The following is a 57,671-nucleotide window of genomic DNA, read 5'->3' as shown; positions in this document are numbered from 1 at the left end:
ACAACAGCTTTTTATATTAACAAAGTAACATACCACATATAATTTTTCATGAAAATACTTCACACTAGCTTAGAATGTTATCCTTTTGCAAAAGTTGGCGGTCTTGGGGATGTAGTGGGTTCGCTACCAAAATACCTAAATAATATAGAATGTACTACAGAAGTTATTATTCCATTATACGATAATGATAAGATTAAAGCGCAGAAATTAGAAACTATATATACTGGTGATGTTACATTGGGAGAAACATCCTTTGATTTTTCTATTAAAAAATCAAAATTTACCGCGTTAGGGTTTCATATATATTTTGTTGATATACCCCTTTTATTATTTAGACCTGGTGTTTATGCATATCCGGATGATACAGAGAGATTTGTTTCATTTCAATTAGCTATTCTGGATTGGTTAGTGAGTCTCGAGGCTAAACCTGATGTTGTTCATTGTCACGATCATCATACCGGATTAATTCCATTTATGGTTTTACACGTAGAAAAATATAAAAGTTTATATCATATCCCTACAGTATTGACGATACATAATGCCCAATATCAAGGCGGTTTCTCTTATGATAAACTTAATTATATTCCTCCTTTTAATTTTGATCACGCAGGACTTCTTGATTGGGATCATCATATAAACCCATTAGCTACTGCTATTAAATGTGCTACGATGGTGAATACGGTTTCTCCTAGTTATATGGAAGAATTACAAGAGCAGGCTAATGGACTTGAGGGGTTATTATCACATGAAAAAGCAAAATGTATTGGTATTCTAAATGGTATTGATGATAGTACATGGGATCCGGAAACAGACCCTATGATCATTAAAAATTATAGTATTTCTACATTAACATCTGGTAGAAAAGCTAATAAAAAATGGTTATGCGAAGAATTTGACTTAGATATAAACAAACCGTTGTTTGGATTTATAGGGAGATTGGTATATGAAAAAGGTGCTGATTTATTACCAGATATTATTTCTGAAGCTTTATCTAATTCTGATATTAATATATTGATTTTGGGATCAGGTAATGCCGATGTAGAAATTGATCTTATTGCATTAAAACAAAAGTTTTCAGGCAGATATAATACTTTTATAGGCTATGATGAAAGGCTCTCTCATATTGTATATGCTGGAGCAGATTTTTTATTAATGCCATCCCGTGTAGAACCTTGTGGGTTAAATCAGATGTTTTCATTACGTTATGGTTTGATTCCAATTGTACGCAGTATAGGTGGGCTTAAGGATACTGTGGTGGATATAGGTGACAATGGATTTGGTATTTGTCATAGAAATGCAAGTGTAGAAGATGTATGTTATTCTATCAATAGAGGGATCGAATTGTATTCAGATCAAAAAAAATACAGAGAAATACAGAAAAAAAGCATGAAAATTGATAATTCCTGGAATAATGCTGCAAAACAATATAAAGAGTTATACAAATCACTAAAACATCTAAAATGATTAACAAACAAGTACTTTCAATTATTCTGGGGGGTGGACAGGGAACCAGATTATCTCCATTAACGGATCGTCGATCTAAGCCTGCTGTATCCATAGCAGGAAAATATCGATTAGTGGACATCCCTATTTCTAATTGTATCCATTGTGATATTAAAAGAATGTTTGTACTTACTCAATTCAATTCTGCTTCATTAAACAGACATATTAAAGATACTTATCAATTTAGTTCGTTTAGCAATGCATTTGTAGATGTTTTGGCAGCAGAGCAAACACCAGAGAATAAAACTTGGTTTCAGGGAACAGCTGATGCTGTGCGGCAGTCGATGCATCATTTATTGAATCACGAGTTTGAATATGCTATGATTCTTTCGGGAGATCAATTATATCGAATGGATTTTAATAAAATGCTGGAGGAACATATAGAAAAAAAAGCGGATATTTCTGTAGCAACAATACCAGTTTCAGCAAAAGATGCCAGCGCATTTGGTATTCTTAAAATGGATGATGAAGGATATATTTCTACATTTACAGAAAAACCATCTCTAGACAAATTACCTGGTTGGGAGTCAGAGGTAAGTACAGAGATGAAAGCTGAAGGAAGAGAGTATCTTGCCTCCATGGGGATTTATATCTTTAATAAACAATTGCTTACAGATTTAATGGCGAATACAGATATGATTGATTTTGGAAAAGAAATTATTCCGCAATCTATAGGTGTTCATAAAGTTTCTGCATATCAATATGAAGGATATTGGACAGATATCGGAACAATCCCATCATTTTTTGAAGCTAATATTGGACTTACAGAAGATCTTCCTAAATTTGATCTCTTTGATACGTCTAATAATGTATTAACTCGCCCTAGAATATTACCTCCGTCTAAGATTTCTGGTACTATTCTTAATCAATCGATGATTGCAGATGGTTGTATTATTGCAGCAAAAGAGATAAAAGATTCTGTAATAGGAATCCGTTCTAGGATAGGTAGAGATAGTGTCATCGAAAAAACATATATGATTGGTAATAATGGGTATCAAACATTAGAAGAAATTGATGATGACAGGAATAATGGGAAACCAATTCTAGGTGTTGGTGAGCGATGTCATATTAGCCATACAATACTGGATAAAGATTGTAGAATTGGTAATGATGTCATTCTTCAAGGAGGAGATCATTTAGAAGATGTAAGTAAAGAAACCTATGTAATCCAGGGGGGGATCATTGTGATAAGAAGAAGAGCTATTATTCCTGATGGTTTTGTTATTAAATAATAAAGCTTATTAAACAAAATTCTTAATCAAATTAATTTTAATCCCAACTTATAGCTAATTACAATGAGTAAAGTACTAGTACATAGTTTATTTTCTGATTTTGATATCAACTTATTCAAAGCAGGAAAACATTACAGGCTATATGAAAAATTTGGCTCACATATTATTACAGTTGATGGAGTAGAAGGTACATATTTTGCCGTATGGGCACCTTCTGCCAAGTCCGTTTCTGTGGTTGGTGATTTTAATTTTTGGAATGATCAGGAACATCAATTGAATGTGAGATGGGATGCCTCCGGAGTATGGGAAGGTTTTATACCAAATATAGGAAAAGGAAGCATTTATAAATATAAGATTCACGCTACTAATAGTGGTATCCAAACTGAAAAGGCAGACCCTTATGCGAGAAGATGTGAACATCCACCTAAAACCGCTTCTATCGTTTGGGACAATGATTATGATTGGAATGATAGTACGTGGATGAAAAAGCGAAAACAAAATAATGCTATTGATGCACCATATTCCGTTTATGAAGTTCATCTGGGTTCCTGGAAAAAGAAAATAGAAGAGAATCGCTCTTTATCATACACAGAACTGGCAGAAGAATTAGTCTCTTATGTTAAAAAAATGGAATTCACGCATGTAGAGCTGATGCCTATTATGGAATATCCTTACGATCCATCGTGGGGATATCAGATTACGGGTTATTTTGCACCTACGGCGCGTTTTGGGTATCCCGAGGAGTTTAAATTATTAGTAGATACATTACATCAAAATGATATCGGAATTATTTTGGATTGGGTGCCTTCACATTTTCCTGATGATGCTCATGGATTGGGCTTTTTTGATGGATCTTGTTTATATGAACATCCGGATAAAAGAAAGGGATATCATCCTGACTGGAAAAGCTTGATCTTTAACTATGATCGTAATGAAGTGAGAAGTTTTCTGATTAGTAATGCTATTTTTTGGTTGGATCAATATCATGCGGATGGATTGAGAGTAGATGCAGTTGCTTCTATGTTATTTTTGGACTATTCCAGGGATGAGGGTGCATGGGAGCCTAATATCTATGGAGGTAGAGAAAATCTGGATGCTATTGAATTTATGAAAGCTCTCAATATAGAAGTGTATCAAAGTTTTCCCGATGTGCAGGTTATAGCAGAAGAATCTACTTCATTTCCGATGGTATCAAAACCAGTATTTACCGGAGGCTTAGGATTTGGTATGAAATGGATGATGGGATGGATGCATGATACCTTACAATATTTTGCAAAAGAACCCATCTATAGAAAACATCATCAGAATGACCTAACCTTTAGTATGACATATGCGTTTACCGAAAACTTTATGCTTCCTTTATCTCACGATGAAGTAGTATATGGTAAAAAAAGTATTATCGGTAGAATGCCTGGGGATGAATGGCAGAAATTTGCAAATCTACGATTGCTGTATAGTTATATGTTCACGCATCCGGGAACAAAGCTGTTATTTATGGGTGCCGAGTTTGGACAACATAATGAATGGGATTTTCAAAAAAGCCTGGATTGGCATTTACTGGCATATGACTATCACACGGGAGTTAAAAATACAATTACTGATCTTAATAAATTATATAAGAAATATCCGGCTTTATATGATAAACAATTCGATAGAGACGGTTTCCAGTGGATAAGCTATGATGATCACGAAAATTCAATAATTGCTTATATCAGAAAAGGAAATGAAGAAAAAGATATCCTTATAATAATTTGCAATTTTACGCCAGTTCCCAGAACGGATTATAAAATAGGACTGCCACAAGATGGAAAATTAGTATTAGTATTTAATAGTGATGATAAGAAATATGGAGGAAGTGGTATTTATAATTCAAAGGAAATTAAAATCACGAAGGACAACTGGCATTATCGAGAGTATGCAGCAGAAATAAATATTCCTCCTTTATCCGCAATGGTATTTAAAATTAAAAAATAAATAGTGCTAAAAGAAAATTGTACAGTGAATTTTTACGAATTTTTAAGGTATAAAAATTTAAGCAACATCTATTACTATTAAACATTTGTTAATGAGGTATGGTCTCAAACGTTTTCGTAATTTTTATTAGCAAATACTAATAAAAACAGTTTTAAAATTGAACTAGATGTTGTTCTTTTACTAATAGGTTATGTAGAATTTTCAGGGCTGTGAAAGAAGGGTTTTACTTTTAGAATCATATAGATTAGATCTATATAATTCTAAGAATAATCATTTTTCATATACATAAAATCACATAAGTTATAATCAAAAATTGACTAACTATGATTACTAACACAGAATTAGAAATAAAAGGAAACTTATTTCCGGGAAAGATCATTTCTTTTTCCCAAAATGTTGATAAAATTAATTTTACAACCGAAAATGGTGTGATTCTTCAGGTCACAATTTTAAGAGGAAGTGTAATTCGTTTTAGATATGCGACTGATAACAATTTTGAAAATGATTTTTCATATGCTATTAGTGAAACAGGGGTAAGAGGATATAGTGTACTCGAAGTAGAAGATCATAATGAAGAATATGTGATCATTACAAAAAAATTAAAAATACATATTGCTAAAGCTAATATCAATGTGGTGATCAAAGATACAGCGGATAACGTTATCTGTAAAGATGATTGGGGTTTTCATTGGGAGCAAAGTTATGAGTATGGTGGCAATATTGTTAAAATGAGTAAAAATGCTCCTCAAGGGGAGTGTTACTATGGATTAGGAGACAAACCAATGCACCTTAATCTAAAAGGAAAGCGTATAGAGAATTGGGCTACAGATCAATACGCATTTGGTAAAGATCAGGATCCTTTGTATAAAAGTGTTCCTTTTTATATAGGTATGCATGAAGAAAGAGCATATGGAATCTTTTTTGATAATACCTTCAGAACATTTTTTGATTTTTGTCATGAAAGACGCAATGTAACCAGTTTCTGGGCACAAGGAGGAGAAATGAATTATTATTTTTTCTATGGACCAGATATGCAAGGAGTAGTTACGCGATATACAGATTTAACGGGGAAACCAGAATTGCCACCTTTATGGGCACTAGGGTATCATCAATGTAAATGGAGTTATTATCCTGAGAGTAAGGTAAAGGAGGTGGCTAACAAGTTTAGAGAATTACAAATCCCTTGTGACGCTATCTATCTTGATATTGATTATATGGAAGGATTTCGTTGTTTTACTTGGAACAAAGAATACTTTCCGGATCCTAAGCGGATGGTGGCAGAGCTGGCAGAAGATGGTTTTAAAACGATTGTAATCATTGATCCCGGAATAAAAATTGATCAGGAATATGGTGTTTTTAAAGAGGCATTGGATAATGATTATTTCTGCAAGCGGGCAGATGGACCTTATATGAGGGGAAAAGTATGGCCGGGAGAATGTTTTTTTCCAGATTTCACTAATCCAGAAGTGAGAGAATGGTGGGCAGGCTTATTTAAAGAATTGATTGATGAGATAGGAGTAAAAGGCGTTTGGAATGACATGAATGAACCAGCGGTTATGGAAGTTCCTGGTAAGACTTTTCCTAATGATGTACGTCATGATTATGATGGTAATCCGTGTAGTCATAGAAAAGCACATAATATTTATGGTACGCAGATGGCAAGAGCCACCTACGAAGGTATTAAACAATTTGGATATCCTAAAAGACCTTTTGTGATCACAAGATCGGCATACTCAGGAGCACAGCGATATACATCTTCCTGGACAGGCGATAATATAGCTACCTGGGAACATCTATGGATTGCAAATATTCAGGCACAACGTATGAGTATGAGTGGTATGTCTTTTACAGGCAGTGATATAGGTGGATTTGCAGAGCAACCTACAGGAGAATTATATGCGCGCTGGATACAATTGGGAGTTTTTCACCCATTTTGTCGTACGCATTCTTCTGGGGATCATGGGGATCAGGAACCGTGGACCTTTGGCAAAGAGGTTATAGATGTTACCAGAAAATTTGTAGAATTAAGGTATCAATTGCTGCCTTATCTGTATACTATGTTTTGGGACTATGTAGAACAAGGAATCCCAATGTTAAAGTCATTGGTATTATATGATCAAGAAGACATACAGACACATTATAGAACAGATGAGTTTATTTTTGGGAATCAGATTTTGGTCTGCCCTGTACAAGAACCTAATTCTAAAGGTAGAAGAATGTACATACCTCGCGGTAACTGGTTTAACTACTGGACACGTGAATATGTAAATGGTGGAGGAGAGCAATGGGTAGATGCAGATTTAGATAGTATTCCTATGTTTATTAAAGAGGGGGCTATAATTCCTAAATATCCTATACAGCAATATGTTGGAGAGAAAAAAATAGATCAACTCACATTAGAAGTGTATTATAAACTAGGAGATAAAGAGGTATCCAAGGTTTATGAAGATGCAGAAGATGGATATGATTATTCTAAGGGTAGGTATTCTTTGCGAACTTTTACTTTTACCGGTAAAGAGCAAGAGATCATTATACAACAACACAAAAATGGAACTTTTATTACAGACTATGAAACAATGGAGATTGAGCTTATAGGGATTCCATTTGTAATTAAACAAATTGAGATTGATAATGTTACTGTAGTATTAAAGGATGTCCATTTTGATCCTAAAAAAAATACAATAGTAGTACCTAAAGGATTTACTGAATTACATATAGAAGCGTAAAATCAGGATAGTAATATTAATTTTATATGTGGATAAGCCTGGCAAGTTTTATAAACTTATCAGGCTTATACTTATTAGATGAGTAAGATGTTTTCCGTATGAAAATTTATATTTTATATATTTCACATAGTAAGGATCTTTATTTTTATGAGTTAGTAAAAAAATCATATGAAATAATGTTAACGAAGATTTTTGTTTAATTTTGGTAAATATTAATATTACTATAAATTCTTATGAAAACAAATAAATATATAGCAACTTTAGGATCATTTCTACTATTGATCTCCTGTGCTACAAATCCTTTTACGGGTAAGAAAACACTTGCATTAGTGTCAAATGATGAAATATTACCCATGGCTTTCCAGCAATACAATCAATTTCTTGGAGAAAATAAGGTAGTAAATGGAACTTCGGATGCGAAAATGATTACAAACGTAGGACAAAAAATAGCATCGGCAGCAGAGAAATGGTTAAATGCGAATGGATATCAAGGATATTTAAATGATTATAAGTGGGAGTATAATCTGGTTGATGATCCTACAGTCAATGCGTGGTGTATGCCAGGTGGAAAAATAGTTTTTTACACAGGTATCTTACCAATAGCTCAAGGAGAAACTGGTGTTGCGGCTATTATGGGGCATGAGGTGGCTCATGCACTGGCTAATCACGGACAGCAAAGAATGAGTGCTTCACAAATACAACAAGTAGCCGGAACAGCAACCACTGTTGCTATACAAGGAAAAAGTGAATCTACACAACAAATTATAGGGACAGCCTTTGGATTAGGTAGTCAAGTAGGAGTGATGCTACCGTTTAGCCGCAGTCACGAAACAGAAGCAGATAAAATAGGTTTACAACTTATGGCTATAGCGGGCTATAATCCAGATGAGGCAGCACAGCTTTGGGTACGTATGAAAGCCAATAGCGGTGGGTCATCTACACCTGAGTTTATGAGTACACACCCATCTAATGATACCCGTATCGCTAATTTAAAAGCGTGGGCACCATCTGCTAAGGTAGAGGCAAGAAAATTTGGAGTAACTAGTTTTAAATAATTGTAAAGATAGATTTCTTACAAAGATTATACTTAATTTAGAAGCCGTTCTACATATTAGAACGGCTTTTTTTGTTAGTCAAACTTTTTATAAAAAATTATTAAATGCAACAATTACCTAAGGGAGACAAAAAACTACTAAATGCGTGGGCTTTTTATGACTGGGCAAACTCGGTGTATAATCTTACTATTTCTTCAGCTATATTCCCAATATTTTGGGGGGTATTAACAATTGTGAGAGATGATGATGGCAAGATTTTAAGTGACACTGTCCATTTCATGGGTATTGATTTTAACAATGACTCCTTAATAAGTTACGTTACTGCTTGTGCTTTTATCGTTGTTTCGGTATTAAGCCCTTTATTATCAGGGATAGCTGACTATGTAGGAAATAAGAAAAATTTTTTAAAATTCTTTTGCTATTTGGGAGCTATATCCTGCATAGGATTATATTGGTTTTCGTTGGATAATCTTTGGTTTAGTTTATTGTGCTATTTTCTTGGACTAATAGGCTTTTGGTGTAGTTTAGTCTTTTATAATTCATACTTACCAGACATAGCATTTCCAGCACAGCAAGATGCTATTAGTGCCAAAGGATATTCATTAGGTTACATTGGTAGTGTAATTTTGCTGATTATAAATTTAGTAATGATTCTAAAATTTGAATGGTTTGGCTTTAAAAGTGCTGACATGCCAACCAGATTATCTTTTATTATGGTAGGAGTATGGTGGATAGGATTTAGTCAATATACCTATTATTATCTGCCCAAAGGAAATAAAAAAGACAACTTGACTAAAGCTGTAATATTTAATGGTTTTAAAGAATTAAAGCTAATCTGGTCTTCTATGCAACATAATGTAAGGCTCAAAAGATATCTCTATGCTTTTTTTGTTTACAGTATGGCCGTTCAAACCATTATGCTTATCGCAACTTATTTTGGAATCGAAGAATTGGATTGGGGGGATCAGGATGCTAAAACTGGCTTGATAATAAGTATATTATTAATACAACTAGTAGCCGTGTTAGGAGCTTTCTTAACCTCAAAAGCTTCTAATAAATACGGGAATATAAAAACTCTTATAGTCATTAATAGTATTTGGATTTGTATTTGCATTTTTGCATATACTGTTACAACTCCATACGAATTTTATGGAACCGCCGCAGTAGTTGGACTAGTAATGGGAGGGATTCAATCATTATCCAGATCTACTTATTCTAAATTGTTACCAGAGAACGCTGTAGATACCGCTTCATATTTTAGTTTTTATGATGTGTCAGAAAAAATAGGAATTGTTATTGGCATGTTCTCATATGGTATTATTGCTCAATTAACAGGAAGTGTAAGATATGCGATTTTATTTTTTATTCTATTTTTTGTAGTTGGAGTTCTATTACTTTTTAAAATACCCAAAGATGTAAAATAGAAGTTTATCCTTTTCATTTTGTATACGAAGTAAAGATCAAAGCATTTGAGGACATAGATCAATAGGATATAATTTATTTTTGTAAGGATATTAATCTATAGTCTTATTATATATTTTTAAAAAGGAACGTGTAAATTCCTTTATATTTTAATTAACGATTTAAAAAAGAATATTGGCTTTCTTAAATCGTTATTAAGTAATACTATTGCAAACCAAAAAAACTAACTATGAAAAAAATTATGTTGATACTAACAGCAATCCTGTTAGTATCTTGTTCTTCAAGTCAAAAAACAATAATAGCCGCAAAAAAAACGCTCAAAGGAGAATGGTTACTTAATGATATTTCTTATGATCGTGTAGGAACTTTTGATGTAATACTGTATAATGACGCTTCTGCTGATTGTCTAACCGGTGGAGTTTGGAAATTTATACCTAATAATAATACTGGAATGTATACTGTCAATGATAGTCAATGCGTATCCACGGGTGCAAGAAATTTTAGATTTACCATTCCAGAAGCAGGTCAGGATGGTTTGTATAGCTTTTTATTTAAGCCAATTGATGAAAAGAAAAAGAGTACCAATAATAATAAAGGATATAGAATGACCTTAAAACATCTGGATGACACTTCTATGATTTGGACACAAACAGTAAGCTTAGAAGGAAGTCCTTTTATGATTACTATGAATTTTAATAAATTACAATAATAAAATATATAAAAATGAATAAGTTAAATATTAGAATAGTAGCTACGTTATTAATGGTTATGCTAATTTTTAGTAGCTGTGATGCCATACAAAATGCCAATAATACACAAAAAGGTGCAGTGATCGGTACAACATCGGGTGCTATATTAGGCGGTGTTTTGGGAAATAATATAGGAAATAAGAAAAACTCTGCTTTAGGCGCTGTTATAGGTGGTGTAGTAGGAGGAGTTGCTGGTGGTGTTATAGGAAAGCAAATGGATAAACAAGCTCAAAAAATTGAAGAAGAAATTCCTGGAGCAGAGGTAACACGTGTAGGAGAAGGAATTGATATTGTTTTTGATGAGACAAGTGGTGTTTATTTTGAAACAAATAAACATGATATAAATGCTAAATCCAGAGAAAACCTCAATAAACTGGTAGGTATTTTTAAAGAGTATCCAGATACTAATATAGTAGTAGAAGGGCATACAGATAGTTCTGGTGATGATGCTTATAATCTGGAACTATCTAGAAAAAGAGCTAATTCGGTAACTAGTTTTTTAACTTCGCAGGGAATTAGCAGTAGCCGTTTAACTACATATTACCATGGTGAAACTTTACCTAAATATGATAATTCAACTTCTGAAGGAAGAGCTAAAAACAGAAGAGTAGAATTAGGCGTTGTCGCTAATGAAAAAATGATAGAAGACGCGCAACAAGGTCAATAGTAAAAGTATTTTTAATTGCATTCTTGCAATATAATATATAGAAAGTCTATTATATAAAACATCTCCTAAGCATTTTATGAATGCATAGGAGATGTTTTGGTTTAAAGACTTAATGATTACAAAACTTATGGTTACGGATACACAAAAAATAGTAACGAATATAGGTCAATGAACTTCATTTCTTTTTTCTTAGATGTAGGAGAGTATTTTTTAATATATTTTTACACCATTAAGAAGGTACTATAAAGTACCCCCTGAAAACAGCCATGTCAATTACACTGTTTATGACGTTTTTTTTGTCACTTAACTATAATATATTTGACATCTGATAATGTGATGTTTTACATCCGAAAGAAAATAAAACATGGGAAAAAACACATTCATATAGTAACATTTTGCCATCTTATGACACTTATGTATAATGGGACACCTAAGGAGATAGCTTATATAAACGGTCTTAATAGTTTCATTATATATGATATTGTATTTAGGATTTAAGTTACATATCTTTGTCTTAGTAATATTTTAACACAGTTTTAAATTATCAAGTTAAATAAAAACCGCTGATAGTAATTCATATTCATTCATCATAAAACTTAAACTCTTGAAAAAAATCGCACTTCTATTCGTATGCACCCTATTTTTGTCTTGTGGGGCATCTAATAAAATGACCAGAACCGTAGCAACTAAAATTAATGGAGAATGGACTTTAGAAACAGTTGATTACGAAACAGAAAAAGAAGGAACTTATAATTTTACCATTTTTAATTCAATTTCTCCTAAATGTCTTGAAAACACCAATTGGAAATTTATTTCTAATAATAATACAGGAGAATATGTTTTGTTAAATCCTTCTTGTACGAATATAGGAATTCAAAATTTTATCTGGACGATACCGAAAGAGATGTATGGTTATGATTATAGCATCATGATCAAGCAGGTAAATGATAAAATGAAAAGTACTACTAATAATAAGGGCTATAGAATGCAAGTATCAGAATTATCTGATGAAATGATGATGTGGACTTACGAAGTGAAAGTAAACGGTCAGAAATTTGTGATAAAACTTAATTTTATAAAAAACGACTAACTAATTATCAATAAAAAAACACAAAAAATCAAGAAAACATGGGGTATACTACAATTTTAAGAATAAAGAAAAATGCCGTATTACTACTACTTTTTATAACATTCATTGGGTGTGATACATTAAAAAAGGCAGAATTAGGTGCTATTGTGGGAGGTGTAGCGGGTGCTGCAGCAGGTGCAGTTATAGGAAATAATGTAGGTGATGGTAATAGTGAGCTAGGAGCAATGATTGGTGGAGCTGTGGGTGCAACTGCAGGAGCAATGATTGGTAATAGAATGGATCAGCAAGCTAAAAAAATCGAAGAAGAAATACCAAGTGTAGAGGTTGAAGTAGTAGAAGAAGAAATCTATATGGTTTTTGATCAGAGTAATGGAGTGTTTTTTGACAGTGGAAAGTCTGTTCTAAATGATACTACAAAAGAAACGATGAGAAAATTGTCTAACGTTTTAATTGAATATCCAACGACTAAAATTTTAATTGCCGGACATACAGATAGTCAGGGCAAGGAAGAATCTAATCTTAAGTTATCAAAAGAACGTGCAGAATCTGTAAGAGATTATTTAATTGGACAAGGAGTAGAAGAAGGAAGGTTCACTGTTGAATATTATGGAGAATCAAATCCAAAAGCTACTAACGATACTCCTGAAGGTAGAGAAAAGAACCGACGAGTAGAGGTGAAGATATCTCCTAATGCTGTTAAAGTACAATCAGATGATAATTAATTTGTGATTATCATGATGAAATCACAAAAAAATAATCATACCTGGATATATCTTTTAGCAACATTGATTATAGTAGCAACAAGTTGTAAAAGTTTACAAAAAGCCGAAGTAGGAGCAATGGTAGGTGGCACTGTTGGAGCAATCGGTGGTAGTCTTATCGATACAGGAGATAATGACTATGGAACCCTATTGGGAGGAACATTAGGTACTGCGCTCGGAGGATATATTGGTAGTAAAATGGATCAGCAGGTAAAACAGATTGAAGAAGAACTCCCATCTGTAGCCGTAGAAAAAGTAGAAGAAAAAATCTATGTTGTTTTTAATGAAAGTAATGGTGTATATTTTGATTCTAATAAATATGATTTAAATATAAGTTCAAAAGAAGCATTACAAAAATTCTCAAATATTCTGATTGAGTATCCAGAAACTAAGATATTAATAGCAGGACATACGGATAACGTGGGTAATGATGAGGCTAATTTAACACTTTCTAAAAAGCGTGCAGAAGCTGTACGAGATTTTTTAATTATTCAAGGTGCGGATAAAGATCGTTTTACCATAAAATATTTTGGTGAATATGAACCTAAATTTACAAATGATACTCCAGAAGGAAGAGAAGGGAATAGAAGAGTAGAAGTAACTATTACTCCTAATGCAGTGGTAAAAAATTAATCAGTATTTCTTTATTTTTGTATAAACAGATAATAAGGAATAAAATACCCTGTATGTAAGGTGTTTTATTCCTTTTTTTATTAGTAAAACAAGGAACTCCATTTTTTAATAAGCTTTTTATTTCAGATAATTGTAGTGTATGACTCCTTTACCTTGATTCTATGTGCTATACTTTAGGTAGCGCCTCAAGGAATTCTTTTGATAAAAATTCTATAACTATATATATAGAATTTTTTTAAGAACTAAATTTATGTATCTTCCATAAATGATTGGGCATTCACACATAGTTATAGTAGGAGGAGGCTTATCTGGATTAACTAGTGCAATTCATTTGGCTAAAGCAGATATACCTGTACTACTAATAGAAAAAAATGTATATCCAAAACATAAGGTTTGTGGAGAATATATATCCAATGAAGTACTGCCATACCTACAGTTTTTGGATCTTGATCTGGATATATTAAAACCTTCCAGGATTACAGAATTTATAATTAGCACCGCTCAGGGTAAAACAATAAAAAGTAAGCTTTCTTTAGGCGGGTTTGGAATAAGTAGATTTGTTTTGGATCATTATTTATGGAATCAAGCAAAAATACTTGGAGTGCACTTAATTAATGATCAGGTAGACGATATTGATTATGATGATAAAGGTTTCATGGTAAAAACTGCTCGTTCTGGTGTTATAACTGCTGATTTTGTTATCGGAGCATATGGAAAACGATCTATTTTAGATCGCAAATTAAATAGAAAATTTAGTTTTAATGCATCATCTTGGCTTGCTGTAAAGTCACATTATAAGGCAGATTTTAATTCTGACACAGTAGCTTTACATAATTTTAAAGGAGGTTATGCCGGGCTTTCCATGGTTGAAAACAATAGGGTTAATACCTGTTATCTGGTTAATTATTCAAGTTTTAAAAAATATAAGAATATAGAGAATTTTCAAAAAGAGGTGATGTGTAAAAATCCTCATTTACAGTCATTCTTTAAGAATTCAGAACCTGTTTTTGATCAACCGATTACTATAAGTCAGATTAATTTTACAAAAAAAAAGGCAGTGGAGCATCATATTTTTATGGTTGGTGATACAGCCGGGCTTATTCACCCATTATGCGGTAATGGAATGGCAATGGCAATTCAGGCAGCTCAGATTCTATGCACACTTTTAGTAAAAAATTACAGTAATCATGAATTTTCTCGTTTAGAACTGGAAAAGGAATATACCCATCAATGGAAACTAACTTTTTCTAAACGTTTATATACAGGTAGAATGTTACAAAAAATATTAATTGATAAGGGGTTTCAGGAAATTGCTCATACCATAGCAAATATATCCCCTTGGATAGTACCAAAAATTATTAATCAAACCCATGGTAAACCTCTTATATGTTCTTAAACTTAACAAATAGAAGCGAAGAAAAAGAGCTCATGGATGATCCAATGGTAGATCAGAAAGCCCTGGATGTTGCACTATCCGATGTATCCAGAGTAAATAAACTACTTGGTGGTAATGGAATTACCATCAATGCAGTTTTTAAGCAGATAGCTAGAGCTATGATCGTAAAAGAATGGACTATAGTGGATTTAGGTTCTGGCGATGGGGAAATGTTACGTCAGATTGCAGATCAAGCCAGAAAATTGAAGATTAAAGTAAAATTAATTGGTCTGGATATTAATGATAAATGTGTGTTAAGATCAAAGCAATTAAGCGTCTTATACCCTGAGATTTCGTATTATAACAAATCGTTTATATCTCTTACCAAAGAAGAACTTTATTGTGATATTATGATATGCACTTTGACATTTCATCATATGAAAAATGAGGAAATCAAAAATGTAATATATAAAAGTAAAGAGTTAGTTTCTACATCATTAATAATTAATGATTTACATAGAAATAGTATTGCGTATTTCTTATTTAAAATATTCAGTTTCTTTTTTATTAAAGGACATATTGCTAAACATGATGGATTAGTATCGATCAAAAGAGGTTTTAAAAGAATAGAATTAATGAATTTAGCAAAAGAATTGAACCTTCATAGCTATCAGTTGGATTGGAAATGGGCATTTAGATATCGCTGGATTATACAGATGTAATACAAAAAAGAGGAAAATTTTGAGTGTAAAAATTACTACCGTGGCCAAAGCGCTGCCACAATATGAAAGAAGTACTAAAGAAATACTACCCTTTGTCTCTCAATGGATGACAGGTCAGGAAGATCGATTCAGAAGAAAAGTTCTAAAGATTTTCGAAAGTGCCGCTGTAGATAAGCGATATGGGATTATGAGTATCGAGGAAGTTTTTACGGCAACTTCTTTTGAAGAAAAAAATGACATTTATAGTAGAGAAGTAAAAAAGTTAGGAAAGCATGTCCTTAAGAAGGCATTAGATCAAGCCGAGTGGGATGTAACATCACTTGATTATATAATCACTGTGAGTTGCACAGGAATTATGATTCCTTCTCTAGACGCATATCTAATCAATGATTTAGGACTTCGTCAGGATATTGTGAGACTTCCTGTGACAGAAATGGGGTGCGCTGCTGGTGTTTCCGGAATCATATATGCTAGAAATTTTTTACAATCAAATCCTGGTAAAAGAGCTGCAGTAATTGCTATAGAATCTCCTACTGCCACATTTCAATTAGACGATTACAGTATGGTCAATATTGTGAGTGCCGCTATTTTTGGTGACGGTTCAGCATGTACTTTATTATCTTCAGAACCTGAAGCTGTGGGACCTAAAATCATTGGAGATGCTATGTACCATTTTTATGATGCTACGACTATGATGGGTTTTAAGTTGACTAATGGTGGGTTACAAATGATATTAGATAAAGAGGTGCCTCAAAAAATTGCCGATCATTTTCCCGATATTATACATCCTTTCTTAAAACAACATGGAAAAACTATAGAAGATATAGATCATTTAATTTTTCATCCGGGAGGAAAAAAAATTGTACAGACCGTGGAAGCTCTTTTTAGTGATTTGGGAAAAAATATAGAAGATACTAAAGAGGTATTGAGATCCTTTGGTAATATGAGTAGTGCTACAGTATTGTATGTACTGGAACGATTTATGAATAAAAAGCCTGCTAAGGGAGAATTAGGATTAATGCTGAGTTTTGGCCCTGGATTTTCTGCTCAGAGAATACTATTAGAATGGTAAGTCAATCTGTATTTGATTATCTGTTGTAATGTATGAGAATTTTTTTTTTGAAAATAAAGTGTTAAAAAACAATGATAAAATAGATATCTTAGACATAGGGTTTTTGAAAAATTCTTTGGATCAGACGATTGTCAATAAACTTAATTTATAATTTATATGGAAACAAAAAATAAGCTTATGTATTTATTATGTCTGTTTTTTTCATTAACAGCTTGTGCTGATGATTCTAAGACAAATACGGATGATGATGATACCTCTTCTGAACAAGAAACGAAGGCGGTTGTGACCAATGTTTCTGTAACCGGTGAAGAAAACAATTTTATATTTAATGTAACAGTAAAGAGTCCTGATCTGGGATGTAATCAGTATGCAGATTGGTGGGAGGTTTTATCAGAAGAAGGAGAACTATTGTATAGAAGGATTTTACTGCATAGTCACGTAGATGATCAACCTTTTACCAGATCAGGTGGTCCTGTGGCTATAACTAAAGAACAGGTAGTTTATATCAGGGCACATATGAATACAAATGGATATGGAAGTGTTGTTTATAAAGGGAGTGTCTCAGTAGGCTTCACTGAGCATATATTAGACACTGATTTTGCTATTGACGTGGTCACAGAAGAACCATTACCAGATGGGTGTGCTTTTTAACAAATAATAACATAAACTTTGGAGAAAGAATTAATTATACAAAAACTACCGTATACAGAACCTTTTTTATTTGTAGATAAGATTATTGATATAGATTCTGATGGTGTGACCGGACGATATACCTTACGCCCGGATGCATATTTTTATGAAGGCCATTTTGTAGGTAATCCTATTACTCCGGGTGTTATTCTAACAGAAATTATGGCACAGATTGGTGTTGCATGTTTGGGTATTTTTCTTTTAAATACATTTAGCGAAAATGATGCACCTGGTATCGCTATGAGTAGTAATGCTATAGAATTTTATAAACCTGTACTTCCTGGTGAAACTGTAACCGTTGTTTCTGAGAAAGAATATTTTAGATTTCATAAATTAAAATGCAAGGTTGCTTTGTATAATACTGAAGATAAGTTAATTGCAAAAGGTGTTATTGCGGGTATGGTTTTGAATCATAAAGATAATAAATGAGAATAGGATATTCATTAGTGAAATTAATACTAAAACCAAAAGGGGAGAAGTGGTCCTTGTCAACAGACACTTTTATCTCTCTGATATATATTACATGAAAAAACGAAGGGTTGTTATCACAGGTCTTGGAATTGTCGCGCCTAATGGAATTACTGTAGCTTCATTTAATCAAGCGATTAGAAATGGTAGTAGTGGTATTCGTCATATTGAAAAATTGAAAGAGCTTAATTTTTCTTGTCAAATAGCTGGAAAACCGATATATAATAAAGAATATTTAAACAATTACTTTAATAGTGCTCAGCTAAGAGGGTTAAATGCATCTGGAGTTGAATATGGAGTTATTGCAGGTATAGATGCATGGAAAGATGCCGGACTAGCTATACCCGGAAAAAAAGAAGAAGCATTATGGGATGCAGGCGTTATCTTTGGCACTGGGATATTAGGCGTAGACAAATTTAGAGAAGCAATTTATAAAGTAGATGATGGTAAGGTTAGAAGGCTAGGTAGTACTTCTGTGATACAGACGATGGCAAGTGGTATTAGTGCATACTTGGGAGGAATATTGGGTTGCGGCAACATTGCTACCACCAATTCATCTGCTTGTAGTACAGGTACAGAAGGACTTCTAATGGCATATGACCGTATTGTTACTGGTAAAGCAGAAATTATATTAACAGGCAGCACCAGTGATAGTGGACCCTATGTTTGGGGTGGATTTGATGCGATGAGAATATTACCCTATACTTATAATGAAAATCCTACAGAAGCATCAAGACCTATGAGTGCGTCAGCTTCTGGTTTTGTCCCGGGTAGTGGGGCAGGAGCACTTGTTGTAGAAAGTCTGGAAAGTGCACAAAAAAGAAATGTCCCAATATATGCAGAAATTTTAGGTGGTCACGTAAATAGTGGTGGACAACGTAATGGGGGAAGCATGACAGCTCCTAATCCTTTAGCTGTTCAGAAATGTATCCAACAAGCAGTACAAAATGCAGATATTAAAACGAGTGATATTGATGTGATTAATGGACATCTTACTGCTACTGCAAAAGATACGGATGAGATCATTAATTGGTCTAAAGCATTAGATCGACAAGGAAAGAATTTTCCATATATCAATTCATTAAAAAGTTTAGTAGGACATTGCCTTGCTGCTTCTGGAAGTATCGAGAGCGTAGCAACTATACTGCAACTAAAAGAAGATTTTATATTTGGTAATATTAACTGTGAAGATGTACATCCCGATATAGTATCTATTGTTAGTAGAGAACGTATCCCAACAAAAACAATTCATACTTCTGTAGATATTATCGCAAAGGCAAGTTTTGGTTTTGGAGATGTAAATGCATGTATTATCTTTAAAAAATTTTAGTACGTTACAATTATATGACAAAAGAAGAAATATTAGGTAAGTTAAAAGGCATAATTGAGCCTTTTGTAGAAAATCAAGAAGCATTAAAAAAACTTTCTGAGGAAACGGATTTTATAAAAGATTTGGAGATTAATTCTGCTAATTTGGTAGATATTATTCTTGATATAGAGGATGAGTTTAGTATTGAAATTGATAATGAAGACATGGATAAAATGTTGACAGTAAAAGCTTCTCTAGAAGTGATTCAAGACAAATTAGCGGCTAAATAAATGATTGGCAATGATATTGTGGATCTCCATCTTGCTCGTATACAAAGTAATTGGCGTAGGCGCGGTTGGCTGGATAAAATTTGTTCTATATCTGAGCAAAAAGAGATTTATACTGCACAAAACCCAGATCAGACTGTATGGAAACTATGGAGTATGAAAGAAGCGGCCTACAAGGCACATCAAAGACTTTTTTTACATCCGCCTAGATTTAATCCAATAGATTTTATCTGCATTGATGAGACAGTAACTATACGAAACAATGAATATATAACTCATTCAGAAATAACAGATAATTATATCCACACAATTGCTCATCAAGCAGCGGTAGCGTATAATTCTAAGGCTTTTGCTAAGGTAGATTTTCACGATAAAAAAGAGCTATTTGAATTTATTTCATCTTGGTTCCAAGTGACTACCTCTACAATTTCCTTAGAAAAAGATGATAACCGGATTCCTATGATCAAAATAGGAGATACTTTAACGACCATTCCTTTTTCTTATACAGGTCATGGAGGCTATGCTGCCTATGCTATCTCTATCTAATATTTATAAGAATTTTGTTCAAAAAAGGCTTAGAAACAGGGTTTTTAACTCCTTAATAATCCAGTGTTTATACCCATGTTTATAAACTAATATTCATTTATCTTCGTAATAAAAGTATAATATCCATCTTAAACTTACGGTATGATAAATCACTTTATAACTAAAAAAAACGAATCAGAACCAGATGTTCTTATTAAAGTTGTACGCATAAAAAAATCAGAAATGTTGCAAAATATATATGCAAGTAATTCTGAAAAAATGGCGAAAGCATATAATATGAATTAGTAAAATATACTATTAATCACCGTAGGAGTGGAAAATCAAAGACAATATTCAATTTGTTTTGATCACGTTTATCGTGAATATTAACCCCAAAATCACTAGTGTAAATAGTAGTTTTACCTAAAAGCTTTTGAGTATCAAGCATAAAATTGATAATAACTTCTTTTGTTACTCCTTTAATAGTTAAATCACCTATTACTTTATAGTTATTATTACCAAAATGTACAACCTGAGAACTAGCAAATTCAATTTTTGGATATTTACTTTTATAAAAAAACTTTTCCCACATCAGATGACCATCTCGTAAAAAATTATCAGTATCTAAAGTTTTTACAAGTGCAGACCCTCTAAAATAAGCATTGTCAGGGTTATCCGGACTGAAAGAAATCTTATAATCAAGACCACCTATAGTACCCTCAGTATCTTCTGAAATAAAATTAAAAGAAATTTTAGAGTTTTCAGTATCAAATTCGAGTTTAATAAAATCATTAATCAATGCTTCTTCATGTCCTGTATATCCATCAGAAAGTCTAGGGTTTTCAGTCAGATTACCGTTAGTAAACTGACTATAACTCATTTGAATCGTGCACATTATAATAATAAAACTGATATATATTTTCATTAGAAAAAGATAAAGCATTTTGGGATTTGAAATATAATAATAATCAATAATCATTCCAATACTTTTAACCTTTATACTAATTTTTATACATAGTTCATATTTTTATTTTAATCGTAAGATGAACACTTTTAACTATCAGAATATTAAAATAAGTTCTTCTAGATACTCCTAAAAATAATTGAAATATTTATAATTTGATGTTAAGTAGGAAGATAATATGTCAAAAATATTCTATTTTAGAAAGTAAATTTATTAATAATCAAGTAACTAATTAATTGAAACAATATGTGAAGATGGAATCAACAAATCAAAAAAAAGCGAGAATCAAGAGAAAATATGCCAATTTTCAAACCAACTACCGGAGGTCTTCTAATTTTGGATATGGATCTAAAAGAGATAGGTTTATTGTAGAAGGGGATGGAGAGCTGTCTGTTCCTAACAATATTAATCATTGAGGTGTTAAATTGTTATTGTCAGGTTTCCATTATTATGAGTGCTGAGCCTATTGAAATGTAGGTTATAAATACTGGTGCCTATATTTTAACAGATACTAAACCCTAAGTAAGTATTTGCTTTTAGAATATTGATTTAACTTAAAACTTGATAAAATAGACATAATTAATTTATTAAGATATAGATTGTATCATCTCTTCAATATCTTCAATATATGTTTGATAAAACTCTTCTACATAAGGTCTTCTATTATTAGAACCTTGCTTCATTAATTTTTTTGATTCCTTCAGAAGTTGAAAAATTTCAGATGTTTTACCTCCGGATTCTTTCCATATTTTTGCTTTCCAATACAAGAGATCTGCATTTTTATTATGTTGTATACCTAGGTCAATTTTTTCAAGTGCTCTTTCTATATTTCCCATGTTATAATATGTAATTCCGTGAAACAAAAAAGCCCTACTTTGTACATAGTCCAGATTGTCAGCTTCTATTTCATGTTCAAAAAATTTTTCAAAATATGATAGTGCTTTGTCATACTCTTTTTTCATAAGATAACAGACAGCTCTGGAAAAATCAATATTCTCAGATTGTGGATAATCTACAAAATCAGGTGTAAGTGCATCCAGAGTATTATAATCCTGGATAGCACGATCATAATCCCTATAAAAATATAGATACAGATATCCACGATATCCTTGCCATGATTCGGCATCATAAGCAACTGCTTTACCATAGGTTTCATAAAATTGGGTAATCAACCCTCTTTTTACCCTAGAAGCTCCCATTTCTCTATAGATATCAGCAAAAGTTGAATCTAACTTTTTTGCTTCAAGTATCTGAAAATGTTCCTCAGGGCTTCCCTGATAATAATGTGTATTGAGTCCATTGATAAACTGCCTCGCGTATATTTTTGAATCTTTATTTGTAAATTCTCTTTTATACAACGATTCTTCCTGATGGCAAGCACTTAGTAATAGCAAACTAACCAGCATGGTGTTACGGTAAAATATCCTGAATTTTTCCATTTTTTAATATAAAAGTTACATAAGCGTATGAATCCCTTTCTTCACCTCGTATTATACAGGGTGACCACCGTGGTATACTTGAAATAATCTCATATAAATGCTGAGTGGTTTCTTTATTAAAATTCTTTTTCTGGTAGTCAAAACCAGCTTCATTGAGCAAAAATTCACCTGCTTTCCCTTTGCAGTTAATTACAAACCTAAAACCCAAATAACCTGATTCATCTTTTAATTTATCAGAGTCTAATACACTATTGATATATTTCTTTAGATTTCCTTTTCCTCCTATATAACCACCGCGATCCTGTCCGCCGTTGTAATAATCATTAATCTTATTGTGAGAAAAACATAACTCTAACTCTTTATCTTTATCTAAAGTCTGCTCAAAATTAATATGACCTACCCGATGTATAACATGCGATGCTAATTGCTCGAATTTTTCTGGTAGTATTTGTTCTACAAGTATTAATTCATTCTTAGATTTTTTATTCTCAGCGTTCAATTTCCATAATCCAAAGTCTTTAATATAAATGGCTCTTACTTTTGTAATTATTGTATCCTGAGGGATTTCTTTATCAAAGACAATATATTTTATTAATCTATGAATTATTTTAGCAGGTTTAGAATTAATGGTAGTGTCCTTAACTACATGTGAAGATTGCTCTCGGGTTCTGGAAAAATCATTACTAATGATTTTTGAAGTATACTGAATAGTATCTTTACCAAAAGTAAGAAAATCAGCAGTCCCTTGATGAGACACAGGAATGGTGTCACTATTATAAATATAAAAAGCTCGTTTAATTTCTTCTAAAATCGGTCCCCTTTTTTGATAGAAGGCTTCTTTTTCAATACGAAAGGCAGGATTGTATTGCGTATCAGAAAACACACTATCATTCACCATTTTAAGGTAATTGTATTGTACATCTGTTTTCGTGTTGCTAGTTTCTTTAGAATAAGTGGAGTAGTAGTATTTGTATATAATCCCTTTTTTAAGCGTTTCATGAGTAGGCAAAAAATCATCCTTTTGATTAACAGTAGTCATACATGAATATAGGAAAGACATAGAAACAAGTAGCAAGATAATTTTTGCTTTCATAGTTATTCTTTGATTTGAGTATAAAAATACGACTTTGAAACCTAAAAGAGTTGTAGTCACTGAAGCATTCAAAAAGATAGCAGGAAACAGACCTTAAAAAGATAAAAAATCAAACCCTATTAATTGTATGAATATTTACTTCTTCCTGTTTTCCTTTTAATAACACACTTCCTAAAAAAGTAACGTTTAAATTGGTATTTAAATGTAAATCCTGTAGTAATTTTTCAGAAATCAATAACTGTACTTTATGTGAATTACATTCCGCCTGGATACGAGCAGAAGTATTGATTACATCACCATGATAGGCAATTTCTTTTTTAATTACTCCAACTTCTGTTACCATTAAAAAACCTCCGTGTAATCCTGCTTTAAAAACAGGAAGGATGCCATACTTTTGAAGATAATATTCTGATTTTTTTTGTTTTTCTTTCTGAAATGCAAAAAAAAGATCAACACAGTTATTATTGGCGAGCCCTTTTTTATATGGCCAACTCAATACGGCTTCATCACCTACATATTGATAGATTTCTGCTTCATATTTAGGCACCACTTCATTGAGATCATAAAAACAATCCTGTATAAACTGACTATATTTGAAATGACCAAGATTCTCCGCGATGGTCGTAGAATCTTTGAGATCCAAAAACATAAATATACGTTTCTCTTCTTGTGGATTTCTGTATCTTCCTAATAACATTTTTAGAAATACACCTTTCCCAAATTTTTCAGTTGCTATTTTTATGAAGGAGAATACAAAAGAAACTAAAACAATATATACAATGGTCGCCCAAAATGATTTATTTTTTTTCCACCATCCTCGATCTGTATTCAGATTGAGATTATAGAGATCAGAAAACAAATCCATAATGACTGTAAATATCACAATAGTAGTCACGAAATATAACAATGTTCTGATCACAAGCTCATAAACCAGCGATATCTTATGAGACGAATATTTATCAAAAAAGAAATCAATACTAGCATATACAATTCCAATTAAGATCCCAATACTAGTGAATCCCATTAAGGCGCGTAAAGTTCCTTCATTTCCACTAAATTCTTTGATCACAGTAAAACCTTCTTCTTCGTCAATTCCATAATATCTAAAAATGGAATACAATCCCATAACACTGGCCCAGAAAAGAACAGATTTCCATAGATGTTGTAGGTATCGTTTTAGGTTTCGATTCATAGTTTCATTTAAAAGAATACCGTAAAATAATTCTAAAATTAGTAGTCCTACGTAGATTTGTTTAATTTTAACAAAATGAACCCCATAAAACATATTTTATAGGGTTCATTTTTATCATAAAGATTGAGTTTTTTTAAGATAGACTCAACTTTAAATCGTAATCAGAGAATAAAGAAAAATCCTTGTTTATTTTTTATCTACAGAATTTTTACTAAAGTTTTTATAAATTTAAAAATATAGTAATCGAAATACATCGCTATATTATTCAACTCCAGTACTACTTTATTCCTTGATAAGTTTCTTTATTACAATATCTTGTTCGCTTATGATGTGAACAAGATATACACCATTAGACCATGCTTTTAAATCGATTGTATTAGTATTAGATTTTAATACTTCAGAATAAATTGTTTGTCCTGAAATAGTTACTATTTTTAATACTGCTGGTTCCAATCCGTCATATTCAATATTAACTAAATCATTTACTGGGTTTGGATAGATATTAATCGTACTTTCTAATAGTTCGTTATCCGCTTTGTTTTCATCATCTACCACCTCAATAATCCATTGTAAACTTCTGCCATTACTAGCAGAGTTAAATAGATTTACGTTTTGAGCATTAGCTCCGCCCGCACCACCATTAATCGCAAATCCAGAAGCGTTTCGTTTTACAAGTTTAAATGCATTACCACCCACTCTTACTTTTAACCAATGTTGATTATAATTAGTGTCACCGCAAGTCCATAATAACACATTTTGCCCATTTTCGCCGCCGTTTCCTCCATCAATACAAAAATCAGTATCCTGTTTCTGATAACTATAATATCCATTTCCACGGTCTATTTCAATCCATCTTTGGTTTGGATTAGAAGAGTTAGCTTCCCATAAATAAATATTTTGTAAATTCTCTCCACCATGATCTCCGTCAATAGCAAAATCCGGAGCATTACGTTTTCGCAAATGAACAATTTGTGAATTCTGATTCTCGTCCTCTTCAAAACTGATCCAATCTAGATCAAATAAATAGCCGGTACCACCTTTAAAAACCAAATAAAGATCGTGTATTCCTGCTATTTTATTAACTTCAGCTGTACTAATATTCCATATATTCCAACCACCGGTATTTCCAATTTCTACGGTACCTAGTATTGTTCCCGTGGTGCTTCCTACTCTAAGCTCAATTCTTCCTCCAGCAGAATCACTTGAAGCATTAACGCTAACTGAGCTTATACTACTTAAGTTTATATTTTTATATAGGGTCCAGTCATTATTGTTGATATATCCTATATTTTCACCTTGATTTTCTATGCCAGACATTTCACAGTAGTTTTCTGCCTCTATAAGTGAAATATTGTAAGTTCCACACGCACTTCTTACTGTTATTAAACTAGAAGTCGTATCTCCATTACTGTCATCTGTAACGGTTATAGTCGCAGAGCCTTCACCTATGGCAGTAACTAATCCATTGCTATTGACAGTGGCGATATTTATATTACTACTTTTATAACTAATATTTGATTTGTTAGTAGATAATTGTTGAGTTTCTCCTGTGTTTAAGGATACGTCACCTGGACTTACCGTTATGCCAATTGATGAAGTATTAATCAATATTGTACTGGTAGCCGTATATTCACCATCTGATGTTGTAACTGTTATAGTTGCAGATCCATCTCCAATTGCAGTAACCAGTCCATTATCATCAACGGTTGCTATTGCGGTATCACTGCTTGTATAACTTACATCCTGATTCGTGGCATCTAATGGAGTTATAGTTACTTCTAATTGTTGCATAGATCCTACGGATAAGGAAACATTTTCAGGAGAAACATTAACTCCTGTAACTGAAACATCTGGTATAATGACTTCTGAACCAGTACTAAAACTCCAGATATCTCCGGTTATTATTGAGTCATCTTCTAACTGAGTATCTACACGCCAATAGTAAGTTTTTTCATCCTCTAGTGCAAAACTGCCTGTTAACTTTACGATATTATTTGGATCATTTTTAGTTGTTACCAACGATAAATTATCTGCATCGGTACCTAAATAGATAAGTGCTTTTTCACCATTTAAACCAATTACATACATAAGATCCGTATTAAGTGCTATATCCACACTACCGTTTGTAGGGATTGGCATAGAAGCTTTTGATTCTATACGCCCTGGTATCCAATAAGAGGAAGCACCATATTCATACACTCCAAGATCTGGTGCAGCGCCTACGAATCCAGCAGTTACATCATCAGTTTGTCCATTATATGTTACTGTAGCTTCTATACCTTTATCAATTAATTCTGTAGCAGTTGGTTTTGGTCTAAAATCTAAGTTACCAGGATCTACTAGTAAATCACTCATGGATTTTGTCTCATTTTGACCAAAAAAGTTATTAGAATTTGTTCCAGGCATAGGATCATCATAGAGAATATCCGCCGCATTATTGTAAGCAACGGTATTAGCGTTACCTCCAGATGCTACAGAAACAGAAATTGATGCCCTGCCAAATACGCCTATGTTATTATAAACTTCATGATCATCTCCTTTAAGATGGTAACCGCTATCACGTATATTATTTGGTTTCAAATTAGAAGAGGTAGCCACATTGCGATAACAGTTACCATTTTTACTGGTAAGTGCTGCAGTTCTACCATTGCCATCCCATCTAAAATCTTTTTGCGCATTATTAATAAACCAATTGTAACGTGCTATCGAATTAGGCACCGCAGGAGGAGCAATATACATGGCTGTACCATCGTCCTGCTGAAGACTACAAAGCGTTAAATAGTTATATTCAAGAATTTGAGGTCTGCTACCATTATCTGGTCCATATTGACCGGTAGTTAATGTTAAGGAGGGGCCTGCAACCTCTATAGTATTTCTACTAAAAAGTAAATCCCTTGAATTTGCTAAGTTTACTCCCCAAGAGGCATCAATACAAGAATAATTAGTATGGTAAAATAAATTATTTTCTACCCTCATATTTTCAATATAACTACCTAATAAAGCTCTTCCGTCAGAATAACGAAAGGCACAGTTAAACAATACATTATTTACACAAAAATCTGTTTCAGAACCAACAAATTGTGAACTTAATTCTGTAGCATAACTTCCTAATGCTCGTGTAGAAGCTGTTGGATAATCAAAATTACAATTCTGTATAGTTATGTTATCAGATGATGTGAAGGAAAAAGCAGTAGAAAAAAAGTTCAATCCATCGATTGTTATATGTTTAGTACTGGCATTACCAACAATAGCATAGGTCTGGGTTTTTCCGTGTACATTTCTTCCCGTAGGATTTTGCCCATCTGGAGCCCAAAGATATAAGGTTTTAGTAGACTCATCATATGCCCACTCTTGAGCACTATCAAGCATTACCCGCTCTGCATTATCTTTTCCTCCTTCAAAAAAGTAAAATTTACTTGTTTTGTATTTCTCTATGGTAGGACTATAATCAAACTCAGCTGAACCTACAGAATGTCCTGATACTAATCTAGCATCAGAGCGGTGGTTACCAAAGTTCATTACTGCTACACATCCATTAAAGGAAACTCCTGCAGCAGCTAAATGTGGTGAAGGTCCTCTGGATGGATCATCCACCACATGACCATTGTTTGAGTTACTCTGGGTATCCCAAAACTTTTGTCTTCTAGTACCACCAGAACTCCACATTTCATCCGACCATACTAATGCATTAGGAAAACGTGCCAAGGTCATAGGCGCACCTTCTAAAAATAGTTGTGTAACATCTTCACTAATAGTGGTTTTAAAAATACTCCCCTGATCACGTGTCCAGTTTGTAGTAATAGGAATAGTGCCATCAAGTATAACCTTTTCACCTGGGTATGCAGTAATAATGATAGGGTTACCAGGTGAACCCGAAATACCTGAAAAGTCAATATCTTCGTGATAACTGCCTCCACGAATGTAACAAGTATCACCTGCCTGCATTAAGCTAACTGCATGCTGTATTGTAGCAAAAGGACTATCTTCACTAGTACCATTATTGGTATCACTACCTGTATTAGAAACATAGTAATCAGCAGCATATGCGTGTAGACTTAATATGATAAATAAAAGGGCACATATATTTTTCATTTTAAAATTATTTAAAATTGCTTATACAAGCAATTTTGAGAGTTTTAGATTAGAAGTTTTGAAATGAATTTTTGTATTAAACAAATTTGTAATTCTATCATTATTTTCAATGTTCTACTTATCATTAAAAACCTGAAAAATAATCATATGGAGTAGTATATCGAGGCGTCTTTTAGAATTCGTTATAGAAGATTTATAATATGTCGTAATAACTAGATTTTTTGATTTCAATGATTTATAAAATTTGGATTTAATACCATTGATATAATAAGAAATCAGAATATCACAAGAGTAGGGGGGAGACTTTACAAAAAGTAAGGCATTAAGAATAAAATTAGGTATCCGTACAATTTTATTCTTAATGCCTTATTTAACTTACTAAATAATACTATTACATAATAAAAAATAGCTACAAGCTTAATTTTTTACAAATTTTATGATGACAATATTTCCAGTGGTACTTATCTTACCATAATAGATACCTGCTGTTAGCTTACTTAAATCAATAGATTCATTTTCGTTAGCGATAGGTTTTGTAAATACAGCACTTCCTTTTATATCATAAACAGTAAGTATAGAATTCGAAGCATTGGTAATTGTAGCATTAGTATTTACAGGATTAGGATACATAACGATACTTTTTCCATCGATAGTCTCTAATGATTTTGCAGAAGTATCTAATGGAGTAACAAACCAATGTAAATTTTGACTACTTGAAGAAGCATCATATAAATTTACGTTTTGTTCTCTGGCACCGCCACTTCCACCATTAAGTGCATAATTTGTATTACGTTTTACTAACTTATAAGCTCCACCTCCTGCATCTACTTTCTGCCAGTGTTGATTTGGATTCTCAGTATCACAAGGCCATAAATACACATTCTGTTGATTAGCACCCCCATTATTACCGTCTATACAGTAGTCAGTTCCCTGTTTTTGATAGGCATAATACCCATTCCCTCGGTTTATCTCTATCCATTGTTGATTACCATTTGAAACATCAGCATTCCAAAGGTAAATATTCTGTCTTTCTGAGGCTCCACTTTGTCCATCCATAGCAAAACCTGTGGAGTTTCTTTTAGTAATATGAACTACATTTGAACCAGTACTACTATTTCCTGTTTCTGTAATCGCAAATGATTCCCAAGTTCCGCTATACGTGTCAGGAACCATTTTAACTAAACCTTCTCTATCTACTTGTAATCTTTTATGATCTGAGGTTCCGTTGGGTAACGTTAAAAAATAAGTTCCAGAGCTTGAACCTTCCGTTATTTTATACCGAGTCCATCCTCCATTACTTGATGTTGCCTGCATATCAGCAAACTCAGTACCATCCGTGCGAATACCAGGTTTTGAACCTCCTGCTGCTCTACGTATGTACCAGGTATCACTACTGGCAGCTACAAATTGCCATCCTACATTAGCTCCAGTAGTAGAAGTTGATGCAGTATAAGGGTCTTCACTCTCTCCATTAGCGGCTAATCTAAGATCATGTACCGGTACGTCTATATGATATGTTTTATTTGGATCTGGAGTAAAAGAGGTTATGGGCCCCGAATTGGCATCAGGATTTACAATATCATAGCCATTTTCTCCATCATACCAGCTTATATTGTCATAATCTACTATTCTTATTTCATTTTCATGTGCACCAGAATGATTGTATTGACCTATTTTGAATTCTGTATAAGATTGATCCGTTTGCACATCATTATCGTCAAAATCTCCCATACCTATATTAATATTATAAGCACTGTATTCTAGATTTCCATTTATAAATATCTCAACTTCCCCTTGATTGTTATCAGAAAGTACCGCATGTATAATGATATCCATATCTCTTCCTCTAGGGAAATTCTCATAAATCGTAAGATCAACTCTGGTGGCACCTATGCCTCGTCTATCTATCCAGGTGAGATCACCGTCTTCTATATCAAGCATTGCTGTCCAGCTAAATTGACCTCTAGCATCATTAAAACCAAAAATTTGAGCCAAACCACCTATACCTGTATATTCTGGTCCCATATATGCCTCATCTATATTCATAGTAAATCCTAGCCAACAATGTTTATAGGTTAGGTAACCAATACCATTATGAACCGGGTCACCACAGGCCTCTGCACCTTTTGTCATTCTATCTGAAGCATTATAACTAGATTCTTGCCAATAGGTTCTTAAACGATTATTTACAACCTTGGCATAGTTAGGACTTTTAGTAGTACAGTCTACGAATGGTCCCATATCACCATCATTAAAATCGTGTGAAATAAGTCCTTGAGCTTGTATAGTTGGGATTAAAATACTCAGACAAAATAGTGTGAGTATTAAAGAAATTGATTTTTTCATGTGATGTTTAATTTTTTATAAATTTTATAATTACATTATTTCTGGTAGTACTTACTTTTCCGTAATACATACCTGCTGTTAGCTTACTTAAATCAATAGATTCACTTTCACTAGTGATAGGTTTTGTAAATACAGCACTTCCTTTTATATCATAAATGGTAAGTATAGAATTCGAAGCATTTTTAATTGTTGCTGAAATATTTACAGGATTAGGGTACATAACGATACTTTTTCCATCAATAGTCTCTAATGATTTTGCAGAAGTATCTAATGGAGTAACAAACCAATGTAAATTTTGACTATTTGATGAAGCATTATATAAATTTACGTTTTGTTCTCTGGCACCGCCACTTCCACCATTAAGTGCATAATTTGTATTACGTTTTACTAACTTATAAGCTCCACCTCCTGCATCTACTTTCTGCCAGTGTTGATTTGGATTCTCAGTATCACAAGGCCATAAATACACATTCTGTTGATTAGCACCCCCATTATTACCGTCTATACAGTAGTCAGTTCCCTGTTTTTGATAAGCATAATATCCATTCCCTCGGTTTATCTCTATCCATTGTTGATTACCATTTGAAACATCAGCATTCCAAAGGTAAATATTCTGTCTTTCTGAGGCTCCGCTTTGTCCATCCATAGCAAAACCTGTGGAGTTTCTTTTAGTAATATGAACTACATTTGAACCAGTACTACTATAGTTCCCTGCTTCGGTCAGCTTAAAAGAAACCCAACTACCACTACTGGCAGTAGTGGTAAAAAGTACTTGATTAGCTCTATTCATTTGTAGTCTTTTACGACCATCTCCCCACTGCCAATCAGGCAAGGTAATATGGTAACTTCCAGCTGCAGAACCTGGCGTTAACACATAATAAGTTTGTTCTCCTGAAGATGTAGTAGCTTGCATATCTGCTAGTGCAGTATTACTAACTGTTCTTAAGCCAGGTTTTGTACCACCAGCAGCACGTCTGATATGATAATATCCATTACCTTTAGGCACAAAAATCCATTCTACGTTAGCACCTGTAGTAGTGGTTGTCGTTCCGTAAGGATCTTCACTTTCACCATCTGCAGCTAATCTTTTATTAACGCCTATACAATCAATATAATATTTTTTGTCCGTTCGGATTTCTGCTGTTTCAACCAAAAAAAGATCCATTACTGCTTGACCCGCTGCATTAATAGATCCATTGGTTAAATTAATTGATTTCCAGCTATTGTATAGCACTAAACCATCAACTCCTCTATTAATAGCTTCAACAAGGCGTGTAGTAGTATTTCTATTGGCAGCCTCCGTTATATTATGATTTACTTCTGAATCCCATACAGGCAAATTTTTTGCTCTTGCTACATCGATAAAAGTAGCCCAAGAACCGTGATCATAGCCTAAATTATGTGTAGTTGCTACGGTGATGTAATTACTAATATTAGTATTTCGCATTACTTCAATACTAGCTGGTATACCCCATGCTCCTGAACCAATAATTTCTGCTCCATTTACATTCCCATATAATGATGAGTAAATCGTATTCATTTGACTCGCATTCCAACCATGGGTAGTCCGCCCGTCCTCATTAAAAGGATTAATCCATTTACACTTATATTCGCTAGCAAATTCTTTAACGTGGTCTATTAATATATTTGTTCTGGCAGCGACACCTCTTGTATTACAATCAATACCAAATCCTTCACATGCAATATTTTTAGCTCCTGAACTTTGAGCTGGATTTGCCATAATTGGGAAGCCCTGAGCAACAGCTTGATTGTAAAAATAAGTTAACATTGCTTTATTAGGAATTGCTCCTTCTGGGAAAATAGGAATTCGAATTCCGTTTACTTTCATTTCCCTGAATCCTTTAAGTAAATTGTCCGCTTGCGCTTGTGTAGTAATCCTATTTTGTATAAACGCCTGTTTTACATCACCCAGTACATAATCCATTCCATTTACATAATGAGAACTGTTATAATTTTGAGCATTACTTTCAATAAAGAACAAAGAAAAGAAAAGAATTACCGTTAGATTTTTCATATTCATATTATTACTTGTGATAATTTTCATTTATTCTTTAATAATCTTTAATACGCTTATTGAAGATTTTCCGGTCACTTTTGCAAAATACGTTCCCGCAGATAATGCACTTAAATCTACAGTTTCATTAACGCTAGAAATAGTTTTAGTAAATACCAGACTACCATTTATATTATAAATATTTATAATAGAATCTGATGCGTTCTCAATAGTTGCTATATTATTTACTGGGCTTGGATAAATTAGCACGCTTTTATTTTTACTAAGATTGGATGATTTATCTGCAGCCGTTAATGATGTAATAAACCAATGTAAGTTTTGACTACTTGAAGAAGCATCATATAAATTTACATTTTGCTCATTAGCGCCGCCACTGCCTCCGTCTAGTGCAAAATTAGTATTACGCTTTATCAATTTATAAGCTCCGCCTCCTGCATCTACTTTCTGCCAATGTTGATTTGGATTATTGGTGTCACAAGGCCATAAATACACATTCTGCCGATTAGCACCGCCATTATTACCATCTATGCAATAATTAGTTCCTTGCTTTTGATAAGAGTAATATCCATTGCCATGATCTATTTCTAACCATTGTTGATTAGGATTAGAGGTATCTGCATTCCAGAGCTGTATATTTTGTCTTTCGGCAGCTCCATTTTGACCGTCTACAGCAAAACCAGTGGCATTACGTTTTGTAATATGTACTAAGTTATCTGATCCATTGTTATTATTGGAATTTCCTGCTTCTATAATTCTAAATGACTCCCAAGTACCATTTTTACCCTCATCTACCATTCTAACGGTACCAGAGTTATCTACCTGTAATCTTCTGTAGTTTGCTCCACCACCTGGTATTGTTAAGAAATAAGTTCCTGAACTTGACCCATTTGTTATTTTATAACGTGTCCATCCACCTGTACTTGATGTTGCTTGCATATCTGCAAAACTGGTATTGTTTGTACGCAAGCCGGGTTTAGAACCCCCTGCAGCTCTGCGTATAAACCAAGTATCATTATCTGCTGCTACAAATTGCCATTTTACATTATCCCCAGAGGCAGAAGTATTTGTTGTATACGGATCCTCGCTTTCGCCTGTAGCAGCTAATCGTAGATTATGAACCGGAGCATCTATATAATATACCTTAGCAGGATCTGGTGTAAAACCTACCGTAGTGCTATTTTCATCTGGATTTACAAGATCATATCCATCTGCTTTATCATAAAGAGAAACGTTGTCATAAGTAACAGTTCTAGTTTCGTTATTCACATAATCCTCTGATGAATAGTTATATTGTCCAATTGAAGTTCCAAAACAATATGTCCCATTGATCATACCATTAGGACCCTGATCACCCCAACCAATTCTTTGATTGGTCTCATTTACTACTAACTCACCGTTTGCCCAAACCTGAACAGTACCTTCGTCAACATTTTTTAAGATAACGTGCATTACAATATCTACAAATTCATCTCTTGGAAAATTCCTTAAGATATCATGGTACGTAAATGTTGAAACACTATTGTAGCGATGTTGCCATACCAATGTTCCTCCATTTCTGTTTTCAAATCTCAACATACACATATGATTCGCTGCTCCTGAAGATCCATTATAGCCCCATATCTGCATCAACCCAGCTTGTGTATTTGGACTGTTTTGCATGTAATCACTATCAATTTTAAGGCTTAAACCCATCCAAATGTGTTGTGTAAACCTGGGATCACCAATAGGCATAAATTGAGCTTTTCTACCTGAATTGGTACCATTATACAAATCCTCTCTCCACTGAGTTCGTACTGCACCATCTATAACTTTTACCCTAGTCTCTTGGTCAGATTTTCTAATTTCATAAGGTCCTAACTGACCATTATTAAAATCGTGTGTCACTAATGTTTGACTATTTAGTGTACTAAATAATCCTAAATATAAAACTAGTATTGATAAACAAAATGAGTGTTTCATGATTTATGCTTTTGTTGTTTCTTTTTTGAATTATTAATACAAGTTTTTAATAAATCACTTGTTATAATTTTTTATTCTTTAATAATCTTTAATACATTTATTGAAGATTTTCCGGTCACTTTTGCAAAATACGTTCCTGTAGATAATGCAGTTAAATCTACAGTTTCATTGATGCTAGAAATAGTTTTAGTAAATACCAGACTACCATTTATATTATAAATATTTATAATAGAATCTGATGCGTTCTCAATAGTTGCTATATTATTTACTGGGCTTGGATAAATTAGCACGCTTTTATTATTACTAAGATTGGATGATTTGTCTGCAGCCGTTAATGATGTAATAAACCAATGTAAGTTTTGACTACTTGAAGAAGCATCATATAAATTTACATCTTGCTCATTAGCGCCGCCACTTCCTCCATTGAGTGCAAAATTCGTATTACGCTTTATCAATTTATAAGCTCCGCCTCCTGCATCTACTTTCTGCCAATGTTGATTTGGATTATTGGTGTCACAAGGCCATAAATAAACATTCTGCCGATTAGCACCGCCATTATTACCATCTATGCAATAATTAGTTCCTTGCTTTTGATAAGAATAATATCCATTGCCATGATCTATTTCTAACCATTGTTGGTTAGGATTAGAGGTATCTGCATTCCAGAGCTGTATATTTTGTCTTTCGGCAGCTCCATTTTGACCGTCTACAGCAAAACCAGTGGCATTACGTTTTGTAATATGTACTAAGTTATCTGATCCATTGTTATTATTGGAATTTCCTGCTTCTGTAATTCTAAATGACTCCCAAGTACCATTTTTACCCTCATCTACCATTCTAACAGTACCGGAGTTATCTACCTGTAATCTTCTGTAGTTTGCTCCACCACCTGGTATTGTTAAGAAATAAGTTCCTGAACTTGACCCATTTGTTATTTCATAACGTGTCCATCCACCTGTACTTGATGTTGCTTGCATATCTGCAAAACTAGTATTGTTTGTACGCAAGCCGGGTTTAGAACCCCCTGCAGCTCTGCGTATAAACCAAGTGTCATTATCTGCTGCTACAAATTGCCATTTTACATTATCCCCAGAGGCAGAAGTATTTGTTGTATACGGATCCTCGCTTTCGCCTGTAGCGGCTAATCGTAGATTATGAACCGGAGCATCTATATAATATACCTTAGCAGGATCTGGTGTGAAATCAACAATAGGTGTTGTAGGGTCCCCATTAAACAAGGGAACTCTAAAAGTAACGATAGATTTATCAGGTACTGTAAATGCATTACTTAAGGTATGATTTGCTACTTTCTTTAAATCATTAGATGCGTCAGTAATATATACTTCTGCATACTCAGCATAAGTATTATTAGGTAAGTTCTTTAAGCTTTGTCTAATATTAACATCACTGTCAGACCAGTTTGTATATACGGTTACTAATTCTGATTGATCTGGCGATACAAAAGAAACCCCCATTAAAGAATTTAAATTACCAGCACCATTAGTACTCACACGCTGATAACCAGGTCTTATAAACCGACTGAAATTTCCTAATGCCCAAAGGTTTTTATCCACATTAATACTCCCTGAGTTTTCTAAGGAAGCATAGTCACCACCTCCGGGTATTAATTTTATTAAATAAAATCTATTTTTTTGATCCCATCGTTCTCTTTCAAGTGCTGTCCAATAATCCCACATACTCACACCAGCAATTTCGAGATCTGCATAGATAATTTTTGCTAAGAAAATAGCGTTAGTTAATTTGTCATCATAATGCTGACTTAGTAAGTTATACTCTGTTTGATATACTTCTAAATCTCCATAGCTCGCTGCTTTAGCTTTTGCACTTGCTCTGGAAGAATTTATAGAAGAATCTGAGCCATTTATCCAATAGGAGTGTGCACCGATACCATTAAGCATTTGAGAGAAATTCCCTAAATAGTAGGGACTACTAGTGTTGAAATAATTGTCAATGATATCACTTTTATCGCTGTCATCTTTTACTCCGGTTAAGTATCTATAATCAGCCGCTTCAGACAATAAAATTTTAGTATTTAGCCCTTTTGCTACAATATCTCGGTCTAATTTTTCTATTAGTTTATATACCTCATTATGTTTCCAAGGGCATCCTTCCTGACCACTGTTCCATTCGTATTGAGGTTCATTGATTGGACTAATCTGTGAAAATTCTATTCCTTCATCGTCAAAATGTTTTAAAACAGTAACTAAAAAGTCTGAAAATCTGTTGTAATTACTATCTCCTAAGTTTGTAGTTCCGTATCTATTGGAATTATTACTATTTGTTCTTCCATTTTTGGTATAGAAGCGAGGAGGGCTATTGACAAAAGCTACTAATTGATGTACATTATAATCATTAGCCGCTTTTAAAAACCATTGTTGTCCTAGTTGTTTATTCCAATCATAATTTGCGACACCTCCTGATACGCTTGTAATAAAACATTCTGATCTTCTTTCTTCTTTATCAATATTACTGGAGTTACCTTGCTCAGCACTACCACCTCCAATATTGAATCTCCATCTGGATAAGCCAATTCCCTTTGGATTGTTACCATTAATTTCTGTAGAGAACAATAGTTCTGCAATATCTTCTTTTACATCAGTATCCCAATATCTACCTACAGGATCCATATTCCAGGCATCAGAAGCTCCAAAACCTTGAATTTTTTGATGTTTAGATCCCAAATCAATTTCAACGTTTTGCTGCGCTGATATGTGTAAACTAAAAGCTAATATTGCTATTGATGTTTGAAAAACCCTACTCAATTTGATCATAACGTATTCATTTCTTTTATAAAAAGATTTTTAAATTGGTTAACCAATTTTTAATTGGAAGTAAATTACTCATATGATCTAATTAATAGTGGTGCTATTTAGAATTTGTATATGATCAATTATAATTTGCAATGGTAATCCTGTTTTACGTTTTTATACTTTTTTAAAAAGAGATACTGATTCTTATATTTATGTTAAATCAATTGTATAGAGTAGGGGATATTTCACATAAAAAAATTGAGTAAATACAGTAATGATAGCTTGTATGAGAATAATTAAATAAAAAGTATAGTGAATTTTTATCTCAGGCTATTTCTTCAATAACTCGAGTGTCATATTATTTAATTACTCTTATTATTTAGAAAAGTTGTAAAATAGAGAAAGGCAGGTTTATGTCCCCTGCCTTTGTATTCTAGAATTTGTAGATATAGTATTGTTATTTTTTAAGAACCCTTATCGTTGATATTTCGGTGCCACTAGTTATTTTAGCCAAATATATTCCTGATTCTAATGTGCTCAATGCTAAAAATCCAGCTCCATTCGTAATATTTTTAGAGAAAACGACCTGACCTAATGTATTAGTAATATCTACTCTACCTTTGGCTTGTGAATTTCCTAAACGGATGTTCAATACATTCTCAAATGGATTAGGAAATGCTTCACTACTAATCACATTATCTTTTGATGCTAAGTCATTACTCTTATTTGCAGATCCAAAGGTCCAATGTTGATTTTGATTTGAATTATTAGATTCCCATAAATATAAATTTTGCCCATTAACACCGCCTTTATTTCCATCTAAAGAGAATCCAGAGGCATTTCGTTTTTCTAATCTATAGTTTCCATTGCCAACATCCACTTTTTTCCAGTGTTGATTCTGATTATTATTACTACATTCCCAAAGATATACGTTCTGACCATTTGCACCACCATTATTACCATCTATACAATAATTGGTGTTTACTTTCTGATATGAATAATATCCGTTACCACGATCAATCTCATTCCACTGTTGGTTTACGTTACCAGCATTCTGAGACCATAAAAATATATTTTGTGTATTTGCTCCACCCCAATTTCCATCAATAGCAAAACCAGAAGCATTGCGTTTTCTAAGATGTACAACAGAAGAGTTTGTAGGTGGGTTAACAACAGAACCACAAGATTGACTAGCACTACTAATATTACCTGATTGAGAAACAACACTAGTTACGTCATAATCATCACCATTACCATAAGAATTATTGTTCTTAATTATACCTGTTGCTCCAGATTTAGCATAAATTCCTTGTCGATCATTATTAGCTACACAATTATCCTGAAAATCTATATCTCTGGCAGTAAAGTTTTCACTGTTAGCTCCGAGTCCATAACTGCTATCATCATCTGCACCAAAACCATTATCTGTAATAATACAATTATGTACTAAATATCCTTCGGTATCTGCAGCACGAACACCTCTAAAATAGTTACCAATCATTTCACTATTATAGATTTCTATATCTTCACTATAAGATATGTTTATTCCATTAGCAGAGGTAGAATAATTAAAAGATGAATTTTTTACTGTAGCTCCATATACTCTTCTCAAATACATGTTATGTGCAAATCCTTCTTTTCCTTTAGTTCCATTTTTACTAAAATCACAGTTTTCTACTGTGAGATTCTTAGCACCTTTTATATGAACTCCCCATCCAGTATTATAACAACGTACATTAGATATCAAGATAGTATCATGATCAGTACCATAAGATACAATATCCATACCACCTCCATCTACCTGATTTGTTCCGGTAAGTGTAAGGTTTCTAATTGTTATATTTTTTAATCCGTATCCAGCTTGCTCTATAATTTTAATATTTTGAGTCGTTTTAATTGTACTTGCATAGGTTCCAGAACCCTGTAATGTGACATTGCTTTTTATTTTTAATGATTCATTAATTGTAAATGTTCCTGCGGCTAGTGTAACGGTTCCACCACCCGTAGAACTAACATAGTCAATGGCATCCTGTATATCGCCTCCCAGAGAAACTGATCTGTTATCAGCATTCATATGTATTGTAGCTAATAAAAATAAAATAGTTAAGATACTTCTACATGTGTGTTTTTGTTTCATGATTTTTGAGTTTTTTAGGTTTTAAGGTGTTGGTTTGTGAAATAATTAGATTATTATTTATTGCAATTTAATTGGTTAACCAATTAATGTAAACGTGAAATTAATTAGATTAAAATTGAATTATTTAAACCCTTTAGAATTAGTATATATGAATATAGAATTCGTAGTGAGACAAGATTTTTTCGTTCCTAACGAATTTGGTCTTTATTTAACAGCTTTCAGACGGTAAGACAGCAATAGAGTAAGCTTAGGATTATTGGTGGTATTGCGTTAAAAAGTCAGTATATAAAGGAGAGGTTTTAAATTTCTTTGTAAAACAAATAAGTCTGCTAACATTATGATATCATTAGCAGACTATTGTAAGATTATCATTAAATATCTTATTTCTTTGTTATCAACTTACTAATCGTTTTATTATCTCCGGTTACTTTTACAATATATACACCACTAATTAATTTATTCAGAGGTATTGTACTCGTATTAGAGGTAATTCTTTTGGAAAAAACAATTTGACCAGTGAGGTTTACTATATCCACTTTTGCTTCAGACTGTGAGTCATTTAATTGTATGTTTAATATATCTGAAAAGGGGATCGGATATACTTCAAAATCAGCTTTTATTTTTTCTATAATTTCCTTGCTATCACTAATAGGCGTAATAATCCAGTGTAAGTTCTGGCTACTGCTGGATGAGGAATATAAGTTAACATTTTGCCCATCTGCACCTCCAGAACCACCATTTAATGCATATCCAGAAGCATTACGCTTTATCAATTTATAGGCACCAGATCCTACATCTACTTTTTCCCAGTGTTGATTTTGGTTATTTTCATTACAAGTCCATAAATAAACATTTTGATTCTGAGCACCACCACTATTACCATCGATACAGTAATTAGTGTCCTGTTTTTGATAACTATAATATCCGTTACCACGATCAATCTCCATCCATTGTTGATTTTTGTTCGTGCTATTCTGCGACCATAGATATATGTTTTGTGCATCATCACCTCCATGATTACCATCGATAGCAAAAGATGTAGCATTCCGTTTTTTGATGTGTACTATTGATGATGTTCCTATTGAAGTTTCGCCTTCAAAAACTTGTACTTCTGCTAAGCTCAATGCATTGCTCGTATTTAATTGAACTCTTATTATCTTGCCTTGGACATTTCCTGCATTCAAAGTTAATGATGGAGAAGGAGTAGTCATATAGTTTTGACTGAAGGTAGTATTACCATCACTATCGATTACAGAAACTGTAAAATCAGACAATCTGGTGGTACAACAGTCTGTTCTATTAAAAATTGTAATATCACCTATATATTTAGTTGTACTCAGATCAACTTGCCACCATGGGTTTGCCTCATTTGCTGTATGCGTTACCGATTCTTGATTCCATATTCCGCTCGTATTACCATCAATAGCTCTAGATGCAGCACCATCATAGTCTAAGGATGATTGAGTTGCAACTCCATATAAAGCCAGATTATCAGTAATGGGTGGAGTAGTGGTGTCAATACATTCACCAGAAGACGAAACATTATTACCAGCACCATTATCTGTTACGGGACCACAACTAACGATAGTATTTCCACTAGCAGATGATTCAAGAATAATTTTATATTCTGTTTCATTGACAATAGTAGAATTATCTCCTGAAATTACAATAGCACGTTCTTCATCACTATCCAAAGGACCTGGAGTTCTATGAAATACAATGTTGTGATTATTCCCTAAAACATCTGCTAGATTATGCGGACCTTCTGCATGAGGGGATGGAATGATAGTCCATTCAATATCCATATTACTTCTGCTCAATCTAAAATCAGATAAAGGAGCATATGCAAAATTTCCAGATGAATTGATTACATTTCCTCCTGATGGCATATTCCAGTTTGTCGCACCACAATCAATAGACGTAGTGTTATTTACAGTAGCTGGTCCGCCCAAATACAATCGAACACCACCTCTCATTTTTTTTGCTGTGCAATTCTCTACGGTTATGCTTCCAGGAATGTTGTACATTCTGAATCCGTCTTCACATAGAGAGTGTACTTCATCAGTAGGGATAGGAGCATTATCGTCTAGAGGCATTTTATAATTAGATCTGTAAGGTAAGTCAAATGAGTTTGTTTCCTGATACAATTCTGCTGTTGCTCTGACTCTCCCTTCTACCAACGTATTTTTGATAACTGTTTCATCAGCATCTCCCTGCATAAATATTCCATGTCCAAAAGCTCTTTGCTGTAATTCTACATGATCGATTGTATTTCTTTTACCTGTAATAAGTATACCACAACGTTTATCTAATCCGTACACATTATCACTACCAATACCGTACATACTTCCATATCCATATGGATATGAACCTCTTGTAGTTAGTTTAAGACCATCTATTAGATTGTCATCACCTTCAATATTCATAACAGCATCACCGCCAAGACCATTTGCTAAATTTGTTCTATCTTGATTATATGCACTAAAATCAGTTACTTCTGTCATTCCATTTCTATAGGTATCTTCTATTTCTCCACCTATAATGGTGTTGTCATCACCAGAAACAATTATATATGCGGAGCTTACACTACCTACCGGTACATCGATATATACTCCGGTAAGATTAATTGTGTTGTTGTTACCTGTAAAAAGAATATTTCTGGAACTGCTGGCTAAATCCTCTAGATTATAATCGCCTGACTGCATGACAATTTCTTGATTGCTATTCTGAACAGCAGCACGAAGTTCTGCTAACGAACTAACTGTTGTTTGTGCTTTTACCTGGAAACTCATAAATACGGCTAATACAAACAAAATATTGAGACACCTAATTGAGTATATTTTATTTGACATTGAATTTTTCATGAATTTTTTTGTTAACTATTTTTAGGAAGTCTATAGTTCATCTGCTTTTACACTTAAAAAGCAATCTATAGATTATTGAATTATTAATCTTTTAATTGATGTACTATTCGTTTGACTAAAAATTTTAACCGTATATAAACCAGTTGCTAATTGACTAACATTGATGCTATTAGTGCCTTCTGTAATACTAATTGTCTTGATTACCTGTCCTGTCATATTAATAATAGACACTTGCGCTTGCTCAGATCCTCCAAGACTAATATTTAAAATATCAGAAGTTGGATTAGGATACATATCTATCTGGTCTTTTGATGATAGATCATTGCTCTTTGTTGTACTAACAGGGGTAATAATCCAGTGTAAGTTCTGGCTACTGCTGGATGAGGAATATAAGTTAACATTTTGTCCATTTGCACCTCCGGAACCACCATTTAATGCATATCCAGAAGCATTACGCTTTATCAATTTATAAGCTCCCGATCCCATACTAACTTTTTCCCAATGTTGGTTCTGATTGTTGTTTTGACAAGTCCATAAATATACATTCTGACCGCTAGCACCACCATTATTACCATCAATACAGTAATTAGTATCCTGTTTTTGATAACTATAATATCCGTTACCACGATCAATCTCAATCCATTGTTGATTTTTATTAGTGCTATTCTGAGACCATAGATATATGTTTTGCGCATCAGCACCTCCATGATTACCATCAATTGCGAATGTGGATGCATTTCGTTTTTTCATATGAACTATTGTTGAAGTTTCTGATCCTGTCGTACTACTTTCTGAAATTTTGATATTAGAAATGCTATAAGTTTCATCTGCATAACTAGTGTAAGCCTGAATGATAAGTTCTATATTATCGCCTTCAAGATCAGCTACAGAAATTGTTTTAGACGCAAAAGAATCGGTGTTTTCTGAAATTGTACGTAAGGTACCTCCATCAATTTTATAATATACATTTATATAATCGGCTGATTCCATATTACCTTCTCCTTTGATATCCATAGAAACGGTCACTGCAGACGCACAAGAGATATCTATTGCTTCAGAACTGTAATTAACTGTTTGATTTGTTACCGTAAAATTAGTATCTGTCCAGGGTAATGAGCAGCCTGTAGGAGGAGGAGTCACTGTATTACAATCTGTAGATGTGGAGACATCATTATCAGAACCATTATTAGTGATTGTTCCACAAGACTCACCTGTCAAGTCTGAACTTTCTGATGCTAATACTAAAGGATATTTAGTAAGATTATTAATATTGATGTTGCTTGCTGTATAATTTTCATCATTAGATCGTAATCCTATAGTAGTATTATCTCCACCCACATTCAATTTTAATGACTGATCAGGATTATCAATAGTACTTTTAAAAGTTAAATCGTGACCACTACCTATCACAATAGCCAGATGTTTACTACCATTGTATGATTGCCCGCTATAAGGCAATACAGTAATATCTGCTGTAATATTTCGATCATTTTCGTAATCGACTCCAAATATAGGTCCATATTGAGCGTCTGCACTACAGTTTACTATATCACCAGAACCAATAGCATATCCTCTTTCACAACCAATAGCAACACATCCTTCTACATATTTAGTTCCCGTTGCATGTGTCAATGTAACTCCAGCTCTCATGTTTTTTATAGTACAGTTAAGGATCGTAGGGTTTGAGGTTCCTCGTTCATATCTAACACCATTAATAAAAGTTTCTCCACCATTGTATGCTCTAATACCTTCTTCACCAGTACTCATCATATAACCCGCTGGTAATCTATATCCCCAGGTGGTCATAAAATTAACATCATCAGCTCTCGTACCTGTTCCTTCTTCCAGGAGCATATCATCAGTAGAACGCATTTCCCCTTCTACATAACAGCCTTCTATTAAAGGATTATTAGCAGCCTGCATAAATATAGCGTGACCATATGATCTATGAATCACAGTACAATTTTTAAGATGATTTGATTCTCCTCTCACTAGTATCGCTGAATGCTTATAGTGATAAATAATCGTATTAGATCCTCCTTTTCCGAAGGCATCACCGTAACCATAAGGCCAAGATCCTTTTACAGTCATATGAAAGCCTTCAATTCTATTGCCAGAGCCATCTAAAGCAATACCAAGTGCAGTTTTACTAGGATTATCCGTAACACTGCCATTGTCAACCATTTTTAGATTTTTTAAGACATTGTTATTACCTAAAACCTGAATCTCTTTGACATCTACACGTCCAAAACTTTTGAATATGGCTGTATCAAAATTAATCGTAACACCTGTAAAATCATAAGTGCTATTAGAACCCTCAAAAAGAAAGATAGGATTACTAAACTTACCTGCTGATATATCGGCCGCGGTAACATTATAAGTACCAGGAGCCAATTTAACATTGGCATTATTGTCATTTAGATAGGGTAGTAGTGCACTTAAAGAGTTTACCGTGGTTTGGCTATAAACGCTCTTGTTGGCTAATAAGAATACTGTTAAGATTAATAAACCAAAACCAGTACGTGTTTTTAAATGATAAAGTAACTGTGAGTTCATGATTGTGTAAATTAGGTAGTCTGATAAGTGAATTTTTCAGATACTAAATTACCATTTGAATGTTCAATTTAGCATCTAGATATACTAACCGTTCTTAAAATCGAAGTATTTGACACTATGAATTTAGAATTCGTAATTTTATTGGTTGACCAATTTAAAGTATGCTTAAAAAAAGAGTTAATTTTTTAAGCACACTTTACTTTTTCATAATGATGCATTCTTATCAAAACCAAATGAGTATAAGCATTTTAATGTTTATTAATTAAACTTATACTTTTAGGTTGATTATGAAAGCTATTTATTTTACTGTTATTCTTTTACTATCTTGAGTGGTGCATATACCTGTAATTCATCAGTAATTTTTACCAGATATATCCCTTTACTTAACTGCTCAACATTAACACTTGCGGTACCTCCTTGTATATTTTCTGTTTGAATTATTTGTCCAGTCACATTAATAATATCAACTTTTGCAGATTTTGAATCAGGAATATTGATATTTAATACATTAGAAACCGGATTAGGGTACGTAGTAAATTCTTGTTGCGTAGTACTATTGTTTCCTTTACTCTCAGCAACGGTAGAAAATGTCCAATGCTGATTTTGATTTGCATTATTAGAGGTCCATAGATATAGATTTTGTCCATCAACTCCATTTCTTCCTCCATCTAGTGAATAACCAGGACTATTTCTTTTTTCTAAACGATAACTTCCGCCGCCCACATCTACTTTTCTCCAATGCTGATTATAGTTGTTCTCGCCACAATCCCATAAATATACATTTTGTCCATTAGCTCCTCCATTATTCCCGTCAATACAATGGTTAGTACCACTTTTTTGGTACGAATAATATCCATTTCCACGGTCAATCTCGTTCCATTGTTGATTTACATTATTGGTATTTGCCGACCATAAAAATATATTTTGTCTATTTGATCCTCCCCAATTTCCATCAATTGCGAATGTCGAAGCATTCCGTTTTTTCATATGCACCACTGTCGTGGTTGGTATAGTTGGATTATTTGTGTCTGTAAGAGGGTTGTAAAGATTTCCACTCATTGTATACATATATAATACTCTTAAAGTAGCTGCAAAATATGCAGTCGATGTTTGATTTTTTAAGGTAGTATATGCAGTATTAACTTCATTTTGATTAGTAGAAGATAATATTGATGAAGCAAATGAACCCGTAAATACCGGATCCTGATAATTACCTATTACCGTACCATCTTGTTTGTAGCCTGCTTTGATCTGTGCGATTCCACCTTTGCTATTTACAAAGTTTCTACATTTTGTAGTATAGCTGGCAGCGTCAGAATCACCATACCATACATAATCCGTTGCGATTCTCCATGGAGTTCTGGCAGCATCATAATAGAATGTTTGACCAGATTCATATGCCCAGTCAACAATATCAGAATAAGTACCATTTGCTTTACACCAATCAGATACCAAACAATCTACTGCATTGTTTACAGATAGATTAGCATTTAGTATCTCATAACTTTTATCAGCTACATTATTCCAAAACGCCTGATCATTGGTAAACTCTCCGTATACTCTAAAATATCCGGGAGCGAAGTAGGAGGGATTGGTATTTTGCGAACCTCCCCAGGCATCGCCTGGTTTAAGAACATAAGATCCGGATTCGACTTCATGTTGTTTTATCGCTGCGATTAATTGTTTTGCATCCGTGTGATAATCATAGGTATCATCATTACCAAAACGGTTTCCTGCAATGATAAGTGCTATGGCAACATCAATTTCTGCATCTGTAGCACCATTTTGTCCGTTGACAGTATTACATCCCTGAATTTTCCAATTCATCACGCCATTCCCATTAGAATTGGTTTGATAGTATAACCACAATCCATCAAATAGCTCTTTATCATTGGCATAAGCAGACAATAGCATCCCATAAGCAATACCTTCGGATACTGTAAATTCTGGTTGATCAAATTTAACACGGGCACTGCCATTAGAACAATTGGTATCTACAAATGTGGATTTCCAAGTAGTATATGCGTTTTGCATATCGGTTGAACCTACATTATTTGGCATAGTACCGTATGCATACGTTTTATTCAGATAATTGATATCTGAATTCTGAGCTTTCACAAAAGGGAAAGTTAATAGGGCTAAGAATAGAGTAAGACTGATTTTCATTTGTTATAATTTTGTTGGTTAAAAAGGTTTTTATATTTGCTATGAATATGTATTAATCTTTTACAATTTTTGTAATCGATGTAGTTCCATTATTATTAATTTTCACTAAATAAACCCCTGTTTCGAGATGTTCCAGATTTACAGATGTTGTTCCTTTTTTTAATTCTGAATAAATTTGTTGTCCAGCCATATTTGCTATATGTATCCATGCAGATTCAGACTCTGGGATATTAACGGTAAGTAGATCAGAAACTAAGGTTGGGTAGATGTCGATTTTATTTAAGGCTTTTACATCTGCATCTGCATTTTTATTTGCGTTATCAAACCTCCAGTGTTGATTTTGATTGCTACTACCAGAACTCCATAAATACACATTTTGATCAATGTCACCACCATTACCACCATCTAAAGAGTAGTTTGTACCACGTTTTTGTAATCGATAATGTCTGGCTCCTGCATCTATTTTTTGCCAGTGCTGACCATAGTCTGAAGCATTACAAGGCTGTAATGTAACGTCTTGACCATTAGCTCCACCAGCACCACCATCCAAGCAAACATTAGTATTGTATTTTTGATATGAATAATAGCCCCCTCCGCGATCAATTTCTGTCCAGGTTAGATTGTTATGCTGTACATTCGTATATAATTCTACACTTCTACCTGCAACTGCTCCGCTACCACCATCAATAGCAAAACCAGTAGCATTTCTTTTAACTAATTGAAAATTAACACCGTTTGTAGTAGTGTTATTTTCAGAAATTTTAATGTTTGATATAGTATATACTTCTCCAGGGTAGCTCGTATATGCCTGAATGACAATTTCTATAGTATCTCCATTAATATCAGATACCTCCAGGCTTTTTGTAGTAAAAGAATCTGTATGTGTAGCGATTGTTCTTAGGGCACCACCATCTACTTTATAATATACATTTATATAGTCTTCAGTTTCCATATTACCTTCTCCTTTGATATCTAACGTAATATCAACGCTATCTACACAAGAGATATCGATAGCACCAGAACTATAATTTACCGTGTTATCAGACACTGTGAAATTATTTGTTATCCATGGTAATTCGCAACCAGATGGAGGAGTAATAGTACCATCAGAGGGATCCACGATATCATATCCGTTTGGACCATTCCATAGAGTCAAATCGTCGTATGTGAGTGTTCTGGTTTCTCCATCCAGATATCCATCAAAATAATGTCTGTCAGAATCATATGTTTGTTCATAACCGGGAACATTACGATAATTATACATACCCCAGGAACCCGGTGTTGAATACGAATTATTAATCTGACCGTTAGCATCCATTTCACCCCAGCCCATATTTTGACCTGATATATCTAATTTCAGATCTCCATCGGCCCAAATCTGAACAATACCACCATTACTGCTTAATTTAACATGAATGATAATGTCTACAAATCTGTTTCGTGGAAAACCAGGGTAGACAAGAAAATTGGATTTTCCCGCAGAGCCTCCACCATTTCTGTGATACCAAGTCAATGCACCACCATTACGACCATCGAACTTAAGCATCGCATAATGGTTAGCACCTGTTTCATCAAAACCCCAAATCTGCATAAATGACATATCATTATTCGTGTTGGTAGCAAAAACATCGTCATGAACTTTAACCTTAAAACCTGTCCAAAATTCCTGCCTGAATTCATATGCATTGTCATCAGCTCTGAATTCTGTTTTCTTAGAAGACGTGCCAGTGCCTGTGTAATCACTTGGTTTCCATGTGCATTCAAGAGCCCCATCTTTAAAGGTCATCCTGTTTAGATTCGTTGACTCAAAGGGGCCAAGTTTCCCATCATTAAAATCGTGTGATACAATTGATTGAGCATTTATTATACCGCATATTCCTAATAAAAAGGGTATTGTAATTTTAAACAGCAGTTGTTTTCGTTTCATTGTATTGTTTGGATTAGTGTTATTTCAAAAAAAAGTAAATTCTTTATTACCTAATTGATAGATAAAAATTGGTCAACCAACTACCTAAAATATGTGATTGGAACCTAAAGTTGTCTATAATTTTAGAATCCGTAAGTAGATTTTTAGAATTCGATAGTGAACTCTAATTTTAATATTAAACAAAAAATATATGTTTAAAATTATAACAAAAAAATTATTAAATAGTTAAAATTAAGGTCTAATTACTACTGTATTCACACCAAATTTATAAGTATTAAACTGATTACTAGAAGATTGATAGATAGAGTCAATTACCAGAAATAGAAGCTGTTTCAGAATGATAAAATATATGTTTGTAGTGTTTTTTAATAGGTATTGTATGTGTTGATTGTTATAATTTGATGTTAAAAATTAAAATGATTTCTAAAAAAAACTGTAAGTTAAGTATTTGATTATTAAGTGAAAGCTTTAGTGTTTATAATAAATTAGTTGATATGAGATTGAGATATATTGTGGTATTCGTATGTAGTGTGTTGATTGTGATGAGTTGTACTAGTTCTAAGGATATTATTTCTTCACAGGCATTTAAAAATACGGATGCGCTTATTTTACAGCAAAATTTTATAATAGATTCTGATATGGCATATCCTGTGGCATCATCTGGATTACAATCATTGAGTAATACAAATTTGATACTACAAGGGAGTACAGTCAATCAATTCAATTTAATAGGTAATGATAACCATTTTAAAGTTATTGGTGATAGTATATCAGTATACTTACCATATTACGGAGAACAGCAAATGGGTGGGTTGCCATATAACAATAATAATGTAAGTATTCAATTTGATGGCATTCCCAATAGTTTTGAAATCAGTGATGTGGATACTAAAGGTGTACGCGTCTTAAAATTTAATTTTCGTAATGCTATGGAATCTTACAAAGCCAGAATTCAGATTTATCCCAGAGGAACGGCTTCGATTATGATTAATTCAAGTCATCGAACACCGATTCGTTATAGAGGAATTGTAAAAGCAATAGAAACTAAAGAAGAAGGTGTAGCATCCAATTAATTGGATGCAGTAAAATATTCTATTTTACATAATATAAATTATAGTACAAATGTATTTATTGAAGCAAATTGACGGATGCTTGCATTTTACATAATTGCAGATATAGCCAACACGTCAGTGTTTTATATCGATAGTAATTATGTAAAAGCCAATTTTTTGCGGTTAATAGTCAAATCAGTAGCTATAATGTAATACTATGTAAAATATCCCAGAATAATTCTATTTCATAGTAATCGTAGCTACTTGGGTCATTAATATTTCTTTTGTGGCGTTTATGATTAAACCTCACATTATTATTTGTAGCTATAATTTGCCGTTATGTAAAATTGCCGCGCCCAACCGCTTTATTGTTTTGTAGATAAAAATGCTCAATGCATTTTTATCTACACACAATTTGCCAACGCTTGTCCACACCAAAAAAAGCAAACACTTTTAGGTGTTTTATAAATCGCGTATTCGATAAAACATATGTGAAAAAAGTTTTAATGTGATTCTCGTAAAGGTTTCCACATAAGCATAAAATTACTCTAACGAGATAATTTCTATACTGGAGTTCTATTTTACATAATAATTTCAGTATTTAAAATTTCAATCAAACGAGTTTATAATTAAAATAGTAAATTTGATATGAATATTGATATCTTTCTTTTAGTTTTGTAGTATATTTAAATAGTTAGTGGGACAAATTGATCACATAAAGAAAATTGCACGATATGGTTTAGAAAATGATCGTGAAAGCTTACTAAAATCTTTGAATGAATTCATTGAATTCTTCAGGGAAAGTAAGAAAGTCAACCTTGCCCTTCAATTACAGTCATTGTTAAAGGAATCAAATCGAAACAGTGGCAACCTAACAAAAGTTGGTTCTGACCACTATTTCAACCAGCAAAATGAAAGAGAAACTAATGATCTCTTTATTGATAAACTAAAGTCTGATTATAGATTAGGAAATTTAGTTATTGATCCTGAAGTAAAAAACGAACTAATTTACTTTATTAAAGAAAATAATTCTATTGATCTTTTACAGAAGTTTGAATTACCTGTTTCTAACAAACTTTTATTACATGGTCCTTCGGGTTGTGGTAAAACTCTGGCATCATATGTTATTGCTGGGGAATTAAATAAAACCATGTATGTTGTTAATTTAGGCGCTATAGTTTCTTCTAAACTTGGTGAAACTAGTAAGAATCTGACAAAGGTTTTTAAGAAAGCAGCTCTGGAGGATAGTATTATTTTTATTGATGAATTTGATTCTTTAGGTAAAATAAGAGATTATAATCAAGATCATGGTGAGATGAAACGTGTTGTGAATACAATTCTTCAGCTTTTTGATTATCTACCTCAATCATCTATTGTTATAGCTGCAACTAATCAAGAAAATATGATTGATGAAGCTTTGCTTAGACGATTTGATGTGAATTTGGAGTTTTCACTACCTAATAAATCACAAATTGAAGAATTAATACAATTAACTCTTAAGAAAGGGGATTTCAAAATCCCTTCTAAAACTGCTTTAAATAAGATCATTAGACAATGTGAGACATTAAGTTATTATAGTATTCAGAAAACTTTAATTAATGCAATTAAGCGGACACTCTTCAAGCAATTAGACGATAAAAAATTAGAACATAAAATTAATATTTCTGTCTGGTCTGAATTAATTGAGCTTGAGAAAAAGGCATTGAAAAAGTAGTTAATTCTCTGCATCTAAATCTAAATCAGCACCTATTTCTACTTCACTTATTACGGTTAAATTATTGATTTCAAGCATTTCATTGTAGAGGTTGTTTTCAGTATTGTTTTTCAACTCTTCTGTAATGCGAATTACTAATGAAAAAGAATGTTTATTATTTTCTAGATATTGTTTCAAATTTTCATCAATATTATCTTTAGATAAACATCGTACTGCTATAGCCATTTGACCATTTAAAGAAACAATATCCTTGGGTTGAAGTCTGTATTCCTTACTTTGAGCATTTGAGAAAAGAATATTTTCCTTACCAAAATGATCTTCACTCCATGAAAATCCATTTTTTGCTACCGTTTCACTTGCCTTTTTTGTCGCAATTTCTTTTATCGGTAGATTTTTCATCAAATTAAAAGACATGTGCAATGGTAAATAACTCAAATGATTACCTTTATCAGGATACGAACTATAAGCAATTGATATTTCAAATATTAATTTGTTCTCAGCAATTTTGAGATATTCAGGCAAAAAAATTGGGAAAGAAACAACTTCAAGCAATTTAATTTGATCCTCAACCACCATCGTGATTGATTTATTATCAGAAAATAATGCTTGATTTCTATTTGGAATACCAAACCCTATTAGCTTTCTCAATAGCTCTCCTTTATTTTTAAAATGTGGTAATTCCTTAGGTTTATAATAATTAGCGTTATTAATTAACAAGGCTTTTATTGATTGAACATCTAAATTAGGGTACATTCCCTCTATTTCTGCTGCAATCGAAGTAATTAAAGGAGTGGAAAGGCTCGTGCCTGCTGCTCTTCTAAAATAGTTATCTACAGGACTTGCAATAACTTCAATACCAGATTGCTCATTTAAAAGATCACCTCCATCAAACACTAGATCGGGCTTGTTTAAATGTTTGTTCTTTTGATTTTGATTAAAATCTGTAGAATTTACTTTTTGCTCATAATCAAAATGAAACTTACGTGTATAATATGCAGGATAAATATTGGCAGGTGTAATATCTGAATTTTCATCGTCTTCTATATTACCTGCGAGTGCTCCAATTGATAAATTATTTAGTGATTCTGAAGGAGTGCTAATGTTTGTGTTTTCACAATTATGAACGGGAGAAGTAGAATTTAAATTATAATAGAATTCTGGATAAGAATGGTCATTATGAAAATCAGTAGTCAATAGTTCTCTTAATGAAATAGAATCAAAATTTCCTACCGAAATAAAAATCAAAATACCAAGTTCATGAGAAAGGTGATCAAGTTCATATGCAAACTCTGAAAAGGCCTCATTATATTTTTTAGGATAAAAGACCAATGACATATTAAAAATACGAATACCATGATCTTTATTTGCAGTTCTTATTGCTTGTAGTAACATCGGAAAATTAATTCCTCCATTATTATTATGAAGTACTTTAATAGGTAAAACTTTACATTTAGCTAAATAAGAATCTTGCACTGAAGATGGTAATTCTTGTCCAAATATCGCTAAACCAGCCACCAGAGTGCCATGACCAGAATGATCAGCGTCGGTTTCTCCAGTTATGTTGATTCCATCGTCAACAATTAAATTATTAAAAGGGTCAATTTTATTTACACCAGTATCAATAATTCCGACAGTAGAAAGGTTTTCTGGAATTCTTACTTCAAAACCATATTCCATTCTTAGTGTACCTAACATTCCAGGTCTAACATTTAGTGCTCTAGAGCTAGTAATACTTTGTATAATATCAAAATTTTGTTCAATGTTAATTACAATTTCATTGCTTGCATGATTTAAATAAAAGAGATCTTCATTATTGTTAGTTGAAAACGACAAATCAGCATCTTTAAGAAATTGCTTTAATCTTTCTTTTTGAAGATTGGCAATTTCAATTGATGCTGATTGAATAATAGAAAGAATAATACCTTCCTCTTTATCTGTTTTTGCTCTCTTATCAATAAAACTAAACTTATAGATAGTAGCGACTATGTTATAATCTTCACCTGAATAAGGCACATCCTCATCTAGACTGATTATGAATTCAATATCAGCTTTAAAGGCATCAAATAAATTATTATCAACAACCTCGAAAACAACTGTACGATTAAAATCACTGTAAGAAACTGGTAATAAACCGTATTTCTGGAAGAATTTATTTTTTAAATTTTTGTTGAAAATTGGAAAGAACCGAATCTCAATTAAATCAATATATGTAGGGAATTCAATGGTTCTATTAGCGTATCTACTCTCATATGTTTGAGTAAAGTCTATGTAATAATTTCGAAGATTGACTACTTGAAATTCTTTTATTGTTAGTTCTTCTGGCTCTTCTTCAGTTACTTTTGGAGTAAATCCTCTCTTACGATTAAAGCCAATTTGTTGATTTTTTTTGTTATTGAGATATACGTGTTTGTTATTCATTCACTACTATTATTGAACAATTATAGGTCATTAAATCATCTGGTATCTTTGATCCTTAACCCTGAGCTTTTCAAATATAAAAATTATATCCCATAATCATTTATGGAAAACCCTTACTTTTGAATAATAATTAAGGGAATTATTCCCATTCCACACACATTCCCCTACTCTCCTATCGTCGCTTCGGAAAATAAGTGTTCCATTACCTTTTTTAAAGAGGCTTTTCGTTAGAAAACTTTTAAAGAAAATGTAGAAGTAATAAACTTTGCTTTTGACCAAAGCAAAGTGACATAACGCAAGTACATTATAGTACAAATGTATATTGTAGCAAATTGGGGGATGCTTGCATTTTACATAATTGCAGATATAACCAATACGCTTATGTAAAAGTTAATTTGCGACACGCCTGCCACATTAGTAGCTATAATTTGCCATTATGTAAAACAAGATTAAGTTATTACCTGCCTATTTTTTTATGATTTTAAATGATTCGATCTTTTGATTGTTTTGTGTGATTTTTAATATATAAATACCACTTGTGTACTTCTCTAAATTAAGAACCGTACTATTACTATTAATTGTATGCGTTTCTATCATTTTACCCTGTATATCATATAAAGAATAAAGTGAGGGAGTAAGTCCTTCTTCCGAATTAATCGTTATAATATCTGAACTAGGATTTGGATAAACTAAAATATTATTATTCGTAGAGTTTGTATTTGTAATACTTAGAGTATTAGAGTTATCTTGAGTAACTAATAATTGCGGATATGGATTTGAAGGCTCATCTAAAATGATTAACGGATTTCCATCTACTACCTCAATCATTAATTTATTTAAACTAGAATCGGTTGTAAATTCATTATTAATTAAAAAGCCTCTATTTATATTTGAAATATCTATTGTGTTATCGATTTTGTTATTGGATAAATAATACTGTCCATTATTTCTATCAACATCAAAAGGCATAGCATCATTAAAATTGCAACCTTCGGCATATATAGTATGGTTAAAAAACAGTGTTGAAGTTGTATTGTTTGAAAAATCGCAGCTATAGTAGCTCATAGGCGCTCCACCTGTTTGTATATATTCTCCATATGTATTTGTAAATATAGAGTTCGCGCAGTACAAGGCATTTGAATTTCTTGTGTGCATTGCTACTTCATTACCATCAAAATTACAATCAATCCAAGCATCTAAATTATTTGGTCTTTGGGCTTGCATATCTACACCGATATTACAATTTATAAATTGACATTGGTAAAATACCGTTTTATCTATATATGTCATTGTAGACCATTCTCCCGAAGTTCCACCTGGTCTAGGTTGAGCATTCTGATAAAATCCTTTATTACAGTCAACAAAATTTAAATTGTATAAGAAATTATTGTCAAATCCATAAAATGAATCTAAATGAATGCCGTTTGTTTGGTTTCTAAAGATTAAATGTCTCCAGGCTGTATTGGTTATTTGTAAAACAGTAGTTTCGTTACCTATCGGTTGTACATATATTCCATCAGAACCTCCTTGTAATGTCATATGCGCAATTTTGTAAGAGACATTAGTTAACTGACCTACAAAAATATTGTCAGGATCAGAATTTTCGGTTATATCATCTCGACAATATATCAAAGGAAAATCATCCGTTAGACCTACAATCGCGGTTTTACCAGTTCCTTTTCCTACAATACCTTCTTTATTTTCTAAATATATAGGGCTTCCTATATAATATGTTCGATCTTCTAATTCTGCAATACCATTTGCATCTATTAATGCTTGAATAGCGGTACTCTCATCGGGCTTATCTAATCGTTCTGTTGCCCAGTTGCCTCCTGTAGGATTTGGAAGTGTTTCAAAAGTAGGTTTTGGTATAGGCCTGTATTCGGTATCTAAAATCAAGTCTCTAAGTTTTGTAGCATCTTCTCCAGTTAAAGTGCTAGAAAGATCGTTATCGTTTAATGAAGTGATATTGTTACTACTAGAATGTGCTGTAAAATCCCATACATTATTTTCTTTTATTGGTGCATCTCCCTCTATCCACATACCTAAAAAATTAGTATTTGCTCTAATCGTTGGTTGCGATTCACTAAAAATATTTTTTCTTAGCATAATGAGTTTATCAGCTTCAATATCATATTCTGCAGCCCCAGAATTAGAATATCCACTACCGTTATACATTTTTAAATTATCAATGTCTCTAAAATAAAATGCAGCATTAGCTTCTGTTCCTGTGAGATTTCCCCATAATTCTGCATCATATCCCACCAATTTATGGTTTTCTAGGTTCTCATAAAAAGTACTATTCCTACGATTAGTAAGTATATTTCTTGAAAGTTCTAAATTACCATAACTGGGTGTATCATCATTTCCTATCATAGTTACCTGGTCGTCAGATGATTGTTGAAATATTTTGATGAATATATTGTTTCTAAAATATCCTGATTCAGAACAATTAAATGAGGTTGTAACTCTAGATATATCTGTAAATAAATTGTTTTCTAAAGCACCATTGTTAAGTACTAATTCACTATAATAAATGGAACTAAAGGTGCTGTTTGTTATTGGGTCACCACTTTCAAAAATTATTTTATTTATAGTGTTTTCTATGAGCCCATCATAATTTTCTAGGTGTACATTGGTCGATCCTTTTCTTATAGTGATATTTCCTCCGGTATAGGTGCCTCTT

The 57,671-nt window shown here is 32.9% G+C and carries 38 protein-coding genes (1 of these 38 only partly in view); 22 read left to right on the top strand and 16 right to left on the bottom strand.

Annotated elements, in window-relative coordinates; translation table 11 throughout:
- Window positions 1-48 precede the first annotated feature (48 nt).
- From ABD816_RS13160 to ABD816_RS13070, 19 genes are all read left to right on the top strand, one after another.
- Window positions 49-1,464: a glycogen synthase gene (locus tag ABD816_RS13160; protein WP_344928049.1), complete on the top strand. Its 1,416-nt coding sequence runs from the start codon at window positions 49-51 to the stop codon at window positions 1,462-1,464.
- Complete coding sequence (locus ABD816_RS13155) at window positions 1,461-2,735, top strand: glucose-1-phosphate adenylyltransferase (protein ID WP_344928047.1); 1,275 nt, start codon at window positions 1,461-1,463, stop codon at window positions 2,733-2,735. Before ABD816_RS13160 ends, ABD816_RS13155 begins: the two co-directional genes overlap by 4 nt.
- 63 nt (window positions 2,736-2,798) lie before the next feature.
- Window positions 2,799-4,709, top strand: a complete 1,911-nt coding sequence (gene glgB, locus ABD816_RS13150) for a 1,4-alpha-glucan branching protein GlgB (protein WP_344928045.1) — start codon at window positions 2,799-2,801, stop codon at window positions 4,707-4,709.
- A gap of 323 nt (window positions 4,710-5,032) precedes the next feature.
- Window positions 5,033-7,435: a glycoside hydrolase family 31 protein gene (locus ABD816_RS13145; protein ID WP_344928043.1), complete on the top strand. Its 2,403-nt coding sequence runs from the start codon at window positions 5,033-5,035 to the stop codon at window positions 7,433-7,435.
- Window positions 7,436-7,668: 233 nt separating this feature from the next.
- On the top strand, window positions 7,669-8,490 hold the full coding sequence (locus ABD816_RS13140; RefSeq protein ID WP_344928041.1) for a M48 family metallopeptidase: 822 nt from the start codon (window positions 7,669-7,671) through the stop codon (window positions 8,488-8,490).
- Window positions 8,491-8,594: 104 nt separating this feature from the next.
- Window positions 8,595-9,914 (top strand): MFS transporter, encoded by a 1,320-nt coding sequence (locus ABD816_RS13135; protein WP_344928039.1) that lies wholly within the window; start codon window positions 8,595-8,597, stop codon window positions 9,912-9,914.
- Between the two features lie 227 nt (window positions 9,915-10,141).
- Complete coding sequence (locus ABD816_RS13130; protein ID WP_344928037.1) at window positions 10,142-10,621, top strand: lipocalin; 480 nt, start codon at window positions 10,142-10,144, stop codon at window positions 10,619-10,621.
- A 14-nt stretch (window positions 10,622-10,635) separates the two neighbouring features.
- Window positions 10,636-11,328: a YiaD family glycine zipper/OmpA-like lipoprotein gene (locus ABD816_RS13125; protein ID WP_344928035.1), complete on the top strand. Its 693-nt coding sequence runs from the start codon at window positions 10,636-10,638 to the stop codon at window positions 11,326-11,328.
- Between the two features lie 604 nt (window positions 11,329-11,932).
- Window positions 11,933-12,418 (top strand): lipocalin, encoded by a 486-nt coding sequence (locus ABD816_RS13120; RefSeq protein WP_344928033.1) that lies wholly within the window; start codon window positions 11,933-11,935, stop codon window positions 12,416-12,418.
- A 38-nt stretch (window positions 12,419-12,456) separates the two neighbouring features.
- The gene (locus tag ABD816_RS13115) at window positions 12,457-13,140 is read left to right on the top strand and encodes a YiaD family glycine zipper/OmpA-like lipoprotein (RefSeq protein WP_344928031.1); all 684 of its coding nucleotides are present in this window, start codon (window positions 12,457-12,459) and stop codon (window positions 13,138-13,140) included.
- 12 nt (window positions 13,141-13,152) lie between these two features.
- Window positions 13,153-13,812, top strand: a complete 660-nt coding sequence (locus tag ABD816_RS13110) for a YiaD family glycine zipper/OmpA-like lipoprotein (RefSeq protein WP_344928029.1) — start codon at window positions 13,153-13,155, stop codon at window positions 13,810-13,812.
- Window positions 13,813-14,077: 265 nt separating this feature from the next.
- Window positions 14,078-15,208, top strand: coding sequence for an NAD(P)/FAD-dependent oxidoreductase (locus tag ABD816_RS13105; RefSeq protein ID WP_344928027.1), 1,131 nt, complete (start codon window positions 14,078-14,080; stop codon window positions 15,206-15,208).
- Window positions 15,199-15,909 carry a methyltransferase domain-containing protein gene (locus ABD816_RS13100; RefSeq protein ID WP_344928026.1) on the top strand — a complete coding sequence of 237 codons (711 nt, stop codon included), beginning with the start codon at window positions 15,199-15,201 and terminating at the stop codon, window positions 15,907-15,909. Before ABD816_RS13105 ends, ABD816_RS13100 begins: the two co-directional genes overlap by 10 nt.
- A gap of 19 nt (window positions 15,910-15,928) precedes the next feature.
- Entirely contained in the window at window positions 15,929-16,981 is a 1,053-nt protein-coding gene (locus tag ABD816_RS13095) for a type III polyketide synthase (protein ID WP_344928024.1), read from the top strand.
- 177 nt (window positions 16,982-17,158) lie between these two features.
- Complete coding sequence (locus ABD816_RS13090; RefSeq protein ID WP_344928022.1) at window positions 17,159-17,632, top strand: hypothetical protein; 474 nt, start codon at window positions 17,159-17,161, stop codon at window positions 17,630-17,632.
- Window positions 17,633-17,650: 18 nt separating this feature from the next.
- Window positions 17,651-18,100, top strand: coding sequence for a 3-hydroxyacyl-ACP dehydratase FabZ family protein (locus ABD816_RS13085; protein ID WP_344928021.1), 450 nt, complete (start codon window positions 17,651-17,653; stop codon window positions 18,098-18,100).
- Window positions 18,101-18,194: 94 nt separating this feature from the next.
- Entirely contained in the window at window positions 18,195-19,469 is a 1,275-nt protein-coding gene (locus ABD816_RS13080) for a beta-ketoacyl-[acyl-carrier-protein] synthase family protein (protein ID WP_344928019.1), read from the top strand.
- 14 nt (window positions 19,470-19,483) lie between these two features.
- A complete protein-coding gene (locus ABD816_RS13075) occupies window positions 19,484-19,738 on the top strand; it encodes a phosphopantetheine-binding protein (RefSeq protein WP_344928018.1) in 255 nt (84 codons plus the stop codon).
- Window positions 19,739-20,281, top strand: coding sequence for a 4'-phosphopantetheinyl transferase family protein (locus ABD816_RS13070; protein ID WP_344928016.1), 543 nt, complete (start codon window positions 19,739-19,741; stop codon window positions 20,279-20,281).
- A 301-nt stretch (window positions 20,282-20,582) separates the two neighbouring features.
- Here ABD816_RS13070 and ABD816_RS13065 read toward each other — a convergent pair whose 3' ends face one another.
- Window positions 20,583-21,185, bottom strand: a complete 603-nt coding sequence (locus tag ABD816_RS13065) for a YceI family protein (RefSeq protein WP_344928014.1) — start codon at window positions 21,183-21,185, stop codon at window positions 20,583-20,585.
- A 293-nt stretch (window positions 21,186-21,478) separates the two neighbouring features.
- On the opposite strand from ABD816_RS13065, the gene ABD816_RS13060 reads away from it, so the two are divergent.
- Window positions 21,479-21,640, top strand: a complete 162-nt coding sequence (locus ABD816_RS13060) for a hypothetical protein (RefSeq protein ID WP_344928012.1) — start codon at window positions 21,479-21,481, stop codon at window positions 21,638-21,640.
- A 171-nt stretch (window positions 21,641-21,811) separates the two neighbouring features.
- Here the strand turns inward: ABD816_RS13060 and ABD816_RS13055 are convergent, their stop codons facing one another.
- The 13 genes from ABD816_RS13055 to ABD816_RS12995 form a co-directional block, all read right to left on the bottom strand.
- Entirely contained in the window at window positions 21,812-22,663 is an 852-nt protein-coding gene (locus tag ABD816_RS13055; protein WP_344928010.1) for a tetratricopeptide repeat protein, read from the bottom strand.
- Window positions 22,635-23,756, bottom strand: a complete 1,122-nt coding sequence (locus tag ABD816_RS13050; protein WP_344928008.1) for a hypothetical protein — start codon at window positions 23,754-23,756, stop codon at window positions 22,635-22,637. The genes ABD816_RS13055 and ABD816_RS13050 overlap by 29 nt, the downstream gene beginning before the upstream one ends.
- Window positions 23,757-23,865: 109 nt before the next feature.
- Complete coding sequence (locus ABD816_RS13045) at window positions 23,866-24,948, bottom strand: adenylate/guanylate cyclase domain-containing protein (protein WP_344928006.1); 1,083 nt, start codon at window positions 24,946-24,948, stop codon at window positions 23,866-23,868.
- A gap of 282 nt (window positions 24,949-25,230) precedes the next feature.
- The gene (locus ABD816_RS13040) at window positions 25,231-29,040 is read right to left on the bottom strand and encodes a carbohydrate-binding protein (RefSeq protein WP_344928004.1); all 3,810 of its coding nucleotides are present in this window, start codon (window positions 29,038-29,040) and stop codon (window positions 25,231-25,233) included.
- A 417-nt stretch (window positions 29,041-29,457) separates the two neighbouring features.
- The gene (locus ABD816_RS13035) at window positions 29,458-31,386 is read right to left on the bottom strand and encodes an RICIN domain-containing protein (RefSeq protein ID WP_344928002.1); all 1,929 of its coding nucleotides are present in this window, start codon (window positions 31,384-31,386) and stop codon (window positions 29,458-29,460) included.
- Between the two features lie 7 nt (window positions 31,387-31,393).
- Window positions 31,394-33,421 (bottom strand): RICIN domain-containing protein, encoded by a 2,028-nt coding sequence (locus tag ABD816_RS13030; RefSeq protein ID WP_344928000.1) that lies wholly within the window; start codon window positions 33,419-33,421, stop codon window positions 31,394-31,396.
- A gap of 30 nt (window positions 33,422-33,451) precedes the next feature.
- Window positions 33,452-35,380 (bottom strand): RICIN domain-containing protein, encoded by a 1,929-nt coding sequence (locus ABD816_RS13025; protein WP_344927998.1) that lies wholly within the window; start codon window positions 35,378-35,380, stop codon window positions 33,452-33,454.
- 71 nt (window positions 35,381-35,451) lie between these two features.
- Complete coding sequence (locus ABD816_RS13020) at window positions 35,452-38,172, bottom strand: glycoside hydrolase (protein WP_344927996.1); 2,721 nt, start codon at window positions 38,170-38,172, stop codon at window positions 35,452-35,454.
- Between the two features lie 436 nt (window positions 38,173-38,608).
- On the bottom strand, window positions 38,609-40,288 hold the full coding sequence (locus tag ABD816_RS13015; RefSeq protein ID WP_344927994.1) for an RICIN domain-containing protein: 1,680 nt from the start codon (window positions 40,286-40,288) through the stop codon (window positions 38,609-38,611).
- 380 nt (window positions 40,289-40,668) lie between these two features.
- Window positions 40,669-43,080: a galactose-binding domain-containing protein gene (locus tag ABD816_RS13010; protein ID WP_344927992.1), complete on the bottom strand. Its 2,412-nt coding sequence runs from the start codon at window positions 43,078-43,080 to the stop codon at window positions 40,669-40,671.
- A 144-nt stretch (window positions 43,081-43,224) separates the two neighbouring features.
- Window positions 43,225-45,708, bottom strand: coding sequence for a T9SS type A sorting domain-containing protein (locus ABD816_RS13005; RefSeq protein ID WP_344927991.1), 2,484 nt, complete (start codon window positions 45,706-45,708; stop codon window positions 43,225-43,227).
- 309 nt (window positions 45,709-46,017) lie between these two features.
- Entirely contained in the window at window positions 46,018-47,874 is a 1,857-nt protein-coding gene (locus ABD816_RS13000; RefSeq protein ID WP_344927989.1) for a glycosyl hydrolase family 8, read from the bottom strand.
- Between the two features lie 52 nt (window positions 47,875-47,926).
- A complete protein-coding gene (locus ABD816_RS12995) occupies window positions 47,927-49,801 on the bottom strand; it encodes a T9SS type A sorting domain-containing protein (protein WP_344927987.1) in 1,875 nt (624 codons plus the stop codon).
- A 494-nt stretch (window positions 49,802-50,295) separates the two neighbouring features.
- Between ABD816_RS12995 and ABD816_RS12990 the strand changes: the two genes are divergently transcribed.
- Window positions 50,296-50,874 (top strand): DUF4251 domain-containing protein, encoded by a 579-nt coding sequence (locus ABD816_RS12990; RefSeq protein ID WP_344927984.1) that lies wholly within the window; start codon window positions 50,296-50,298, stop codon window positions 50,872-50,874.
- 676 nt (window positions 50,875-51,550) lie between these two features.
- Window positions 51,551-52,567, top strand: a complete 1,017-nt coding sequence (locus tag ABD816_RS12985) for an AAA family ATPase (RefSeq protein WP_344927982.1) — start codon at window positions 51,551-51,553, stop codon at window positions 52,565-52,567.
- Here ABD816_RS12985 and ABD816_RS12980 read toward each other — a convergent pair whose 3' ends face one another.
- The gene (locus ABD816_RS12980) at window positions 52,568-54,985 is read right to left on the bottom strand and encodes a S8 family peptidase (protein ID WP_344927980.1); all 2,418 of its coding nucleotides are present in this window, start codon (window positions 54,983-54,985) and stop codon (window positions 52,568-52,570) included.
- Window positions 54,986-55,450: 465 nt separating this feature from the next.
- Window positions 55,451-57,671, bottom strand: partial view of a T9SS type A sorting domain-containing protein gene (locus tag ABD816_RS12975; protein ID WP_344927978.1) — the 3' portion only. The gene runs 248 nt beyond the window's last position; only the last 2,221 of its 2,469 coding nucleotides appear in the window; its start codon lies beyond the right edge, outside the window; the stop codon is at window positions 55,451-55,453.

This window comes from Aquimarina addita (assembly GCF_039539305.1).
GTDB lineage: Bacteria > Bacteroidota > Bacteroidia > Flavobacteriales > Flavobacteriaceae > Aquimarina > Aquimarina addita.
This window is presented reverse-complemented; position numbering and strand designations above follow the sequence as displayed.

Coding starts and splice junctions, on each gene's coding strand:
- ABD816_RS13160 (WP_344928049.1), top strand. CDS start 49: ATGAAAATACTTCACACTAGCTTAGAATGTTATCCTTTTGCAAAAGTT.
- ABD816_RS13155 (WP_344928047.1), top strand. CDS start 1,461: ATGATTAACAAACAAGTACTTTCAATTATTCTGGGGGGTGGACAGGGA.
- glgB (WP_344928045.1), top strand. CDS start 2,799: ATGAGTAAAGTACTAGTACATAGTTTATTTTCTGATTTTGATATCAAC.
- ABD816_RS13145 (WP_344928043.1), top strand. CDS start 5,033: ATGATTACTAACACAGAATTAGAAATAAAAGGAAACTTATTTCCGGGA.
- ABD816_RS13140 (WP_344928041.1), top strand. CDS start 7,669: ATGAAAACAAATAAATATATAGCAACTTTAGGATCATTTCTACTATTG.
- ABD816_RS13135 (WP_344928039.1), top strand. CDS start 8,595: ATGCAACAATTACCTAAGGGAGACAAAAAACTACTAAATGCGTGGGCT.
- ABD816_RS13130 (WP_344928037.1), top strand. CDS start 10,142: ATGAAAAAAATTATGTTGATACTAACAGCAATCCTGTTAGTATCTTGT.
- ABD816_RS13125 (WP_344928035.1), top strand. CDS start 10,636: ATGAATAAGTTAAATATTAGAATAGTAGCTACGTTATTAATGGTTATG.
- ABD816_RS13115 (WP_344928031.1), top strand. CDS start 12,457: ATGGGGTATACTACAATTTTAAGAATAAAGAAAAATGCCGTATTACTA.
- ABD816_RS13110 (WP_344928029.1), top strand. CDS start 13,153: ATGATGAAATCACAAAAAAATAATCATACCTGGATATATCTTTTAGCA.
- ABD816_RS13105 (WP_344928027.1), top strand. CDS start 14,078: ATGATTGGGCATTCACACATAGTTATAGTAGGAGGAGGCTTATCTGGA.
- ABD816_RS13100 (WP_344928026.1), top strand. CDS start 15,199: ATGTTCTTAAACTTAACAAATAGAAGCGAAGAAAAAGAGCTCATGGAT.
- ABD816_RS13090 (WP_344928022.1), top strand. CDS start 17,159: ATGTATTTATTATGTCTGTTTTTTTCATTAACAGCTTGTGCTGATGAT.
- ABD816_RS13080 (WP_344928019.1), top strand. CDS start 18,195: ATGAAAAAACGAAGGGTTGTTATCACAGGTCTTGGAATTGTCGCGCCT.
- ABD816_RS13075 (WP_344928018.1), top strand. CDS start 19,484: ATGACAAAAGAAGAAATATTAGGTAAGTTAAAAGGCATAATTGAGCCT.
- ABD816_RS13070 (WP_344928016.1), top strand. CDS start 19,739: ATGATTGGCAATGATATTGTGGATCTCCATCTTGCTCGTATACAAAGT.
- ABD816_RS13065 (WP_344928014.1), bottom strand. CDS start 21,185: ATGAAAATATATATCAGTTTTATTATTATAATGTGCACGATTCAAATG.
- ABD816_RS13060 (WP_344928012.1), top strand. CDS start 21,479: ATGGAATCAACAAATCAAAAAAAAGCGAGAATCAAGAGAAAATATGCC.
- ABD816_RS13055 (WP_344928010.1), bottom strand. CDS start 22,663: ATGGAAAAATTCAGGATATTTTACCGTAACACCATGCTGGTTAGTTTG.
- ABD816_RS13050 (WP_344928008.1), bottom strand. CDS start 23,756: ATGAAAGCAAAAATTATCTTGCTACTTGTTTCTATGTCTTTCCTATAT.
- ABD816_RS13045 (WP_344928006.1), bottom strand. CDS start 24,948: ATGAATCGAAACCTAAAACGATACCTACAACATCTATGGAAATCTGTT.
- ABD816_RS13040 (WP_344928004.1), bottom strand. CDS start 29,040: ATGAAAAATATATGTGCCCTTTTATTTATCATATTAAGTCTACACGCA.
- ABD816_RS13035 (WP_344928002.1), bottom strand. CDS start 31,386: ATGAAAAAATCAATTTCTTTAATACTCACACTATTTTGTCTGAGTATT.
- ABD816_RS13030 (WP_344928000.1), bottom strand. CDS start 33,421: ATGAAAAATCTAACGGTAATTCTTTTCTTTTCTTTGTTCTTTATTGAA.
- ABD816_RS13025 (WP_344927998.1), bottom strand. CDS start 35,380: ATGAAACACTCATTTTGTTTATCAATACTAGTTTTATATTTAGGATTA.
- ABD816_RS13020 (WP_344927996.1), bottom strand. CDS start 38,172: ATGATCAAATTGAGTAGGGTTTTTCAAACATCAATAGCAATATTAGCT.
- ABD816_RS13015 (WP_344927994.1), bottom strand. CDS start 40,288: ATGAAACAAAAACACACATGTAGAAGTATCTTAACTATTTTATTTTTA.
- ABD816_RS13010 (WP_344927992.1), bottom strand. CDS start 43,080: ATGAGTTTCCAGGTAAAAGCACAAACAACAGTTAGTTCGTTAGCAGAA.
- ABD816_RS13005 (WP_344927991.1), bottom strand. CDS start 45,708: ATGAACTCACAGTTACTTTATCATTTAAAAACACGTACTGGTTTTGGT.
- ABD816_RS13000 (WP_344927989.1), bottom strand. CDS start 47,874: ATGAAAATCAGTCTTACTCTATTCTTAGCCCTATTAACTTTCCCTTTT.
- ABD816_RS12995 (WP_344927987.1), bottom strand. CDS start 49,801: ATGAAACGAAAACAACTGCTGTTTAAAATTACAATACCCTTTTTATTA.
- ABD816_RS12990 (WP_344927984.1), top strand. CDS start 50,296: ATGAGATTGAGATATATTGTGGTATTCGTATGTAGTGTGTTGATTGTG.
- ABD816_RS12980 (WP_344927980.1), bottom strand. CDS start 54,985: ATGAATAACAAACACGTATATCTCAATAACAAAAAAAATCAACAAATT.